Origin of the sequence: Streptomyces sp. NPDC059003 (assembly GCF_042740445.1) — a bacterium.
Taxonomy (GTDB): Bacteria; Actinomycetota; Actinomycetes; order Streptomycetales; family Streptomycetaceae; genus Streptomyces.
The window spans coordinates 1-55,270 of the sequence record NZ_JBHYJH010000049.1; the positions used below are offsets into that span (position 1 = coordinate 1).

Below are 55,270 nucleotides of genomic sequence, written 5' to 3' on the forward strand. Positions count from 1 at the left end.
GCCACGGGCCGTGCGCCAGGCGGGTGCGGGCAGGGTCAGCCCTTGTCCGCCACCAGGTGCTTCAGGGCGATGTTGAGCTTCAGGACGTTCACCCGGGGCTCACCCATGAAGCCGAGGATGCGGCCGTCGGTGTGGTCGTCGACGAGCTTCTGCACGTCCTTGACGTCCAGGCCGTTCTTGTCGGCGATCCGGTGCACCTGCAGGTCGGCGTACTTCGGCGAGATGTGCGGGTCGAGGCCCGAGCCGGAGGACGTGACGGCCTCCGCCGGGATGTCGGACGCCTTGACCTTGAAGTCCGCGGTCGAGTTGTCCTTGATGACGGCGTCCTGCGCGGCCTTCACCTGGGCGCACAGGCCTTCCTCGGCCTTGGGGTCGCAGACCTCCTTGCCGTCCTTGTCCTTCATGGTCCCGGAGTCGCCCGCGAGGTTGGTCGCGCCCGACAGGATCAGCTTGTACTGCGTGTTCACGCTGTTGGTGCCGAGCCCGTTGGACGGCCGGGGCTGGAACCACTTCAGGTCCGGGTCCGGCGTCTCCTGGCCCTTCTTCAGGGGCAGGTCGTAGCGCTGGCCGATGAGCTCGGAGCCGACGACCTTGCCGCCGTCCTTGATCTCGGAGCCGTTGGCCTTGTTGTTGAAGACGGCCTGGGCGATACCGGTGACGACGAGCGGGTAGATCACGCCGCAGACCACGGTCAGGACGAGCACGGCGCGCAGGCCGGCGCCCAGCAACCGGGCGGTGTTTCCCACGGAGTTATTCATGCCAAGTCACCCAATGCCAGGGATGAGAGAGATGATCAGGTCGATGAGCTTGATGCCGATGAACGGCGCGACCAGACCGCCGAGGCCGTAGACCCCGAGGTTGCGCCGCAGCATCTTGTCCGCGCTCATCGGCCGGTACTGCACGCCCTTCAGGGCCAGCGGCACCAGGGCCACGATGATCAGCGCGTTGAAGATGACGGCCGACAGGATCGCGGACTTGGGGCTGGACAGGTCCATGATGTTGAGCTTGTCCAGGCCCGGGTAGACCACCGCGAACATCGCCGGGATGATCGCGAAGTACTTCGCGACGTCGTTGGCGATCGAGAAGGTCGTCAGGGCGCCACGGGTGATCAGCAGCTGCTTGCCGATCTCCACGATCTCGATGAGCTTCGTCGGGTTGGAGTCCAGGTCCACCATGTTCCCGGCCTCCTTGGCGGCCGAGGTACCGGTGTTCATGGCCACGCCGACGTCGGCCTGCGCGAGCGCCGGGGCGTCGTTGGTGCCGTCACCCGTCATCGCGACGAGCTTGCCGCCCGCCTGCTCGCGCTTGATGAGCGCCATCTTGTCCTCGGGCGTGGCCTCCGCGAGGAAGTCGTCCACGCCCGCCTCGTCGGCGATGGCCTTGGCCGTCAGCGGGTTGTCACCCGTGATCATGACGGTCTTGATGCCCATGCGGCGCAGCTCGTCGAACCGCTCCCGCATGCCCTCCTTGACGACGTCCTTGAGGTGGATGACGCCGAGCACGCGGGCACCGTCGGTGTCCTCGATCGCCACGAGCAGCGGCGTGCCGCCCGCCTGCGAGATCTTGTCGGTGAGCTCCTGGGCCTCGTCGGTGACCGTGCCACCGCGTTCCACGACCCAGGCGGCGACCGAGCCGGTCGCGCCCTTGCGGACCTTGCGCCCGTCGACGTCCACACCCGACATCCGGGTCTGGGCGGTGAAGGCGATCCACTCGGCGTCGTTCAGCTCGCCCTGGTGGCGCTCGCGCAGGCCGTACTTCTCCTTGGCGAGCACGACGATGGAGCGGCCCTCGGGCGTCTCGTCGGCGAGCGAGGAGAGCTGGGCGGCGTCGGCCACCTCGGCCTCGGTGGTGCCGCGCACCGGCACGAACTCGGAGGCCTGGCGGTTGCCGAGGGTGATGGTGCCCGTCTTGTCGAGCAGCAGCGTGGAGACGTCACCGGCGGCCTCGACGGCGCGCCCGGACATCGCGAGGACGTTGCGCTGGACCAGGCGGTCCATGCCCGCGATGCCGATCGCGGAGAGCAGCGCGCCGATCGTCGTCGGGATCAGGCAGACGAGCAGGGCAGCGAGCACGATCATGGACTGCTCGGCGCCCGCGTACACCGCGAACGGCTGCAGCGTGACGACGGCGAGCAGGAAGACGATGGTCAGCGAGGCGAGCAGGATGTTCAGCGCGATCTCGTTGGGCGTCTTCTGCCGGGCCGCGCCCTCGACCAGGTTGATCATCCGGTCGATGAAGGTCTCGCCGGGCTTCGTCGTGATCTTGATGACGACGCGGTCGGAGAGGACCTTCGTACCGCCCGTGACCGCGGACCTGTCACCGCCGGACTCGCGGATGACCGGGGCGGACTCGCCGGTGATCGCCGACTCGTCGACGCTCGCGACGCCCTCGACGACGTCGCCGTCGCCGGGGATGACGTCGCCGGCCTCGCAGACGACCAGGTCGCCGATCTTGAGCTGGGTGCCGGGCACCTGCTCCTCGGTCTTGCCGTCGGCGGACAGGCGGCGCGCGACCGTGTCGGTCTTGGCCTTGCGCAGCGTGTCGGCCTGGGCCTTGCCGCGGCCCTCGGCGACCGCCTCCGCGAGGTTCGCGAAGATCGTGGTCAGCCACAGCCACGCGGCGATCGCCCAGCCGAACCAGTCACCGGGGTCCTTGAAGGCGAGGACGGTGGTGAGCACCGAGCCGATCAGGACCACGAACATCACGGGGGACTTGATCATCACCCGCGGGTCGAGCTTCTTGATGGCGTCCGGGAACGACTTCAGGAGCTGCTTGGGGTCGAACAGACCGCCGCCGACCTTGCCGTCGTCCGGCTTGTGGCCGGTCGGCACGTCCTGGTGCGGCGCGCGCGTGGGAGTAGCGGTGGTCATGGAGCTGCGCTCCTCTTGCTTCCTGGTTTCGGTGGTCATGACGCGAGACCCTCGGCGAGCGGACCGAGCGCGAGCGCCGGGAAGTACGTCAGACCGGTGATGATCATGATGGTGCCGACCAGCAGACCCGTGAACAGCGGCTTCTCCGTACGGAGCGTGCCCGCCGTCGCCGGGATCGGCTTCTGCTCGGCCAGCGAACCGGCGAGCGCGAGGACGAACACCATCGGCAGGAACCGGCCGAGGAGCATCGCGAGACCGATCGTGGTGTTGAACCACTGCGTGTCCGCGTTCAGGCCGCCGAAGGCCGAGCCGTTGTTGTTGGCGCCCGAGGTGAAGGCGTACAGGATCTCGGAGAATCCGTGTGCGCCGCTGTTGAGCATCGAGTTCTTCGGCGTGTCCAGGGCCAGGGAGGCGCCGGTGAAGCCGAGGACGAGCGCGGGCGTGACGAGGATGTAGCAGGCCGCGAGCTTGATCTCCCGGGTGCCGATCTTCTTGCCCAGGTACTCGGGCGTGCGGCCGACCATGAGACCCGCGATGAAGACCGCGATGATCGCCATGATGAGCATGCCGTAGAGGCCGGAGCCGGTGCCGCCGGGCGCGATCTCGCCGAGCTGCATGCCGAGGAGGTCGATGCCACCGCCGAAACCGGTGTTGGAGGAGTGGAAGGAGTTCACCGCACCGGTCGAGGTGAGCGTGGTGGCGACCGAGAAGATCGCCGAGCCGCCGATGCCGAAGCGGGTCTCCTTGCCCTCCGTCGCGCCGCCCGCGAGGTCGAACGCCGGGCCGCCGTGGTGGAACTCGGTCCACATCATCAGGGCGGTGAAGCCGATCCAGATCGTCGCCATCGTCGCGAGGATCGCGTAGCCCTGCTTGACCGAGCCGACCATCTTGCCGAAGGTCCGGGTCAGGGCGAACGGGATGACGAGGATCAGGAAGATCTCGAAGAGGTTCGAGATCGGGTTCGGGTTCTCGAAGGGGTGGGCGGAGTTGGCGTTGAAGTAACCGCCGCCGTTCGTGCCCAGCTCCTTGATGACCTCCTGCGAGGCGACCGCGCCGCCGTTCCACTCCTGCTTGCCGCCCATGAACTGGCCGACCTCGTGGATGCCGGAGAAGTTCTGGATCGCGCCGCACGCGACGAGGACGAGCGCACCGATCACGGAGATCGGGATCAGGATGCGGACGACACCGCGCACCAGGTCGGCCCAGAAGTTGCCGAGCTCACCGGTGCGCGAGCGCGCGAAGCCGCGTACGAGCGCCACGGCGACGGCGATGCCGACGGCCGCGGAGACGAAGTTCTGCACCGCGAGGCCACCGGTCTGCACGACGTGGCCCATGGCCTGCTCGCCGTAGTACGACTGCCAGTTGGTGTTGGCGGTGAAGGACGCGGCGGTGTTGAACGCCTGGTCCGGGTCGATGGCCTTGAAGCCGAGGGAGCCCGGCAGCGAGCCCTGGAGCCGCTGGAGCAGATACAGGAAAAGCATGCTGGCCGCGGAGAAGGCGAGCACGCCGCGGAGATAGGCGGGCCAGCGCATTTCGGTGCTGGGGTTGGCACCGATGGCCTTGTAGATCCACTTCTCGACGCGCAGGTGCTTGTCGGACGAGTAGACGCCGGCCATGTAGTCGCCGAGGGGACGGTATGCGAGGGCCAGCGCGGCGATGAGCGCGAGCAGCTGGAGCACACCAGCGAGGACGGGACTCATTTGTGGACTCAGAACCTCTCCGGGAACACAAGGGCGAGGACGAGATAGCCCAGAAGGGCGACGGCCACGATCAGGCCGACGATGTTTTCGGCAGTCACAGCTTCGCCACCCCCTTGGCGACGAGGGCCACCAGCGCGAAGACCGCGATCGTGGTGACGACGAAGGCCACGTCGGCCATCGTGTGCTCCTAGATGAGATTCGGATTTCCTGACGTGTTGAGGAAACCGCTTCGTTGGCGGGTTTCGATCGCCGTTGACGGCTCCCTTACGGGCATGGGCGTCGCGTTGACGAATCTCTTACGGCTTTCTCCTGGACCAGGAAAAACGCCGATGGGCCGCACCCCCATAAGGGAGTACGGCCCATCGGCTCGCACCTATTTAGGTCAGCTGTGTCCGGTTACCGCGGCGGGCGGCCCGGCCGGAGTCGACGCCCGGCCGGGGCGCGCGCTCAGCGGACCTCGGTGATCTCGGGACCGCGCGCGAGCTGGCCCATGCCGCCCGAGAACCGCGAGGTCTCCTGGTCCTCCTGCTGGACACCCTCCGGCACCATCTGCGCGTCGTCCGGCAGCTTGAGGACGATCGGGTCGCGCGGGGCCATCGGGCCCTCGCCGCGGACGACGACCGTGTCCCGGAAGATCTGCTCCAGGAGCCCCGCCGCCTGCGGCTGCACCGCGCCCTGCCCGGAGATCACCCCGCGCAGGAACCAGCGCGGACCGTCCACACCGACGAACCTGACGACCTGGAAGCCGCCCGTGCCGTCCGGCAGCTGCACCGGCACCTGGGCGCGCAGCTCCCAGCCGAGCGGTCCCTCGACCTCGTCGATGACACCGCCCTGCTGCGTGATCCCGGAGGCGATCTCCTCGCGGACCTCGCCCCAGATGCCCTCCCGCTTCGGGGCGGCGAAGCCCTGCAGCTGGATGGCGCTGTCCTGGAGGACGACGGTGGCCGCGACGATCGCGTCGCCCGCGACCTCCACGCGCAGCTCCATGCCCTCGACCCCCGGCACGAACAGACCGCCCAGGTCGACCCGGCCCTCGCCGGGCTCACGGACCTCGGAGGCGTCCCAGGGCCCGTCCGGCCGCGGCTCCGGCTCAAGGCGTACCCGCTGCGCCGCCGCGTCCTCGCCGCTCTCGGCGCTGTCGACGACCTGCTCGGCCTCGCCCGCCGCGTCCTCGGCGGCACCACTCTTCTTGCGACGTCCGAACACGTCACTGTCCTTCCCGGTCGGATACGACCGACGCGTATCGATTCCCACCCGTTTGTTCACCCGAGCTGACGCCCACGGCGGCATGACCGCCGGTGGACCCGAAGCCCCCCTCGGCCCGCACCGAGCCGGGAAGCTCCGCCACCTCCTGGAAGCGCACCTTCTCGACCCGCTGGACGACCAGTTGGGCAATCCGGTCGAAGCGCTCGAACCGCACGCTCTCGCGCGGGTCGAGATTCACCACGATCACCTTGATCTCCCCACGGTACCCGGCATCAATCGTCCCCGGGGCATTCACCATGGCGACACCGCAGCGGGCGGCGAGGCCGGACCGCGGGTGCACGAAGGCCGCGTACCCCTCGGGCAGGGCGATAGACACCCCCGTCGGCAGCACCGCCCGTTCACCGGGCGCGAGTTCGTACGGCTCGGTCGTCCGCAGGTCGGCCCCGGCGTCGCCGGGCATCGCGTACGACGGCAGCGGTACATCGGGGTCGACGCGCCGGATGAGGACGTCCAAAGGGGCAGGGTGGGTCACGGGTTCACCTCGAAGGCGCGGGCGCGGCGGATCTGGTCCGGGTCGTTCATGGCCGCCTGGATCTCCTGGGGGCGGCCGTTGTCGATGAAGTGGTCCACCTTCACCTCGATGAAGAGGGCGTCGGCACGCACGGCGACGGGTCCTTCGGGGCCGCCGATCCGGCCGGTGGCCGTCGAGTAGATCTTCCGCCCGGCGACGGCGGTGACCTCGGCGTCCAGGTGCAGCACCGTGCCGACCGGCACCGGCCGCCGGAAGTCGGTCTCCAGGCGTCCGGTCACGGCGATCACCCGCAGCAGCCAGTTCAGGGAGCCGAGCGTCTCGTCGAGGGCGGTGGCGAGGACTCCGCCGTGCGCGAGCCCCGGAGCGCCCTGGTGCTCCTCGCGCACCGTGAACTCGGCGGTGATCGCCACGCCTTCGCCGGCGCGCGCCTCCAGGTGGAGGCCGTGGGCCTGCCCTCCCCCGCACCCGAAGCAGAGCGCGTAGTGCGCGCCGATGAGCTCGCCCGGCGCGGGCGCGTCGGGGTGCCGGACGGGCGCTATCGCGTCGGCCGGAGGCGTCAGAGCTGCAGATGTACCACTCACAGGCGCAGACCTTACCTCCGCGTCAGCGACCGTCGCGCACCATGCCAAGCTTGGCTTCATGCAGCCTTACGAAGAACGCCTGACCGCGCCCCGTTCGTGGTGGCTCGTCTCGGTCCTCGTCGGTATCGCGGCGGGCCTCACGATGCTCCCGTTCGGCACGCTGCCGCTCCTGGGCGGCCTGGTCGGCGGCACGGCCCTCGCGGCGGTGCTCACCAGCTCGTACGGCTCGGTGCGGATCCGGGTGGTGGCGGGCTCCCTGGTCGCGGGTGACGCGAAGATCCCGGTGTCGGCGCTCGGCACCCCCGAGCCCCTGGACGAGGCCGAGACGCGCGCCTGGCGCACCCACAAGGCGGACCCGCGCGCCTTCATGCTCCTGCGCAGCTACATCCCGACGGCCCTGCGGGTAGAGGTGACGGACCCCGAGGACCCGACGCCGTACGTGTACGTGTCGACGAGGCACCCGGAGGCACTGGCGGCGGCGCTGGAATCCGTGCGGGCGTCCTAGACGGGGGCCTCAGGCCTCCAGCCCCGTGGGGCCGGTCAAGGGCGGCAGCTCCCTCAGCGAGTCCCAGGGCACCTGGGAACGGCGCAGGTCCGCGCGAACGCGCTCCGCGAGCTTCTTCGTGTCACGCCGGTTCATGAACGCACCGACCGCCGCGCCCACCATGAACGGCAGCAGGTTCGGCAGGTTCCGCACCATGCGCTTCATGATCTGCTGACGCAGCTCCCGCTTCATCTGGCTGCCGAGCGCGGCATTGATCGACGTCGGCTTGACGACGTCGATCCCGCGCTCGTCGGTCCACGACCGCAGGTACGCGGTGCTGCGCTCCTTCAGGTTCCCGGGCGGACGCCGCCCGTACACCTCGTGCAGCTCGGCGATGAGCTTCAGCTCGACCGCGGCGACGCCGGTGATCTCGGCGGCGAGCTCGGCGGGCATCGCGGGCGGCACCGGCAGCATGGCCGCCGCGCCGACGCCCGCGCCCACCGTGGAGGACGCGTTCGCCGCGCCCGCGATGAGTTTGTCCGCGAGCTCCTCGGGGCCGAGGCCCGGGAACTGCTTGCGGAGGGTCGCCAGGTCGCGGACCGGGACCCGCGGGGCGTTCTCGATGATCCGGTCGGCGAGATAGCCGATGCCGGCCTTGGCGCCGCGGCCACCGCGGCGCACCCCGTTCTTGAGGCCGCTCGAGACGGCGGCGAAACGCTTGCCCCTGGTCGAGGGCCGCTCGTCTCCCGCCGCCGCGCCGGGGCCCGTCGTGGTGCCGTCCGCGGCCTCCACGGCGGCTCGGTGCGGCTGTTCGAGGGCCGTTCCGCGCACCAGGGCCGGAACCGCTGCGTACGCCGTCTCCGCGGCGTCCTGGGCCCCCTGGGGGCCCGTGGTGTCCCTGCCGTGCCGCGCGGCGTCGGCGGGCTTGAGCGAGGCCCCAGGGCCCCGCTCGCCGTCCGTCGCGCCGTCGGGCACCGCTGCGTCCGCTCCGTGGTCGCCGAAGCGGTTCTTCCGGGGCGGGGTCGAGCCAGTCACGGCCGACCCTGCCTCAGTCGCAGTCGCGGCAGATCGGCTGGCCGTTCTTCTCGCGGGCCAGCTGACTGCGGTGGTGCACCAGGAAGCAGCTCATGCACGTGAACTCGTCCTGCTGCTTGGGGAGCACGCGCACGGCGAGCTCCTCGTTGGACAGGTCCGCGCCGGGCAGTTCCAGGCCCTCGGCGGCCTCGAATTCGTCGACGTCGACGGCCGAAGCCGACTTGTCGTTCCGCCGGGCCTTCAGTTCTTCAAGGCTGTCCGAGTCGACGTCGTCGTCGGTCTTGCGTGGGGTGTCGTAGTCCGTTGCCATGTCGCTCTCCCCCTCTGGGTGTCTGCGGTGTCTCAGCGCACGTAACGCGTGAGAGGCCGGACTTGTGCCCGACCTGAGGCGGAGATTTTGCCTCACATCAAGGTCTGTTACTCAATCGACACCCAACCGCACCCCTGAAGAGGTGATCGGTTTGGATGGCGATCGGGACCGTACACGGTCCGAATGTCGCACTTCACGGGCGCCACCCCGTGTACTTCCCGTGATCAAGACCCCCGAAAACCCGGATTTTCCCGGCTTTCCGACGACTTTCGCAGTCACGGAGAGTAGATGGCCAAAAATTCGCTCCTGTGATCGATCACACACGAAATCTCCAGGATCAGATCCCGAAAATTCCGCGCAAAGCGAACATCCTGCCGTGTCGGCGGCAGCATCTCAGATCGGCAGGGTGACTCGCATCACGAGCCCACCCCCCTCGCGCGGCTCCGCGATGATACGGCCCCCGTGGGCGCGCGCCACCGACCGGGCGATGGACAGGCCGAGACCCACCCCCTTGTCGCTGCCCGTCCGCTCCGTGCGGAGCCTGCGGAAGGGCTCGAAGAGGTTGTCGATCTCGTACGCGGGCACCACCGGGCCCGTATTGGTCACCACAAGGACGGCCTGGCCGTGCTGCGACTCCGTGGTCACCTCGACCCAGCCGCCCTCCCGTCGCCCGCCATCACCCTTGTTCTGAAGGGCTTCGCCCTGCCCCTCTTGATTCTTCACGTTGTACCGGACGGCGTTCTGGACCAGGTTCAGGGCGATGCGCTCCAGGAGGACGCCGTTGCCCTGGACGACCGCGAGGCCGCGCTCGCCGCGGATCTCGACGCCCTTCTCCTCGGCCTCGGACCGCACCTGGTCGACGGCGCGGTTGGCGACCTCGGCGAGGTCCACGGGCTTGCGCTCCACGATCTGGTTGTCGCTGCGGGCGAGCAGCAGCAGGCCCTCCACGAGCTGCTCGCTGCGCTCGTTGGTGGCGAGCAGCGTCTTGCCCAGCTGCTGGAGCTCGGGCGGCGCCTGGGGGTCGGAGAGCTGCACCTCGAGGAGGGTGCGGTTGATCGCCAGGGGCGTGCGCAGCTCGTGCGAGGCGTTCGCGACGAACCGCTGCTGGGCCGTGAAGGCCCGCTCCAGACGGTCCAGCATCTCGTCGAAGGTGTCGGAGAGCTCCTTCAACTCGTCGTCGGGGCCGTCCAGTTCGATGCGGCGGGTCAGGTCCGTGCCCGCCACCCGGCGCGCGGTGCGCGTGATGCGGCCGAGCGGCGACAGGACGCGGCCCGCCATCGCGTACCCGAAGGCGAAGGCGATCACGGCCAGGCCGAGCAGCGCAAGCAGGGAGCGGCTGAGGAGGTTGTCCAGGGCGGCCTGGCGCTGGTGGTCGGTGCAGACGCTGATCGCGGAGTTGAACTGGGAGAGCGTCAGATTGCCCGCCGACGCCCGCGAGCAGTTGTCGCTGGTGACCTTGATCTCCCGGCCGCTCACGATCTTGTACAGCGGCTCGTTGCCCGTGTTCAGGGCCTGCGCCGCGAGGAGGTAGATGATCGAGAGGAGCAGGATGCCCGCGATCAGGAACATGCCGCCGTACAGCAGCGTGAGCCTTATGCGGATGGTGGGGCGCAGCCACGGGAAGGGCATGTCGGCCTTCCTGGGGTCCCAGGTCGGCTTCGGGGGCGCCGCCGGGGGCGCGGGTGTCGCGGCCACCGCCGTCAGATCCGGTAGCCGGAGCCCGGCACGGTCACGATGACGGCGGGCTCACCGAGCTTGCGGCGCAGGGTCATGACCGTGACCCGGACGACGTTCGTGAACGGGTCCGTGTTCTCGTCCCAGGCCTTCTCCAGGAGCTGCTCGGCGGAGACCACGGCGCCCTCGCTGCGCATCAGCACCTCGAGGACCGCGAACTCCTTGGGCGCCAGCTGGATCTCCCGGCCCTCGCGGAACACCTCGCGGCGGTTCGGGTCGAGCTTGATGCCGGCGCGCTCCAGGACGGGCGGCAGCGGCACGCTCGTGCGCCGCCCGAGGGCGCGCACACGGGCCGTGAGCTCGCTGAACGCGAAGGGCTTGGGGAGATAGTCGTCGGCGCCGATCTCCAGGCCCTCGACGCGGTCGCTGACGTCGCCGGACGCGGTGAGCATCAGCACGCGCGTGGGCATGCCGAGCTCGACGATCTTGCGGCAGACGTCGTCGCCGTGGACGACCGGGAGGTCGCGGTCCAGGACGACCACGTCGTAGTCGTTCACGCCGATGCGCTCCAGGGCGGCCGCACCGTCGTACACGACGTCGACGGCCATGGCCTCCCGGCGCAGTCCGGTGGCCACCGCATCGGCGAGCAGCTGCTCGTCCTCGACGACGAGTACGCGCACGTCGCTTGTCCTTCCTCTGTGCACCCGCGCACGGTCGCGGCGGGGCAGGTCTCTACGTGGGGTTGAGACCTCCATCCTGCCCCTTTCGGCCATAAACCGGCTGTAAGACGGGCTCCGGGCCCCGGAATGCGGGACTTTCTCGGCCTGTTGAGGTTTCCGTGGCGAGGGCTCTGGGGAGGACGGCCTTACACCCGCGATCACGCTTCGTATGTGACGCGCCACGACCTGCTTTCCACAGCGGCGGCGTCGGACGTGATCGCCCCTTTCCAAGGGCACACCCCCGTGCCACCGATCCACGACCCAGCCGAGGGGGCGCAACCATGGACGCATTCACCGCAGGTCTCCTGCAGCGCATAAAGGCCACGGAGTCCGACCTCACCCGTGCCCGCGAGACGGGCGACGAGTTCCTGGCCGAGGTCGAGCTGGGCGAGCTGGAGGACCTCCACCGCCTGGCCGCCGAGCACGGCGTGGAGGTCGCCGCTCCGAGCTCCTGACCCTCCTGTCCGACCCCGCTCAGCGCGCGAGGGCCCCGGCACCCACTCCAGGGGTGCCGGGGCCCTCTCGCGCGTCCGGGTCAGTCGTGCCAGGCGCCGTGCTTGTCCAGGAAGGCCTGGAGGGGCTCGAAGAGGCCGGGCGGGCCCGCCACCGTCAGCTCGCCGGAGACGGCCTCGCCGGGGCGGCCGCCGGTGAGCGCGCCCGCCTCGCGGGCGACGAGCTCTCCGGCCGCGAAGTCCCAGGGGTTCAGGCCGCGCTCGTAGTACGCGTCCAGGCGGCCCGCCGCCACGTCGCACAGGTCGATGGCCGCCGAGCCGGCGCGCCGGATGTCCCGCACGTCCGGAAGCAGCCGCCGGACGACCTCGGCCTGCTGGGCGCGGCGCCGCGCGACGTACCCGAAGCCGGTGCCGATCAGCGCCTGCTCGAACGGGGGCGCGGGGCGGACCCGCAGCCGCCTGTCGTTGACCCAGGCGCCCTCGCTGAGCACCGCCCGGTACGTCTCGCCGCGCACGGGTGCGTGGACGACGCCGACGAGGGTCTCGCCGTCCTTGCGGGCCGCGATGGACACCGCCCAGTCCTGGCGGCCGTAGAGGTAGTTGACGGTGCCGTCGATCGGGTCGATCACCCACTGGACGCCGCTGCTGCCCTCGGAGCTCGCGCCCTCCTCGCCGAGCACCCCGTCGTCGGGCCTGCGCTCGGCCAGGAAGTCCGTGATCAGCTTCTCGGACGCGATGTCCATCTCGGTGACGACGTCGACGGCGCTGGTCTTGGTGGCGGCCACCCCCAGGTCCTCCGGGCGGCCGTCGCGCAGCAGCTCGCCGGCCCGGAGCGCGGCCTCCAGGGCGACGGTGAGCAGCTCGGCCTTCAGGGGGTCCGATGCGGCGGGGTCGGTCACGGGGGCTCCTTACGCGAACGGGCTGTCGGCACCCGCGGCGGCGGGCTTCGGGGTGCGGGCCGGGCAGCAGCCCACCGGACACAGGTCGTGGCTCGCGCCGAGGGCGCCCAGGGCGCACGGGGTCACCGTGCGTCCGCTCTCGGCGGCGGCGCGCTCCAGGACGAGCTCGCGCACCGCGGCGGCGAACCGCTGGTCGGCGCCGACGGTGGCCGAGCGGCGGACCGGCAGGCCCAGCTCCGCCGCCTTCGCCGTGGCCTCGGTGTCGAGGTCGTACAGCACCTCCATGTGGTCCGACACGAAGCCGATGGGGACCATCACCACGGCGGGCGCCCCCGCCTCGTGCCGCTCCTCCAGGTGATCACAGATGTCGGGCTCCAGCCACGGAATGTGCGGGGCGCCGCTGCGCGACTGGTAGACGAGCTCCCAGGGGCGGTCCACGCCGGTCTCCTCGCGCACCGCGTCGGCGATGACCCGGGCCACGTCCAGGTGCTGCTTCACGTACGCCCCGCCGTCGCCGTGGTCGGCGGCCGGGCCCGACGTGTCGGCCGCGGCCGTCGGGATGGAGTGCGTCGTGAAGGCCAGGTGGGCGCCGTCGCGCACCGCCTCCGGGAGGTCGGCGAGGGACGCCAGGACGCCGTCGACCATGGGCCGCACGAAGCCCGGGTGGTTGAAGTAGTGCCGCAGCTTGTCCACGCGCGGCGGCTCCAGGCCCTCCTCGCGGAGCGCGGCGAGGGCGTCCGCGAGGTTCTCGCGGTACTGCCTGCAGCCCGAGTACGACGCGTACGCGCTGGTGGCGAGCACGAGGATGCGGCGGCGGCCGTCGCGCACCATGTCCCGCAGCGTGTCCGTCAGGTACGGCGCCCAGTTGCGGTTGCCCCAGTACACCGGGAGGTCCAGGCCGTGCTCCGCGAAGTCCTTGCGCAGGGCGTCGAGCAGCGCTCTGTTCTGGTCGTTGATGGGGCTGACGCCGCCGAACAGGAAGTAGTGCTGCCCCACCTCCTTCAGGCGCTCCTTGGGGATGCCGCGGCCGCGCGTCACGTTCTCCAGGAACGGGACGACGTCGTCCGGGCCCTCGGGGCCGCCGAACGAGAGCAGCAGCAGGGCGTCGTACGGAGTGGGATCGAGCGTGGGATCCAGCGCGTCGGACATGTCTTTGATCCTGCCACCCGCCACTGACAACCGGGACACTGCCCGCTGTCCGGCGGAGCTGTCCGGCGGGGCTGCCCGGTCGCGAGCCCGCCGCCGCGGAAGGGAAAACCGCAGAACGGAAAACCGCAGTGCGCTCCGGGGCCCCGCGGCCGTAACCTGTATCAGCCATCTTCACGCCTTACCGGGGCCGCTCCGCCGAGCCCGCTCCGGCAGCCCCGCGGAGTCCACGTGCCGAGCCCCTACCGCGCCATCTTCGCCGCCCCCGGCACCAAGGGGTTCTCGGCCGCAGGCTTCATAGGCCGGATGCCGCTGTCCATGATGGGCATCGGCATCGTGACGATGATCTCCCAGCTGACCGGCCGGTACGGCCTCGCGGGCGCCCTGTCGGCGACGGTCGCGCTGTCCGCCGCGGCGATCGGCCCGCAGATCTCGCGCCTGGTGGACCGGCACGGCCAGCGCCGGGTGCTCAGACCCGCCACCCTGGTGTCGCTCGCCGCCGTGACCGGACTGCTCCTCGCCGCGAAGTTCGAGCTCCCGGACTGGACCCTGTTCGTCTTCGCGGGGCTCGCCGGTGCCGTGCCCAGCCTGGGCTCCATGATCCGCTCCCGCTGGGCGGCCATCTACCACGGCACCCCGCAGCTGCACACGGCGTACTCCTTCGAGTCCGTCGTCGACGAGGTCTGCTTCATCTTCGGGCCGATCATCTCGATCGGCCTGTCCACCGTGTGGTTCCCCGAGGCCGGGCCGCTGCTCGCCGCCGTGTTCCTGGCCGTGGGCACGTTCTGGCTGACGTCGCAGCGGGCCACCGAGCCGGTGCCGCATCCGCGCGAGCACCACACCGGCGGCTCCGCCCTGCGCTCCCCCGGTCTGCAGGTCCTGGTCGCCACGTTCGTCGCGACGGGCACCATCTTCGGGGCCGTGGACGTGGTCACGGTGGCCTTCGCCGAGGAGCAGGGCCACAAGAGCGCCGCGAGCCTGGTGCTCGCCGTGTACGCGCTCGGCTCGTGCCTCGCGGGAGTCGCCTTCGGGCTCGTGCACTTCAAGGGGGCGCCCGCGCGGCGCTGGCTGCTGGGTGTCTGCGCGATGGCCGTGAGTATGATCCCGCTTCAATTGGTCGGGAACCTGCCGTTCCTGGCCGCGGCGCTCTTCCTCGCGGGCCTGTCCATCGCGCCGACGATGATCACGACCATGGCCCTCGTGGAACAGCACGTACCACGCGCGAAGCTGACCGAGGGCATGACCTGGGTCAGCACCGGACTCGCCGTCGGGATTGCGCTCGGCTCCTCCGTGGCCGGCTGGGTGATCGACGCCGCGGGGCCGAGCGCCGGGTACGCGGTCCCCGGTGTGTCCGGGGCCGTCGCGGTGGCGGTCGGATTCCTGGGGTATCGCCGGCTGAAGAGGCCGGTTCCGCGACGGGGAGGGACCCATGAGCACGGGAACGGGCAGCAGGGGAACGGGCGCGGGAGCGACCAGCGGGAGGAGTCGAGCGGCGTGGCGTAACTGGGCGGGCAACATCACCTCCCGGCCCGCGCGCGAGGCCACGCCCGCGTCGGTCGACGAACTCGTCACCGCCGTCCGCGCGGCCAGGGCCGACGGCCTCACGGTGAAGCCGGTCGGCACCGGTCACTCCTTCACGGCCACCGCCGCGACCGACGGCCTGCTGGTCCGCCCGGACCTGCTCACCGGCATCCGCAGGATCGACCGCGCGGCAGGCACCGTGACCGTGGAGGCCGGCACCCCTCTGAAGCGCCTGAACGCCGCGCTCGCCCGCGAGGGCCTGTCGCTCACGAACATGGGCGACATCATGGAGCAGACCGTCTCCGGCGCGGTCAGCACCGGAACGCACGGCACGGGCCGCGACTCGGCCTCCATAGCCGCCCAGATCACGGCCCTGGAACTGGTCACCGCGGACGGCGACGTCCTCACCTGCTCCCGGGACGAGCACCCCGACGTCTTCGCCGCCGCCCGTGTCGGCCTCGGCGCGCTCGGCGTCATCACCGCGATCACCCTCTCCGTAGAGCCCCTTTTCTTCCTCAGGGCCCGCGAGGAACCGATGACCTTCGACCAGGTCACCACGGCGTTCGACGAACTCGTCGCCGAGAACGAGCACTTCGAGTTCTACTGGTTCCCCCACACGGACAACTGCAACACCAAGCGCAACAACCGCAGTCTGGGCCCCGCCGCCCCGCCCAGCGCGATCAGCTCCTTCGTAGAGGACGAACTCCTCTCCAACGGCCTCTTCCAGGTGGTCAATTCGCTCGGCAGGGCCGTGCCCGCCACCATCCCGGCCATCGCCAGGATCTCCAGCAAGGCCCTGTCCGCCCGCACCTACACGGACATCCCCTACAAGGTCTTCACCAGCCCGCGCCGCGTGCGCTTCGTGGAGATGGAGTACGCCGTGCCGCGCGAGGCACTCGTCCCCGCGCTGCGGGAGCTGAAGACGATGATCGACCGCTCCCCGCTGCGCGTCAGCTTCCCCGTGGAGGTCCGCACGGCACCCGCCGACGACATCACGCTCTCCACGGCGTCGGGCCGCGACAGCGCGTACATCGCCGTGCACATGTACAAGGGCACGCCGTTCCGTACGTACTTCAGCGCCGCGGAGCGGATCTTCGTCGCCCATGGAGGGCGGCCCCACTGGGGCAAGCTCCACTCGCGCGACGCCGAGTACTTCGCGAAGGCCTATCCGCGCTTCGCCGAGTTCACGGCCCTGCGCGACCGGCTCGACCCGGACCGCGTGTTCGGCAACGCCTATCTGCGGCGGGTCCTGGGCGACTGAGGGTCACTGCTCCGGGGTCTGCTGCTGTTGCTGTCCGTCGTCTCCGGAGCCGCCGCCGTTCGAGGGCGTGGGCGTGGGGGTCGGCGTCGGCGTGGGGGTGGGCGTCGGGGTCGGCTTGGAGCCGCCGTCGCCCTTGTCGCCGCCGTCGCCCTTGTCACCGCCGTTGTCGGTGTTGCCGCCCTGGTCCTTGCCGGTGTCCGACCCGGTGTCCGTGCCGCCGCCGTTGTCCGGCGAGGGCGTGCCGCTCGGGTCCTTGCCGGTGCCGTCGCCCTGCTGGGAGCCGTCGTCCTTGCCCGAGGTGCCGTCGTCGGACGGCTCGTCGGAGTGGTCGGTCGACGGCTTGTCGTCGGACTTGGACGAAGAGTTGTTTCCCTTCACGAAGTCCACGACCGACGTGCTCTTGCCGTCACCGCTGAAGCTCTGCCCGCTCACCAGCTCGTACGTGGTGATCCCGGCGAGGGCGACGCCGAAGACGACCGCGGCACCGACCAGGGGCCGCTTCCAGCTGGTCACCCGCGCGCGGTGCGTCGTGCCCTCGGTGAACTCGTCCGAAGGGAGCGGCGGTTCGCCCGGACCCGCGGGGCCCGCCTGGCGCAGCGCCCGGGTCCCCTGGTCGCGCGGCACCGGTCCCGCGGCGTCGACGGAGCCGAGGAGCCGGGTCCTGTCGGCGTCATCGGCGTACGGCAGCACGGTGGTCGCATCGGCGTCCCCGACGTGCGGCAGCGCGGTCGTCGGATCGGCGTCACCGACATGAGGCAGCGCGGTCGTCGCGGCGGCGTCACCGACGTGCGGCAGCAGGGCGGTCGGGTCGGCGGCGCCCACGTGCGGCAGCGCGGTGGTCGGGTCGGCGTCCGGGGCGGCGTGGCCCGTCGGCTGCCTGCCCCACGTCGTGGTCACCGGGCCCGTGCCGGTCGCGTAGCCGTGGCCGTACGTCCCGTGTGCCGTGGGAACCGCCGGGGGCCGGGCCTGTGCGGGCGCCGCTCTGAACGCCTCGGGGACGGGGGTGGCGGCCGTCACCGGCACCTGCTGCGCCTTCGGCTTGGCCTGCACCGCGACGTCGCGTATCTGCTCGCCCGTGCGCTTGAAGAAGTGCTGGAAGACCGTGCCGCCGCAGGTGGCGATGCCGCTCACCAGGCCCGCGCCGAGAATCGTTCCGTAGACGCCGAAGCTGGACGCGAGCTTCGCGGCGAGCACGGCGGCCACGGCGCTGCCCGCCACCTGCGGCACGCTCAGATCGAGCCGCTTCTTCTTCTGCTGCTCCTCGTCCGACGCGTCCTCCGACGTGCCCTCAGGCGTGTTCAGCGACGCGCCCTTCGCCCGCGCGCCGGTGTCCGGCTTTCCCCGCATCTCGGACCCTTGCCTTCCTTTCTCGACTCAATGCGCCTCAAGTCGGACCGACCCGACTTATCTCGCCTCAACGCATGACTCACGTGTCGGCGCATGAACTACGCGTCACCACACGAGCTGCGCGAGCCATATGAGAAAGGGACGTACGCCCGAAGCGAATAGTTCCGTTTCTGACGTTTACGTGAAGAGCGCCACCCATGCGCGGGGGCCGTGCGCCGCCCACCAGAGCCAACTCCCTTCCCCCGGGAGAAGTTCGGCGGCGTGCCGGTCCACCCGAGTGCCCCGAATGGAGTAGTGTTGCGAGCCCTGGGTCCGGTCTCCAGCCAGGGTGCCCGGGGCCAACCAGGACCGCCGGGAGGGGGCTCGCTGCACAGGGTGACGAAGTTGGTCACTTAGCGTTGCGAATAGGTAACCGTGCCATAACGGCGATCCAGGGCCCATGCCCGACACGCCGGGCAACTCGGCAAGGTTGTGGCAGGCTGCACCCGGGCAGGCCACACTCGACTAGCGGAAGCAGCGACGCACGTGACGTCGGCAGGCACCACCCGGGAGGTCCCCATGCCCGAACTGCGTGTCGTGGCCGTCAGCAACGACGGCACACGGCTGGTGCTGAAGGCTGCGGACAGCACGGAGTACACGCTTCCGATCGACGAACGGCTCCGCGCCGCCGTCCGCGGCGACCGGCCGCGTCTCGGCCAGATCGAGATCGAGGTCGAGAGCCACCTCCGCCCCCGCGACATCCAGGCACGTATACGCGCCGGAGCCAGCGCGGAAGAAGTCGCCTCGCTCGCCGGCATCCCCGTCGACCGCGTACGCCGCTTCGAAGGACCCGTGCTCGCCGAGCGCGCCTTCATGGCGGAGCGGGCCCGCAAGACCCCCGTGCGCCGCCCCGGCGAGAACACCGGACCCCAGCTCGGCGAGGCCGTCCAGGAGCGGCTGCTGCTGCGCGGCGCCGACAAGGAATCCGTCCAGTGGGACTCCTGGCGCCGCGACGACGGCACCTGGGAAGTCCTGCTCGTCTACCGCGTCGCCACCGAGCCGCACTCCGCGAGCTGGACGTACGACCCGCCCCGGCGGCTTGTCCAGGCCGTCGACGACGAGGCCCGCGCCCTGATCGGCGAGACCGACGACATCGCCGCGCCCGAGCCCAGCTTCCCGTTCGTGCCGCGCATCGCCCGGCTGCCCCGCGACCGGCCGCTCGACCGCGTCGGCGACCGGCCGGGCACGCCCGCGCCGGAGCCCGCCGAGGAACCCACGAGCCCGGGCAGCGCCATCGCAGAGCAGGAGCGCGACTCGCTCACCAGCCTCCTGGAGGCGGTGCCGAGCTTCCGTGGCGACATGGTCGTCCCGGAGCGCCCCACCACGGCCCCCGCCGAACTGCCCTCCGCGCAGCAGCAGGAGGAGCCCGAGCAGGAGCCGGAGGCCGAGGAGCCGCCTGCGACCGCGGCATCGGCCGGCTCCGCGTACGCGGACGTCCTGATGCCGCGCGCCGTGGCCAGCCACCGCGAGCGCCTCGTCGGCTCCACGGACCGCCAGGCCGAGGCCGACGGCGTCCGCCCCGGCCGCCGTGCCGCGGTCCCGAGCTGGGACGAGATCGTGTTCGGCACGCGGCGCAAGAAGCAGGACTGACGAGCGCGCGCACGCCGACCAGGCAGCGTGAAGGGCCCGTACGCACGATCCGTACGGGCCCTTCACTTTGCCTGCACGGCATCCCCGGAGGGACGCGATGAGCGCCGCCCCTCCGGAGAGAGGGACTCCCCCGGGGATACGGGCTACTGCGGCTCCGGCCCCGTCGCCACCGGGCGCGCCGGGTCCGACGACCACTCCGACCAGGAACCGACGTACAGCGCGGCCGGAATGCCCGCCACCGCGAGCGCCAGGACCTCATGGGCCCCGGAGACGCCCGAGCCGCAGTAGACGCCGACCTCGGAAACACCGGACGCACCGGACGCCCCCAGGGACGTGAAGCGGGCCGCCAGCTCGTCGGCGGGGCGGAAGCGGCCGTCGTCCGTGACGTTCTCCGTCGTGGGCGCGGACACGGCGCCCGGGATGTGGCCGCCGACGCGGTCGATGGGCTCCACGTCGCCCCGGTAGCGCTCGGCGGCACGCGCGTCCAGGAGCAGACCCGAGCGGGCAAGCGCGGCCGCGCCGTCCGCGTCCAGGCGGGCCACGGACTCCGGCACGGGCGTGAACGCGCCCTCCGCCGCCGGTCGCACGTCACCGGACTCCAGCGCGCCCGTCCACGCGCCGAGCCCGCCGTCAAGGACCCGCACCGACGGGTGACCCGTCCAGCGCAGCAGCCACCAGGCGCGCGCCGCGGCCCAGCCCTGCCCGCCGTCGTACACAACGACGTCCCGGTCCCCCGACACGCCCGCCGCCCGCATCACGGCGCCGAACCGGTCGACTTCCGGCAGCGGATGCCGGCCCCCGGAACCGGCCGGACCCGCCAGGTCGGCGTCCAGATCGACGAACACGGCAGACGGGATGTGCGCCTCCTCGTAGGCGGACCGCAGATTCGGGCCACCGAGCTGCCAGCGGACGTCGAGCAGCACTGGCGGATTCCCGCCCTCCAGGTCGCTCGCGAGTTCGGATGCGGAGATGATGGCATTCATAGGCCCCATCCTTGCGTACGGGGTGGCCGCCGCGCCCAGGTCCGGCTACCCTGCTCGGCCGGACCACGCCCGAACACGCGGCGTGCTGAAGTGGGCACACCGCGTACCGCAGACAGACACGGCTCGGCAACCGCGCGTTAACGGATGAGCAGTGACTTTTCGGGCACCCTCCACCAGGAAGCCGACCAGGGCGGCGCGGCCCGGAAGCGCTGGACGACGCGGGGTGCGAGCATCTGCACGGGCGGGCATGCGCGCGAGCTGGGTACGCGCGTTCGTAAGGCGAAGCGAAGCGGAGTGGCACCACGAGGGCCCGAGGAGAGAGTGACGATGACCGAGGCACGGCGGCCGGTCGGCCGGTGCGTACGGACCGCGCGGCGTACGCCCGGCACGCCCTGCTGGGTGAGCCTGATGGCACACGACCTGGCCGCGACCCAGGAGTTCTACGCGGCGCTCTTCGGCTGGACGTACCAGCCGGGGCCGCAGCAGCTCGGGCCCTATGTGCGGGCGATGCTCGACGGCTGTGAGGTGGCCGGCATCGGGCAGCTGCCGCCCGACCGGCACCTGCCCATCGCGTGGACCCCGTACCTGGCGTCGGACGACGCGGACGTCACGGCGGAGACGGCGCGGCACTGCGGCGGGACGGTCGGTGTGGGGCCGCTGGACGCGGGCGAGGCCGGGCGCATGGTGATCGCGTCGGACCCGGCGGGCGCGGTGTTCGGGATCTGGCAGGCCGCCGCGCACCTGGGGATGGCGGTGGTCGGGGTGCCCGGCGCGCCCGCCTGGAACGAGCTGGTGACGCGGGAGACGGTGGAGGTGTCGAAGTTCTACCGGACCCTGTTCGGCTACACCGAAGAGGCGGCCGTCTCCTCCGACGTGGACTATCTGACCCTCTTCCTGGAGGGGCAGGCGGTGGCGTCGGTGCACGGCGTCGGGCAGGCGCTGCCGCGCGACCGGGGTGCGCACTGGATGACGTACTTCGAGACGGCGGACGTGGACGAGGGCGTGGACCGGGTGACCGCGCTCGGCGGCCATGTCGTCCATGCGGCCCGTGCCGGTACGCACGGACGGATCGCGACGGTCGCGGACCCGGAGGGCGCGCTCTTCACGCTGGTGCGGACGGAGCGGCCCCGCGACGGGGCCTAGGGGCGCGCGACGGCGTCGACCGGCAGTACGTCGGGGGACAGGGCGCCCGCGCGCGCGGACGCGGCCGTCATGCGGCGCCGGTGGTGTCTGCGGCACAGCACCTCGTAGCCGACCTCGTCCGGGGTCCGGTCGACGTCGCCGACGACGACCTGGGCGCCCTCGACGACCATCTCGCCGCGGACGGTGCGGGCATGGTGCGTGGCGCGGGCGCCGCACCAGCACAGGGACTCGACCTGGAGCACCTCGACGCGGTCGGCGAGTTCGACCAGGCGCTGGGAGCCGGGGAAGAGTTTGGTGCGGAAGTCCGTGGTGATGCCGAACGCGAAGACGTCGAGGTCCAGGTCGTCGACGACGCGTCCGAGCTGGTCGACCTGCTCGGGGGTGAGGAACTGCGCCTCGTCCGCGATCACGTAGTCGGCCCGGCCGCCCTGGGAGAGGTGGTCGACCAGGTGGGCGTAGAAGTCGAAGTCGTCGCCGGTCTCGATGGCGTCGGTGACCAGGCCGAGCCGGGAGGAGAGCTTGCCCTCGCCCGCGCGGTCGTTGCGGGTGAAGATGAGCCCGGCCAGGCCGCGGGCCGAGCGGTTGTGCTCGATCTGCAGAGCGAGGGTGCTCTTTCCGCAGTCCATCGTTCCGGAGAAGAACACCAGCTCGGGCATGGGGAGTCGAGGGCCTTTCGGTGGAGGTGAGGGCGTGGGGGTGAGGGCGTGGGGTGCCGCCGGAGTGGTGCACAGGGGCGGCGGTCGGGCTGCGGGGCCCGGGTCCGGGCGGCGGGTTCAGGTGCGCACTTCGAGCAGCGGCACGAGTTGTTCGGCGGGGGTCATGGAGCCGTGGTTGCCGACCATCGCGGACTCCTTGGGCTCCCGCTCCGAGGCGATGATGAGGACGTCGTCGTGGGCGGCGGCGACGACGTCGCCGATGCGTCCGTGGACGCGCTCGTCGACGTGCGGCCCGAACCACCCGGCCGCGACGGCCTCGTCGCGCCCGGCGACCCAGAACCGGTCCCCCAGGACTTCGCGCCACACGGCTAGCACGTCGGACTCCGCGCCGGGCACGGCGTAGACGTGGCGGGCGCGGCCCTCGCCGCCGAGCAGGGCGACGCCGGCGCGCAGCTCCCAGTCCTCGTCGAAGTCGATGCGCGACGTGTCGTCGAAGGGGATGTCGAGCATCCCGTGGTCGGCGGTGATGTACAGGGCGGTGCGCGGCGGGAGCTGTTCGGCGAGGCGCTGGGCGAGCCGGTCGACGTACATGAGCTGGCCGCGCCAGGGGTCGGAGTCGACGCCGAAGCGGTGCCCCTTGCCGTCGACTTCGGCGTAGTACGTGTACACCAGGGAGCGGTCCCCGGCGGCGAGTTGCTCGGCGGCGAGGTCCATGCGGTCCTCTCCGGAGAGGCGGCCGCGGAAGGTGCCGCCGCTGAGGGCGACCTTGGTGAGCGGGGTGTGCTCGAAGGTGGGTGAGGACACCTGGGCGGTGTGGACGCCCGCGTCGTGGGCGCGCTGGAAGATCGTGGGGTAGGGCTGCCAGGCGTGCGGGTCGGTCCACGGCTTCCAGCGGAGCTGGTTCATGAGCTCGCCGGTGTCGGGGTTGCGCGCGGTGTAGCCGGGCAGGCCGTGGGCCCCCGGGGGCAATCCGGTGCCTACGGAGGCGAGGGATGTCGCCGTGGTGGCGGGGAAGCCCGCGGTGATGGGGCGTCCGGTGCCGCCGCGCGAGGACGCGAGCAGCGAGGTCAGGAAGGGCGCTTCGGCGGGGTGGGCGCGCAGCTGTTCCCAGCCGAGGCCGTCGATGAGGAACACGCAGGCGCGGTCGGCGGGGGCGAGCTCGGGGATGACGGGCGCGAACCCGTCGACTTCCTGGTGCGCGACGAGGGTGGGCAGCAGGTCGGCGAGCGATGCCGTGCCGTAGGCGGGCAGGGGTGCGGTCGTGAGGGCGAGGGGTTCCGCTTCGTCCCAGTCGGCAGTGACCATCAGCGGCGGGTGTCCGCGCCTGCGCCGGTGGCGGCGGTGGCCTCGGAGAGCGCCTGGGCGAAGGCGAGGGTCTGGCGTACGGCGTCGGGGCCGTCGCCGGCCTCGCTGACGCGCAGGCTGAGGTCGTCGGCGGTGGAGCTGCCGGTGTAGCCGTGGTCCGCTTCGCAGTTGGGGTCGCCGCAGGCGGCGGGCTCCAGGTCGATGCGGGAGACGGCGCCCCAGCCGATGGTGAGGACGACCTCGCGGGGCAGGGAGCCGGGGACGTACTTCTCAGGGTTGGCGACGACACGGCTGACGACCACCGACGAGATCCGGCCGATCTTCACGGATTCCGTGGACGTGGTGGCGTACGGCGTCGGGGAGGTGCTGTCGGCCGCCTGCTCGTCGGTGTGGCTGACGATGAAGCGGTTGTCCGTGAGGACGAGAACCGTCACATGGCGGCGGACCTCGTTCGCGTCGAACGTGGTCTCCTGGTGGACCAGGTACGACCCGATGGTCTCGCCGCCGATCGCGGCCTCCACCGCCTCGGCCACGAGGGCCGGGTAGTAGCCGCTGCGCTCGATCGCCGCGCGCAGCCCCTGGGTCGTCGTACCGGTCTTCGCCATGCCGCCCATCCTACGACCCGGTGCCTGGCCGAAGGCGCGCAGTGGCCGCGTACGGGACAGGCGCACGGGTTCCCGCGCGCGGGGACGGGGCCCCGGGGCCTCAGTAGGCGGGCAGGGTGCGGGGGCCGAGGTCGTCGCGGGCGGGTGGTGGGGCGAGGCGTACGGAGGCGCTGAGGACGGAGTGGCCTTCCTGGGCGACGACCACGGGTTCCAGTGAGACGGTGACCACTTCGGGGTGATCGTCGACGAGCCGGGAGAGGCGCTGGAGGAGCTCTTCGAGGGCGGGGGTGTCGACGGGGGCCGAGCCGCGCCAGCCGAACAGGAGCGGTGCCGTGCGGATGGACCGGACGAGGTGCTTGGCCTCGCGGTCGGTGACTGGAATCAGCCGGTGCGCGGTGTCGCCGAGCAGATCGGACGCGGCGCCGGCGAGCCCGAAGGAGAGCACGGCTCCGGCGACCGGGTCGTGTCCGGCGCGGACGACGGTGTCGACGCCGCGGGCGACCATGGCCTGGACGACGGGCCGCAGCTCGGCGGGCCTGCCGAGGGTGTGGGTGAGCTCGCGGTAGGCGCGGCGCAGCTGTTCCTCGTCGGCGAGGTCGAGGCGTACGCCGCCGAGGTCGGGGCGGTGGCGCAGGTGCGGGGCGGTGGTCTTGAGCGCCACGGGGTAGCCGAGCTCCCTGGCGGCCCGGGCGGCGGTGTCGGCGTCGGGTGCGGGCAGGGCCTGGTGGACGCGGATGCCGTAGTGGGCGAGCAGGTCGCGGGCGTCGGCGGGGTCGAGGGTGATGCCGTGGGCGGTGTCGTCCTTGGCGAGCAGCCGCTCGATGAGCTCCGCGGCGCCGGGTTCGTCGATGTCGTCGTACTCGGGGACCTTGCCGGGCTCGGTGATGTCGCGGCGCCACTGGGCGTAGTTGACGGCTTCGGCGAGGGCGCGGACGGCCCGTTCGGGGGCGGGGTAGGCGGGGATGCGGTAGGGGTCGGGGGGTTCCGTTTCCTGGTCCGGGGGTGCGGTGTCCGGGGGCGCGGCGGGGTCGGGGAGCGCGGTGTCCGGGAGTGCTGTCTCCGGGGGCGCGGGGTTCGGCGGCACGGTGTCCGGGGGTGCCGTCTCCGGGGGCGCGGTGTCCAGGGGTGCGGTGTCCGGGGGCGGTGCGGCGTGGGGGCCGGTGCTTGCGGCGGCGGAGAGGGCTTCGGCGAGGCCGCCGAGCTCCACGTGGACGACGACGACCGGTTTGGTGGGGCAGCAGGACGCGGCGGAGCGCAGTGCGGCGGCCAGGGACTCGCCCTCGCCCTGGCGGCTCGATTCGCCGAGGGAGGGGATGACGGTGACGACGACGGCGTCGCAGCCGTCGTCGGCGAGGGCGGCGCCCAGGGCGGCGCGGAAGTCGTCCGGGGTGGCGGCGGTGGTCAGGTCGCGCGGCGGCAGCGGGCGCAGTCCTTCGGCGACGCAGGCGTCGTACGTGAGCAGGCCGAGGGACTCGGAGTTGCCGAGGACGGCGATGCGGGGTCCTGCGGGCAGCGGCTGTCCGGCGAGCAGCAGGCCGGCGTCGACGAGTTCGGTGACGGTGTCGACGCGGATCACTCCGGCCTGGCGGAGCAGGGCGGAGACGGTGGCGTGCGGGAGGCGGGTCGCGGCGCCCGCGTGGCCGGTGGGGGCGATGCCGCTGTGCCGGGCGCCCTGGACGACGACGAGCGGCTTCACGGCGGCGGTGCGGCGGGCGAGGCGGGTGAATTTACGGGGGTTGCCGATGGATTCGAGGTACATGAGGGCGACGTCGGTGTCGGGGTCGTCGTACCAGTACTGGAGGACGTCGTTGCCCGACACGTCGGCGCGGTTGCCCGCGCTGACGCAGGTCGAAAGGCCCGCGCCGCGCCGGTGCAGGCGGGACAGGAGCGCGATGCCGATGGCGCCGGACTGGGTGAACAGGCCGATGCGTCCGGGGGCGGGCAGCGCGGGCGCGAGGGAGGCGTTGAGCCGCACGTCGGGCGCGGTGTTGATGACGCCGAAGGCGTTCGGGCCGATCAGGCGCATGCCGTAGGACCGGGCCTGGCGGACGAGCGCGCGCTGTCGTTCGCGGCCTTCGGCGCCGCTCTCGGCGTATCCGGCGGAGATGACCACGAGGCCTTGGACGCCGTGTTCGCCGCAGTCGGCGACGGCCTGCGGCACCCGGTCGGCGGCCACGGCGACGACGGCGAGGTCGACCGGCTCGGTGATGTCGCCCACGGAGCGGTGTGCGGGCACGCCGTCCAGGCCGGTCTCGGTCTCTTCGGCGCCGTCGGGGAGGGCGGCGTTGACGGCGTGCAGGCGGCCCGTGAAGCCCGCGCCGATGAGGTTGCGCAGGATGCCGCGGCCGACGCCGCTCTCGGCGCGGCCCGCGCCGATGACGGCGACCGAGCCGGGGGCGAGGAGGCGTTGGACGGAGCGGGCCTCGGCGCGCTGTTCGCGGGCGCGCTGGACGGCGAGGGAGCGGTCGGTGGGCTCCAGGTCGAGTTCGAGGCGGACGACGCCGTCCTCGAAGCTGCGCTGCTGCTGGTATCCGGCGTCCGTGAAGACCTTCACCATTTTGGTGTTGGCGGGCAGCACTTCGGCGGCGAAGCGGCGGATGTCGCGTTCCCGGGCGACGGCCGCGATGTGTTCGAGGAGGGCGGAGGCCACGCCGCGGCCCTGGTGGGCGTCCTGGACCAGGAAGGCGACCTCGGCCTCGTCCGCGGGGGCGGGGGCGGGGCGGCCGTGCTCGTCGATGCGGTCGTAGCGCACGGTCGCGATGAATTCGCCGCCCACGGTGGCGGCGAGGCCCACGCGGTCCACGTAGTCGTGGTGGGTGAAGCGGTGGACGTCCTTGGCGGACAGGCGGGGGTAGGGGGCGAAGAAGCGGTAGTACTTCGACTCGTCCGATACCTGCTCGAAGAAGCTGACGAGCCGGTCGGCGTCGTCGGCCGTGATGGGCCTGATCCTGGCGGTGCCGCCGTCGCGCAGCACCACGTCGGCCTCCCAGTGCGAGGGGTACGCGTGCTGGTCCGGCGGGGTCTGCATGGGGCCAGGGTACGGGTCGCGAGGCCGCGGGGGCCGGGGCAATGTAGGAGGAGAGCGGGCGGCGTCCGGGGCGGCCCGCGGAGCGTTCGTGGCGTCCCGGCGCGCGCGTCCCTGGTGTAGCGGCGGGCGCGTCCCTGGTGTGCGGCGGGCGCGTCCGTGGCGTCCGGCGGGAGCACCCGGGTCGGCATGAGACACTGGTCTAGACAAGTGTGAGACACCTGGAAGGGCAGCAACACATGGCTGAGCGCCGCGTCAACGTCGGCTGGGCCGAGGGCCTCCACGCCCGGCCCGCCTCCATCTTCGTCCGTGCGGCCACGGCCGCGGGCGTCCCCGTGACCATCGCCAAGGCCGGCGGCAACCCCGTGAACGCCGGCTCCATGCTCGCGGTGCTCGGCCTGGGCGCGCAGGGCGGCGAGGAGATCGTGCTCGCTTCGGACGCCGAGGGTGCGGACGCCGCCCTCGACCGCCTGGCGAAGCTGGTCGCGGAGGGGCTCGAGGAGCTTCCGGAGACCGTCTGACGCTGTCGGACACCGTGCGGCGGAGCCGCGTGGGCCCCTTCCGGGCGGCCCACGCGGCTCCGTTGCGTTTTCGGGTGTACGTGTTTGCGGGGTGTACGCGTTTGCGGGATGGACGTGTTTGACGAGCCCCGACCCCGGCACAGGAAAGCAGGCCCAATTACCGGCGAGGCGGCGGGACACCCACAAAAAGGGAGTTTGCGCGCGAGCCGCAAGTCGCCGGTCCGAAATTCCCCGCTCTTTGTATACGGCGCCTGCGTTAATTCCGTACGCGCACTTTGTTTACGGCACGTTGCGAACCCCTCACACGCCCGGTGCGCAGCCGCTGCGCGGCCGCCGCGCGCTCGGCGTGCAGGACCGTGAGCGCCCGCGCGCGGTCCGCGTCACCGCGGGCGACGGCGTCGACGACCGCGGCGTGGCCGTTCCAGGTCTCCATGGGCGCGGCCGGGACGTCCGTGACGTACATCCACGCGATCTTGTGGCGCAGCTGGGTGAGCAGGGCGATGAGGCCGGGGCTGGTGGACGCCTGCGCGAGCGTCTCGTGGAACCAGCCGTCGAGCGAGCGCAGGTCCTCGGTGCCGCCGCGCCTCGCGCGCTCCTGGCCGAGCCGTACGAGGCCGCGCAGGACCTTCAGATGGGCCTCCGTGCGGCGCTGCGCGGCGCGTGCGGCGGCCAGCGGCTCCAGGAGCGCCCGGACCTCCAGGAGGTCGGCGGCCTCCTGCTCGGTGGGCTCGGCGACGCACGCGCCCGCGTGCCTGCGCGTGACCACGAAGCCCTCCGCCTCCAGGGTGCGCAGGGCCTCGCGCACGGGGACGCGGGAGACGCCGTAGCGGCGGGCGAGCAGTTCTTCGGTGAGGCGCGTGCCGCGTTCGTAGACACCGGAGACGATGTCGTCCCGGATGGCTGTGCATACCGAGTGCGCGGGAATGCGCATGACGGACCTCCGCGTTAATTCCCTCAATGCCCGCGAAACGCGTCGTGCGACGCGCCTAATGACGTACGTGCGACAACTCCATGGACGATGGCTCCCTGAACTCTATTGCAGGCGGCCGGATTTTCCGACGGTGCGTCGGAATCCATGGATATCTTTTGGCCAAGGGTCTGCGTACGCCGAAAGCCCCGGCTCGGGTGAGCCGGGGCCTTCGCGGAGTGCTGCGGGTCGGACGCGGAGTGCCGCGGGTCAGGCGCTGACGCCGTGGGTCAGACGCTGACGCCGTGGGCGCGCAGGTACGCGACGGGGTCGATGTCCGAGCCGTAGTCGGCGCCGGTGCGGGCCTCGAAGTGGAGGTGCGGTCCGGAGGAGTTGCCGGTGGAGCCGGAGAGGCCGATCTGCTGGCCCGGGGTCACGGTCTGGCCGACGGTGACACTGAGGGACGACATGTGGCCGTACTGCGTGTACGTGCCGTCGTTCATCTTGATCACGACGTTGTTGCCGTAGGCGCCGCCCCAGCCCGCCTCGACGACGGTGCCCGCACCGACGGCGTGGACCGAGGTGCCGGACGCGGCGTGGAAGTCGATGCCGGTGTGGCTGCCGGAGGACCACATGCCGCCGCCCGCCTTGTAGGAGGTGGAGACGTACGAGCCGTCGACCGGCGCCACGTAGGCGTTCAGGCGCTTGCGCTCGGCGTCGCGGGCGGCGCGCTCACGGGCCCGCTCCTTGGCCTCCTTCGCCGCCTTGGCCTCGCGCTCCTTCTTGGCCTTCTCCTTCGCGGCGGCCTCCGCCTTGCGCTTCTGCTCGGCGGCCTTCTGGCGGGCCGCGTCCTCGGCCTTCTGCTGCGCGGCGGCCTCGGCGGCGGCCTGCTTCTGCGCGGCGGCCTGCGCGTCGACCTCGCTGGCGAGGGAGTCGCCGACGGAGATGGCCTGGGTGAGGCCGGTGTTCGTGTGCTCGGCGGAGGTGTCGGCGGCGAGCGCCGGAGCGGCCAGGCCCGAGATGACGCCGGTGGTGGTGAGCGCGGCGACGCCGGCGGCGTTGGCAGTGGTGCGCGAGATGCGGCTCGGGCGGCGGTGCTTGCCGGTCGGGCGGATGAGCGCCATGAAGCGGCTGGTCCTTTCCTTCCTTCTCGCCTACCGGGTTAGCTGACGGGTTCGGAGCAGGAAGGTCTCCTACGGGCTCCTCACCTTGCGGCAAGGGGTCCGATTCACCCCAGGGGACGGATGTGGGTCCCCGGCTCCCCTGGCTCGCGCCGTACGGGGACTCGGCGATGACTGTCCGGTGCCGCGGACGCGGCGTACTGCCTGACGGACAGCCTGGTCGACGCTAAACGGCTCATCTTTCAATCGACAAACGGATCACGCCTTTTGTAGCGCACGCCACAGGGCAGACACCCAACCTCCCTGCCAATTCGGACATATGGCAGCATGCAGGGACCCCGGGGGCTTCCTGAGCCTCCGGGGTCCCTTGTGTTACGTGGCGTTGCTACCGGTTTGTCCGCGCGGCCGCCGACCCTGGCTGGGCCGGGCCGGGCCGCCCCTGGCTGGCCGGGCTGGCCTGGCTGCCGCAATCAGCCGGTGACGACCGTCACTTCGCCGATGCCGAGCGCCTTCACGGGCTCCTCGATCTGCGCCGCGTCCCCCACGAGCACCGTCACCAGGCGGTCGCTCGGGAAGGCGCTGACGACGGCCGCGGTGGCCTCTACGGTGCCGGTCTCGGCCAACTGCCGGTACAGGTGCGCCTGGAAGTCGTCCGGCAGGTGCTGCTCGACCTGGTCGGCGAGCGTGGCGGCGACCGCGGCGGCCGTCTCGTACTTCAGCGGGGCGACGCCCACCAGGTTCTGCACGGCGACGTCGCGCTCGGGGTCCGTGAGGCCCTCCGCGGCGAGGGTGCGGAGCACCTTCCACAGGTCGTCGAGCGCCGGGCCCGTGTTCGGCGTGTCCACGGAGCCGCTGATGGCGAGCATCGCGGACCCGGAGCCGTCCGGGGCGGAGCGCAGCACCTGGCTGAACGCGCGGACGCCGTACGTGTACCCCTTCTCCTCGCGCAGGACGCGGTCCAGGCGCGAGGTGAGGGTGCCGCCCAGGCAGTACGTGCCGAGAACCTGGGCGGGCCACACGCGCGCGTGCCGGTCCGCGCCGACGCGGCCGATGAGCAGCTGCGTCTGGACGGCGCCGGGGCGGTCCACGATGACGACGCGGCCCGTGTCGTCGGCGGTCACCGGGGGCACCGGGCGGGGCTCGGCAGTGCCGCCCGTCCAGGCGCCGAGGGTGTCGGCGAGGACGGCGTCCAGGTCGGTGCCGGTGAGGTCGCCGACCACGACCGCGGTGGCCGCGGCGGGGCGCACGTGCTTCTCGTAGAACGCGCGTACGGCCGCGGAGTCGATGGCGGCGACCGTCTCCTCCGTGCCCTGGCGGGGCCGCGACATGCGGGCCGACGCCGGGAAGAGCTGCTTGGCGAGCTCCTTGGCGGCACGGCGGGCGGGGTTGGCGGTCTCGTGCGGGATCTCGTCCAGGCGGTTGGCCACGAGGCGCTCGATCTCGCTGTCGGCGAAGGCGGGCGCGCGCAGGGCGTCGGCGAGCAGGCCGAGCGCCTTCGGCAGCCGGGAGACGGGCACTTCGAGGGAGACGCGGACGCCCGGGTGGTCCGCGTGCGCGTCGAGCGTGGCGCCGCAGCGGTCCAGCTCGGCGGCGAACTCCTCCGCGGAGTGCTTGTCGGTGCCTTCGGAGAACGCCCTCGCCATGATGGTGGCGACGCCGTCGAGGCCCTGCGGCTCGGCGTCCAGGGGCGCGTCCAGGTGGATCTCGACGGCTACCAGCTGCTGACCGGGGCGGTGGCAGCGCAGCACCGTCAGGCCGTTGTCCAGGGCGCCGCGCTCGGGGGCCGGGAAGGCCCAGGGCTTGGCGGCGCCCGCCTGGGGCTGCGGGTGGAACTGCATCGTCACAGACGTCTCAGCCGCGGTCACTTCGCCGCCTCCTCTTCCTGGTCGGTCTCGTCGGCGGCGGTGCCGGGGATGGCGTCCTGGGGGGCCGCGTCTTCAGGGGCGTCGTCCTCGGCCGCGACGGGCTCGTACACGAGCACCGCGCGGTTGTCCGGGCGCAGGCGCGCCTTGGCGACTTCCTGGACCTCCGCAGCGGTGACGTCGAGGACGCGCTGGACGGCGGTCAGGGCGAGCTGGGGGTCGCCGAACAGAACGGCGAACCGGCACAGTTCGTCGGCGCGGCCCGCGACCGTGCCGAGGCGGTCCAGCCACTCGCGCTCCAACTGTGCCTGGGCCCGCTCCATTTCCTCGGGGGTCGGGCCCTCCTCGGCGAACCGGGCGAGCTCCTCGTCGACGGCGGCCTCGATGACGGGGACCTCGACGTCACCGGAGGTCTTCACGTCGAGCCAGCCGAGCGAGGGCGCCCCGGCGAGCCGGAGCAGGCCGAAGCCCGCGGTCACCGCCGTGCGGTCACGGCGCACCAGGCGGTTGTAGAGCCGGGAGGACTCGCCGCTGCCGAGCACCGTGAGCGCCAGGTCGGCGGCGTCGCACGCGCGCGTGCCGTCCTCGGGGAGGCGGTAGGCGGCCATCAGGGCACGGGCCGGGACGTCCTCCTCCACGACCTCGCGCAGCTCCTCGCCGATGCGCTCGGGCAGCGCGCCGTCCCGCGGGGGCTGCTTGCCGTCGTGCGACGGGATGGAGCCGAAGTACTTCTCGATCCAGGCGCGCGTCTGCTCCGGGTCGATGTCGCCCACTACGGAGAGGACCGCGTTGTTGGGCGCGTAGTACGTGCGGAAGAAGTTCCGGGCGTCCTCGAGGGTGGCGGCGTCCAGGTCGGCCATGGAGCCGATGGGCGTGTGGTGGTAGGGGTGGCCCTCCGGGTACGACAGGGCGGTGAGCTTCTCGAACGCCGTGCCGTACGGAACGTTGTCGTAGCGCTGGCGGCGCTCGTTCTTCACCACGTCCCGCTGGTTCTCCATGGACTCCTCGTCGAGTGCCGACAGGAGGGAGCCCATGCGGTCGGCCTCCAGCCAGAGGGCGAGCTCCAGCTGGTGCGCGGGCATCGTCTCGAAGTAGTTGGTGCGCTCGAAGCTGGTCGTGCCGTTCAGCGAGCCGCCCGCTCCCTGCACCAGCTCGAAGTGGCCGTTGCCGTGCACCTGCTGCGAGCCCTGGAACATCAGGTGCTCGAAGAGGTGGGCCAGGCCGGTGCGGCCCTGGACTTCGTGGCGCGAACCCACGTCGTACCAGAGGCAGACCGCGGCGACCGGGGTCAGGTGGTCCTCGGAGAGCACCACGCGCAGGCCGTTGGCCAGCCGGTGCTCGGTCGCTGTCAGGCCGCCGGAGCCGGCTTCGGCTGTGGCCGTGTGACCCATGGGCATGTACGTCCCTTCGATTCGATCGCGAAATCCTCGATATGTGCTGCCAGTCCTGCCACTGTAAGCAAGCGTGCTGACACCTGGCGAAGTTCCCGCTCCGCCCTCGGCGTAGTCGGCGTTCGCCGTCGGCGTGATCGCGTGCCGATCGGGGGGTGATCGTCGTTGGGTACGGGTTCGGCGAGGTGGGGAACGGGTTCGGCGAGGTGGGGCGCGCGGGTGCCGGGGCGGGGCGCTGGGGTGCCGGGGCGGGACGCGAGGTCGCCGAGGGTCATCCGCGGGTGCGGTGGGTGATCGCGATCCCTGTACTCCCCTTGCTCCGGGAGGCCGCCCCGGAGACCGCTCCTCAGACCGCTCCGGAGCGTGCTCCGGGGCGGCCGACCGCCTGGTTGCGGCGCGTCCGGGCCCGGGTCGTGGTCGGCGTTGTCAGTGGGACAGTCCACAATGGTCGGCGTCAGATCCCGCACTTGTTGGTGAAGGAGCCGCAGCAGCGATGGCCCGCCGCAGCACGAAGACCCCGCGACCCGACGACGGCGCTGCCTTCGAGGAGAAGATCCTCGACATCGACGTCGTGGACGAAATGCAGGGCTCCTTCCTCGAGTACGCCTACTCGGTCATCTACTCCCGCGCCCTGCCCGACGCCCGCGACGGCATGAAGCCGGTGCAGCGCCGCATCGTCTACCAGATGAACGAGATGGGCCTGCGCCCCGAGCGCGGGTACGTCAAGTGCGCCCGCGTCGTCGGCGAGGTCATGGGCAAGCTGCACCCCCACGGCGACGCGTCGATCTACGACGCCCTGGTCCGCATGGCGCAGCCCTTCTCCATGCGCCTGCCCATGGTCGACGGCCACGGCAACTTCGGCTCGCTGGGCAACGACGACCCGCCCGCGGCCATGCGGTACACGGAATGCCGCATGGCGGACGCCACCTCCCTGATGACGGAGTCGATCGACGAGGACACGGTCGACTTCACGCCGAACTACGACGGCCAGGAGATGGAGCCGGTCGCCCTCCCGGCGGCGTATCCGAACCTCCTGGTGAACGGCTCGTCGGGCATCGCGGTCGGCATGGCGACGAACATGCCGCCGCACAACCTGGGCGAGGTCATCGCGGCCGCCCGCCACCTGATCAAGCACCCGGGCGCCGACCTCGAGACGCTCATGAAGTTCGTCCCGGGGCCCGACCTGCCCACGGGCGGCAGGATCGTCGGCCTGTCCGGCATCAAGGACGCGTACGAATCGGGCCGGGGCACCTTCAGGACCCGCGCGACGGTCTCCGTGGAGAACGTGACGGCCCGCCGCAAGGGCCTCGTCGTCACCGAACTGCCCTTCACGGTCGGCCCCGAGAAGGTGATCGCCAAGATCAAGGACCTGGTCGGTTCGAAGAAGCTCCAGGGCATCGCCGACGTCAAGGACCTCACCGGCCGCGAGCACGGCCTGCGCCTGGTCATCGAGATCAAGAACGGCTTCGTCCCGGAGGCCGTCCTGGAGCAGCTGTACAAACTGACGCCGATGGAGGAGTCCTTCGGCATCAACAACGTGGCGCTGGTCGACGGCCAGCCCCTCACGCTCGGCCTCAAGGAGCTCCTTGAGGTCTATCTCGACCACCGCTTCGACGTGGTGCGCCGCCGCAGCGAGTTCCGCCGCGGCAAGAAGCGCGACCGGCTGCACCTGGTGGAGGGCCTGCTCGTCGCGCTCCTGGACATCGACGAGGTCATCCGCCTCATCCGCTCCAGCGAGAACAGCGCCCAGGCCAAGCAGCGCCTGATGGAGCGCTTCTCCCTGAGCGAGGTCCAGACGCAGTACATCCTGGACACGCCGCTGCGCCGCCTCACCAAGTACGACCGCATCGAGCTGGAGTCCGAGCGCGACAAGCTGAACGCGGAGATCGAGGAGCTCACGCGGATCCTGGAGTCGGACGCGGAGCTGCGCAAGCTGGTCTCGTCCGAGCTGGCCGCCGTGGCCAAGAAGTTCGCCACGGAGCGGCGCACGGTGCTCCTGGAGTCCGCGGGCGCCCCGGCCTCCGCGGTGCCCCTCCAGGTGGCGGACGACCCGTGCCGGGTGCTCCTGTCGTCGACGGGCCTCATGGCGCGTACGTCCAACGGCGAGCCCTTCCCGGAGGGCGACGGCAAGCGCGTCAAGCACGACGTCATCGTCTCGGCGGTGCCGTCGACGGCGCGCGGCGAGGTGGGCGCGGTGACGTCCGAGGGGCGGCTCCTGCGGGTCTCCGTGGTCGACCTGCCGCAGCTCCCGGACTCGGCGTCCGCACCCAACCTCTCCGGAGGCGCCCCGGTCGCGGAGCTGCTCTCCCTGGAGGCGGACGAGAAGCTGATCTGCCTGACGACCCTCGACGAGTCCTCGCCCGGCCTTGCGCTCGGCACCGAGCAGGGCGTCGTCAAGCGCGTGGTCCCGGACTATCCGGCCAACAAGGAGGAGCTGGAGGTCATCACGCTCAAGGACGGCGACCGCATCGTCGGCGCGGTCGAGCTCCGCACGGGCGACGAGGACCTGGTCTTCATCACGGACGACGCGCAGCTGCTGCGCTACCAGGCGGCGCAGGTCCGTCCGCAGGGCCGCCCGGCGGGCGGCATGGCGGGCATCAAGCTCGCGGAGGGCGCGAAGGTCATCTCCTTCACCGCTGTCGACCCGGCGGCGGACGCCGTGGTGTTCACGGTCGCGGGCTCGCGGGGCACGCTCGACGACTCGGTGCAGACGACCGCCAAGGTCACACCGTTCGACCAGTACCCGCGCAAGGGGCGCGCCACGGGCGGCGTGCGCTGCCAGCGGCTGCTCAAGGGGGAGGACTGCCTGAGCTTCGGCTGGGCGGGCCCGACGCCCCCGCGGGCGGCCCAGCGCAGCGGCCTGCCGGCCGAGCTCCCGGAGCCCGACCCGCGCCGTGACGGCTCCGGCGTTTCGCTGGCGAAGCCGGTGGCGGCGGTGGCGGGGCCGGCGGCGTAGTCGGGCGGGCCCCCGGCACCGGTTACCGGTGCCGGTTTCAGGCGGGGCCCTCGACCTCCATCAGGGCCCCGTCTGCCGACACAGACTCATACTCCGGCGCTTGCTCCGGCTCTTGCTCCTGTACGTAGCGCAGAACGCCCCACATGCCGAACTCATCGGCGTGCGGGGCGTCTTCGTCGCCCTCGCGGCACAGACTCAGCTGCTCGTGCAGCGCCGGTACGTCGATGCCGGAACCGATGAGAACGAGCTGGGTGAGCCGCTTCTCGCCGGGCTCCCACGGCTCGGGGTAGAAGCGCAGGAACCGCCCGACGGAGTGCACGGCGTACCGGTTGCGGGCGTCGGCGGCGCCGAAGTCCACGTATCCCTTGATCCGGTAGAGCCCTTCGGGCCTGCTGTCGAGGAAGGCCATCAGGTGCCGGGGGTTCATGGGCGCTTCGGAGGTGAAGGCGAGGCTTTCGTACCCGGAGTGCAGATGGGCGTGCCCGGAGTCGCCGTGGTGCCCGGGGTCACCGCAGCGGCAGTCGCCGTCGTCGTCCGTGCCCCGGCCGGCTTCGCCGTGGTCGTGCAGGTCGTCGAAGGACAGCTGCCCGACGCGCTCCTCCACGGGCTTGCGGTCGAGCAGGAGCTCCACGTCGACGCGTCCGTACGAGGCGGGGACCACGGCGGCCCGGTCGGTGTGGCGGCGCACCTCGTCGAGGATCCGGTCGCGCTCCGCCTCGCCGACGCGGTCCGCCTTGTTGACGACGACCAGGTCGGCGATGCCCAGGTGCCGGTCGACCTCGGGGTGCCGCTGCCGGGTCGCGTCGAACTCGGCGGCGTCCACGACCTCCACCAGGCCGCCGTACACAATGTGCGGGTTCTCGCTGGCGAGCACCATCCGCATGAGCTCCTGCGGCTCGGCGAGCCCGCTCGCCTCGATGACGATGACGTCGATACGGGCGGACGGCCGTGCGAGCCGCTCCAGGTACTCGTCGAGCTCGCTGGCGTCCACGGCGCAGCACAGGCAACCGTTGCCGAGCGAGACGGTGGAGTCGCCGAGCTGCCCGGCGACGGCCATGGCATCGATCTCGATGGACCCGAAGTCATTGACGATCGCACCGATGCGGCTGCCTCCGCTGCGGTGCAGCAGATGGTTCAGGAGTGTCGTCTTGCCGGAACCCAGGTAGCCCGTGAGGACGACAACCGGGATCTGTTGCTCACGCACGTGCGGCCCTTCGTAATCAACTCACGTCAAGGTGGATCAAGTCCCTCAGGGCACGTACATGTCGCGGGCGACGACGATGTACGGCGATTGAAGGCTGTTCCAGGATATGTGCGCGTAGACGTGCCGGTAGGTGAACGATTGTTAGCGGCGCTCCCGGGGCACACATTGGGCACGGCGCCCGGAGACCTCAGCGCAGTTGCCCGCTGTGCTTCCGTGCGCCTCCTCTCCGCCTCCCGGCCGATCAGAGCCGCTCGGCACTCTGGGAGACGGCAAGCGCCGCCCATCGCTCGCCGGTCCGCACCGTGTCGCCCCATACCCGAAGACCGGCGGACGGTCGCCTGGATCGGGGGTTGACATGGTCACACAGAAATTGGGGATAAGGGAGCTACGCTCCGCGGCCGGGGCGGGGCTTGCCTTCGCGGCCGGGTGCGTCCTCCTCCTGGTCGCGCAACAGCGCAGATACGCGCAGGTCGAACGGATGGAACGCGCCGACTGGCGGCGCGCCATGCTGGCAGAGCAGCAGGGCCTCCAGCGCTACCTGCTGAACAAAGCCATCGACGACCCGGACCTCGCCGCCGTGTTCAGCATCGCCGAGGCGGAGTCGCCCACGCAGCGGCGCCAGTTCCTGTTCGCCAATGCGTTCTACACCAACACACTCCTGGCCTACCGGAGCGGAGTCGTCACCTGGGAGGAGTTGCACGGCCACCTCCGTTGGATCTGCCAGAACCCGGTCTTCCGCACCTATTGGCAGGCGACACGTCATCAGCGCGCCAGCCTCAAAGGCACATCAGACGAGGCCCGGGTGGGCCGAATGGTGGACACCTTGATCCACAATCTGGATGAGACCGACTCCGAGGAATGGTGGGTGGTGGGAGAACCTCCGCCCGAATAAGCCCAGTTGGAGCACATCCCCGGAACGGGCACGTAACAATCAACAGCTAGCCTTGTCCCCCCTCCGCCGCCTGTCTCTTCAGGCGGCGGCTGGTTCCGTTGCCCCTGCTTTCCCTACCAACACCATTCCCATCAACCAGCTCCACCCTCAAGGACGGGGATCCACTTGAAGATCGTGCGCCGCATCGGTGTGCCTCCACGCGAACGTGGCAGTGTCGGCGGAGATACCTGCCCCGACATCTTCGAACTCAGCGACGGAAACTTCGCGATCATCGGGACAGAGGCCACGGCGACGCTCGACGATGAGCTCCCCCACGACGCCGCACGCGCAGCCGACGAACGTATCGTCGTCATCAGCCGCGAGACCCTGATCCGGGCCAAGGTCGACATCCCCGCGACCTGATACGCGCCCCACAGCTCGCCGCAGCGCCCGAACCCGGCGCCCCTTGTCGAGCCCTTACATGTGAGCAGCCTTCACCAGAGGTACACCCCTAACTTCAACTGGCTCGCTCCCCCCTGGTTGCACCTCCCGCGCCAAAGGACTCCCGCCACACCCGGGTACACCGGCGTCCCCCCTGATCTGCAGGGGGGACCGCCTTGAACCGCCCTGAAACCTCCGAACCGCCCCAGAGCGCGAAAATCGGCCACAGTCCAGCAAGCGCGGCACCGAATATCGCTATCCTCCAGCCCCCCGGAAAGGATTTCCGTTCGGGGAGGAACCGATGCCTCGTCAGCACATATGGCGTTCAGCAGGCACCGCCGCGGCGTGGGCGACAGCCATCGCTGTCGGCATCGCCCTCGTAGGCCTGGCGTCCATCGTCATCAGCGGCCTGCTGATCCGCGGTGTGGAAGCCGCCAACGACGGCAGAGACCGGGCAGCCGAGCGAAGCCACCTTGGGGACTACTTCGGCGGCGTGAGCGCCGTCTTCTCAGGACTCGCCCTGCTGCTCCTCATCGTCACACTGCTGTTGCAACAGCGCGAGCTACGCATACAGCGACAGGAACTCGCTCTTCAGCGCGACGAGCTGGCAGCGTCCCGTTCAGAGCTGCGTCGCAACGCGGAAGCAAACATGCGCGCACTGCACATTCAGCTGACCGAGATGGCCATGAACGACCCTCCCCTCGCCGAGGTATGGGCCGACCTGCCGACAGCCTCCACGACCGAACTGCGCCAGAACCTGTTCGCCAACCTGACCTTCAACCACTACGTACTGGCTTACAGCTGGGGCACCTACTCCGAGGATGACCTACTCGTTCACGCTGCGAACCTGCTGAGCAGTCCGGCCTTTCTGCGCTATTGGGACGCCGCTCGGGCGAAGAAGAGCCAGCTACTCCCAGACAGCGCAGAGGGACGGATGTTCCAGATCTTCGAGCGAGCTCTGGCCGACCCACGCCGGGCAACGCCCCCGCCCTCATCATGAACGGGGGGCTATGACCCGCCCGAGCCCGACCGCGCCGCTCAGGCAATCGGCGGCACCGCCACCGGCGCCACCGCCCCCACATACCGCGCCGCCGGGCGGATGATCTTCGAGTCCTCCGCCTGTTCCAGGATGTTGGCGCTCCAGCCGACCACCCGGGCGGCGGCGAACGTCGGCGTGAACATCTCACGCGGCAGGCCGCAGAGCTCCATGACGACGCCCGCGTAGAACTCCACGTTCGTGTGGAGTTCGCGGCCCGGCTTGAGCTCCGCGAGGATCTCCTCGACCTGCCGCTCCACCTCGACCGCGAACTCCACAAGCTCACCGCCGAACTCCTGGGCGATACCACGGAGCATGCGCGAGCGGGGGTCCTCCGTGCGGTACACGGGGTGCCCGAAGCCCATGATGCGCTCGCCCGCGAGGACCCGTTCCCGGATCCACGGGTCGATGCGGTCGGGCGTGCCGATGGCGTCGAGCGTGTCCAGGGCCCGGCTGGGGGCGCCGCCGTGGAGGGGGCCGGACAGCGCGCCGACGGCTCCCACCAGGCAGGCGGCGACGTCCGCACCCGTGGACGTAATGACACGGGCCGTGAATGTTGACGCGTTGAAGCCGTGATCAATGGTGGAGATCAAGTATTGCTCGACCGCCCGGGCCCGGGCGGCGTCCGGTTCCGAACCGGTCAGCATGTAGAGGTAGTTGGCGGCGTACGAGAGGTCGTCGCGCGGCTCGACGGGGTCGAGGCCCTGGCCGAGCCGGTACAGCGCGGTGAGCAGGGTCGGTACGACGGCGGACGCGGCGAGCGCGTCGGCGCGGCGCCGGTCGGCGCCGATGTCGTACACCGGCCGGAAGCCGCGCGAGGCGCCGAAGAGCGACAGGGCCGTGCGGAGCCCGGCGAGCGGCCCGGAGAGCGTGCTGGCGCGGGCGATCGCGGGCAGCGCCGCCCTCACCTCCTCCGGCAGCTGCCGCAGCGCGGCGGTCTGCTCGGTGAAGGCGGCTCGCTGCGCGGCGTCCGGCAGCGTGCCGTGGAACATCAGGTGCCATACGTCCTCGAAGCTGCGGGTCTGCGCGAGCTCCACGGCGGAGTACTGACGGTAGTGGTAGAAGCCCTCGTACCCCCTGACGTCGCCGAGCTGGGTCTCGGTGACGACGACACCCGCGAGGCCGCGCGGGACCTCGACGGGGGCGCTGGGGGTGGTGGCGGAGCCATTGATCGGCATGGTGTTCCTCGACTTCCTCCCTGGACTTGATTCGACTGTCCATGCTTGACTCAATCTCTGTCAATATTGATTAAATCAATGTGAACGTACAGGCATCGAGACGCAGATACGGTGACGCCCATGACGGATCAAGAAGCGGGCGCGTCCGCACGCGAAGGCCGACGGCTCAGCACCAAGGAAGCCGCGGAACTGCTCGGCGTAAAACCCGAGACCGTGTACGCGTACGTGAGCCGCGGGCAGCTCAGCAGCCGCCGCGGCCCCGGAGGGCGCGGCAGCACCTTCGACCCCAAGGAGGTCGGGGCCCTCGCCCGAAGGAACCGCCGCGACCGCGCCACCGCGCCCTCGGCCAACGAACTCTCCGTACGCACCCGCATCACGCTGATCGAGAAGGACCGCTACTACTTCCGCGGCGTGGACGCGGCCGAACTGGCGCTGACCCACTCCTACGAAGAGGTCGCCGAGTGGCTGTGGACCGGTGTCCTGCGCCCCGGCATCCACTTCACGGCACCCCCGGAGCCGACCAGTGCGGCGCGGCTCGCCATGCGCGCGCTCCCGGTGCACGCCGGCCCCACGGACCGGCTGCGCGTGGCTGCCATCTCGGCGGCCGCCGCCGACCCGCTCCGCTTCGACCTCTCCGAAGAGGCGGTGGTCGGCACGGCCCGCACGCTGATCCCCACCCTTGTCGCCGCGCTCCCGCCCGCCCTGCCCACCCACCGCGACGGCGGCCCGCTCGCCGGGCGCCTGTGGGGGCGGCTCAGCGGGAACAAGCCCGACGAGGCCTCGCTGCACGCCCTGGACACGGCGCTCGCCCTGCTCGTCGACCACGACCTCGCGGCGTCCACACTCGCGGTCCGCGTCGCGGCGTCGGCGCGCGCCCACCCGTACGCGGCGGTCTCCGCCGGCCTCGGCGTCCTGGAGGGCCCCCTGCACGGTGCCGCGAGCGGGCTCGCCCACCGCATGCTCCTGGAGGTCCTCGACCGCGGCAGCGCGGCACCGGTCGTCGCGGACGAGCTGCGCGCGGGCCGCCGCGTCCCCGGACTCGGTCATCGCCTCTACCCGGGCGAGGACCCGCGCGCACAGGCGCTGTTCGGCCTCCTCGAAGTGATGCCGAAAGCCGGCCCCGCGCTGGCGGCGGCCCGCGACGTGGTGGCCACCACCGCCCGCCACACCGACCTGCACGCCAACATCGACCTCGCGCTCGCCGTCCTCACCGTGTCGTCCGCCATGCCCGAGGAAGCAGGCGAGACGATCTTCGCGGTGGCCCGCACGGCGGGCTGGATCGCGCACGCCCTGGAGGAGTACGGGGAGCGGCCGATGCGCATGCGCCCCGTGGGTCAGTACGTCGGGCTGCGGCCGCCGCAGCCGCTGCCCGCCGCTCCGGACGCCTGATCGGGCGTGTGATCGGGCAGGGGATCGGGCGGGTGAATTCCGCCAGGCCGGGCGCGGGTTAGGCTCGCCTCCGTGAGTACGTGCGCGACCGCCTCGCGGGACCTGAACGAGCCTCTCGCGGGCACCGCGGCCACCGCCAGGACATGGCTGCTCCTGGAACAGCCCGGCCCATGGGGCGCCAAAGCGCTCACTTCCAGCCATCTGGACCCGGACGTGGGCCGCGCCCTGGAGCGTGCCGCCGACACCACCGGTGTGCGGGTCGCGCTCATCCGCCGCCCGGGGCGCCACGCCGACTGCCACACCCCCGCGCGGCACCACGTGTACGTGGCGCACACCTCCCCGGGCAACACCTGGCTGCGTACCCGCGTAGTGGACGATCCACGGCAGTTGCTCGGCCTGGACTTCGCGGCGCTCGGCGCGGGCGACCACGGCGGCTTCGGCACACCGCACACCGGTGCCCCGCTGGCGCTCGTGTGCACGAACGGCAAACGCGACCGGTGCTGCGCCCTGCTCGGCAGGCCGCTCGCCTCCGAACTGGCCGCCTCCGGTGAAGAGGGCGTCTGGGAAGTCACTCATCTAGGTGGTCATCGCTTCTCGCCCACGCTGCTCGTGCTGCCGTACGGATACGCGTACGGCCGGACCGCCGCCCACACCGTCAAGGAGATCCTCCAGGGCGTACGGGAAGGGCGCGTCGTCACCGACGGGTGCCGGGGCAGCTCCGCCTGGGAGCGCCCCGGGCAGGCCGCCGAACTGGCCGTGCGCACGGCGGTGCGCGAGAACGCGGCGGGTGCGCTGACCGTCGTCCGCACCACCGGTGCCGCGCCCCGCTGGGACGTGACGGTCGCCCACACCGACGGACGGCACTGGCAGGTCACCGTCGCGCCGGGCGCCTCGCTGCCGCCGCGCCCCGAGAGCTGTGGCGCGGCCCTGGGGTCACCGGCGCGGATGGACGTGCTGGCGGTGCGTGAGATCACGGACCTCGACGCAGGGGCGCCCGCGCGCGGGGCGTACGACGCGCACTGACTCCGTACGGGGGCGCACCGGCCCACGCCGCCCCTTCGCACGCGGTGCCCGGGAGATCCACGCCACACTCCCTTCGGAGGAGGCCGCCCGCCGCCGTACCGTTCGTACCCATGAGCCCGACTCCCCCTGTCAGACGCCTGCGCCTCGGCCTGCCGCGGCGCGTGTTCTCGCAGGTGCTGCTGATGCAGGTGGCGATCGCCGCCGGAGTCGCCGTGCTCGCCACCGGGCTCTTCCTCGCGCCGCTCAGCGACCAGCTGGACGACCAGGCCATGCGCCGCGCGCTCGCCATCGCCCAGACGACCGCCGCCCAGCCGCGGATCGCCGAGGACCTCACCTCCACACGTGCCTCGGCCGACGGCCCCGTGCAGGCGGTGGCGGAGCGGATCCGCAGGGCCAGCGGCGCCGAGTACGTCGTGATCATGAACAAGCAGGGGGTGCGCTGGTCGCACACCGACCGGGACGAGATCGGCAGGGTCGTCTCGACCGACCCCAGTGACGCGCTCGCGGGCCGCGACGTCATGGAGATCGACAACGGCACCCTGGGCCGCTCCGCGCGCGGGAAGGTGCCGCTGCGGGACGCGGACGGCACCATCGTGGGCGCCGTCTCCGTGGGCATCGAGTACGACAGCGTCCGCGCCCGCCTCATCCACACGATTCCGAGCCTGTTCGCGTACGCGGGTGGCGCCCTCGCCGCCGGGGCGCTCGCCGCGTATCTGATCTCGCGGCGGGTGCAGCGTCAGACCCGGGACCTCGCCTTCTCCGACATCTCGGCGCTCCTCGCGGAGCGCGAGGCGATGCTGCACGGCATCCGGGAAGGCGTCGTGGCCCTGGACCGGGGCGGACGGATCCGGCTGCTCAACGACGAGGCGCAGCGGCTCCTGGGGCTCGGCGCGGAGGCGATCGGGCGCCCCTTGGACGCGGCGCTCGGCCCGGGGCGCACCACCGACGTGCTCACGGGCCGCGTCACGGGCACCGACCTGCTGACCGTACGCGGCCAGCGCGTCCTGGTCGCCAACCGCATGCCCACGGACGACGGGGGCGCCGTCGCGACCCTGCGCGACCGCACCGAGCTGGAGCAGCTCGGCCGCGAACTCGACTCCACACACGGCCTCATCGACGCCCTGCGCGCCCAGGACCACGAGCACGCCAACCGCATGCACACGCTGCTCGGCCTGCTGGAACTGGAGCTGTACGAGGAGGCGGCAGAGTTCGTCGGCGAGGTGGCGGGCGCGCACCGGGTGACCGCGGAGCAGATCACCGAGAAGATCCACGATCCGCTCCTGTCGGCCCTCCTGGTCGGCAAGGCCACCGTCGCCACGGAGCGCGGCGTGGCACTCGCCGTCTCCGAGGACACCACGTTGCCCGACCGGCTCGTCGACCCGGGCGGCCTCGTCACGATCGTCGGCAACCTCGTCGACAACGCGCTCGACGCGGCCGCGGGCACCCGGCACGCGCGCGTGGAGGTCGCCGTGCGTACCGAGGGACTACAGGGACGCACGGTTGTCCTCCGGGTGCGCGACACCGGGCCCGGGGTTCCGCCCGATCAGCGTGAGGCGGTCTTCACGGAGGGCTGGACCACCAAACAGGCACCGGCGCACGGCAAGCGCGGCATCGGCCTCGCCCTGGTGCGCAGGCTCGCCGAACGGCAGGGCGGCAGCGCGCGGATCGGCGTGGCGCCGGACGGGGGCGCCGAGTTCACCGTCGTCCTGCCCGAAGGGCTCGCGGAACCGCAACCGGTCGTCCAGGAGGAGACACGATGATCGACGTTCTTGTCGTGGACGACGACGTGCGCGTCGCTGACGTCAACGCCGCCTACGTGGAGAAGGTTCCGGGCTTCCGCGTGGCCGGGCGAGCGCACAACGCGGCCGAGGCGCTGCGGCTCGTCGAGGAGCTGTCGGTCGATCTGGTGCTGCTCGACCACTATCTGCCGGACGAGACGGGGCTCACCGTGGTGCGCGCCCTGCGCGAGCGCGGCCACCAGACCGACGTGATCATGGTGACGGCGGCGCGCGACGTCGCCACCGTGCAGGCGGCGATGCGCCACGGCGCGCTGCAGTACCTGGTCAAACCGTTCTCGTACGCGGGGCTCCGCACCAAGCTCGACGCGTACGCGACGCTGCGCCGCACCCTGGACGGCGGGGGCGAGGCGGAGCAGGCCGAGGTCGACCGGATCTTCGGCGCGCTCTCGACGACGGCGGCGCCCGAGTTGCCCAAGGGGCACTCCCCCACGACCGCGGAGCTGGTCAGGCGGGCCCTGATGGCCGCTGACGGGCCGCTCTCCGCTCAGGAGTTGGCGGAGCGCACCCGTCTGAGCCGACAGACCGCACAGCGCTATCTGAAGCTCCTGGAGCGCACGGGCCGGGTGAGCCTGAGCCTCAAGTACGGCGACACGGGCCGCCCTGAGCACCGGTACGAGTGGGCGTACGGACGGTAGCTCGTCCCCTGCTCTCCTGACCCACCTGGCTCACCGGACTACCCTGCCGAACCGATCCGCCAACATCCCGGCACGTCGGCGTCACACGGCGCCTGCCCCGGTCAGCGAGCGCACCTCCGTCTCCGCGTGCTTGGCCTCGTCCGCGCGCTCGGGTGAGGTGACCGTGCCCAGCCAGCCCGCGACGAAGCCCAGCGGGATCGAGATCAGGCCCGGGTTCTCCAGGGGGAAGTACTGGAAGTCCACCCCGGGGAACAGGGCGTTCGGCCCCCCGGAGACCACGGGCGAGAGCACGACGAGCACGAGCGCGGGCAGCAGGCCTCCGTACACCGACCACACCGCGCCCCGCGTGGTGAACCCCCGCCAGAACAGCGAGTAGAGCAGCGCCGGAAGGTTGGCGGACGCGGCGACGGCGAAGGCGAGGCCCACCAGGAACGCGACGTTGAGGTCGCGGGCGAGCAGGCCGAGCCCGATCGCGAGGATCCCGATCCCGACCGCGGCCACGCGCGCCACCGCCACCTCGCTGCGCGGCTTGGCGCCCGGCCGCCGCAGCGAGGCATAGAGGTCATGGGCCACGGACGCCGATGAGGCGAGCGTGATCCCGGCGACCACGGCGAGGATGGTGGCGAACGCCACAGCGGCGACGACCGCGAACAGAACCGTTCCGCCTGTGGAATCCGCGCCGCCGCCCAGATCGAGCGCAAGGAGCGGAACCGCCGTGTTCCCCGCGGCGTTCGACCCGCGCACCGCGTCGCTGCCGACGATCGCTGCCGCTCCGAAGCCGAGCACGATCGTCATCAGGTAGAAGCTGCCGATGAGCCCGATCGACCAGACGACCGAGCGGCGGGCGGCACGCGCGGTCGGCACCGTGTAGAAGCGGGACAGGATGTGCGGCAGCCCTGCCGTGCCGAGCACGAGGGCCAGACCGAGGCTGATGAAGTCCAGGCGCGCGGTCCAGTCACCGCCGTACTTCAGCCCCGGGGCCAGGAAGTCCCCGCCGTGCCCGCTGCGGTCGGCGGCGCTGCGAAGAAGCTGGTCGAAGTCCCCGTGGAATCGCGTCAGGACGAGCACGGTCAGCGCGATCGCGCCGCCCATCAGCAGAACCGCCTTGACGATCTGGATCCAGGTGGTGGCCCGCATCCCTCCCAACGACACATAGATGACCATGAGCGCGCCGACGCCGATCACCGTCCACGCCTGCGCCGCCTCGCTCGTCCCGCCGAGCAGCAGCGCGACCAGTGAGCCCGCCCCCACCATCTGCGCCACCAGATAGAGAACGGACACGGTCACCGAGGAAGTTCCCGCCGCGATGCGTACGGGACGCTCGCGCATCCGCGCGGCGACGACGTCGGCGAGGGTGAACCGGCCGCAGTTGCGCACCAGTTCCGCCACGAGCAGCAGCACCACGAGCCACGCGACGAGGAACCCGACGGAGTAGAGCAGCCCGTCGTAGCCGTAGAGCGCGATCAGACCGGAGATGCCGAGGAACGAGGCGGCCGACATGTAGTCGCCCGCGATGGCAAAACCATTCTCCATGGGCGAGAAGAGCCGTCCGCCCGTGTAGAACTCCTCTGCCGAGCCCTGCCGGTTGCGGCTCACATACGTCGTGATCGCGAGCGTCACCGCCACGAACAGGCCGAACAGGACGAGCGCCAGCGTCTGGTGGTCATCGGTCACCGCTCGGCCCCCTGCTTGAGCTCCTGCTCTCTCTTCTGCTCGAACACGGCCCAGCGCAGATCGAGCGCCGCCCGGTCCCGGCGCAGCCGTGCGTGCCGTGTGTACGCCCAGGTCAGCAGGAACGTCGTGAGGAACTGCGCGAGGCCCGCGAGCATCGCGACGTTCACCGCTCCGCTGACGGGCCGCGCCATCAGGCCCGGCGCCGTCGTCGCCGTCACGACGTACGCGACGTACCAGGTGAAGAAGGCCGCAGCCGCGGGCACCACGAACCTTCGGTAGCGGCGGCGCACTTCCTGGAAGGCGGCGCTCGCCTGCACCTCCACGTAGATGTCTGCCGCGCTGCGCTCCTGTGCGGCGGCGGCCGGGGCCGGCGCCCGGGGTGTCGGCGCGCCCGTGCCGTCCAGCTCGCCCCAACCGGAGGCCAGCTCGTCGTACCACGGATCCTTCAGATCGCCGGGCCGGGCCCGCCCGCCATCGCGGCCGTCGTGGTTCTCCACCGAACTCTCCTTGTCCGCAGCCATGTTCGGCTGCGTGCCCAAGGATGGACAGAAGGGGAAGATCCCTGACTCTTCTCTCCGCGCTCTTCACCCCATCAGGTGATGAACGTACTCACCTGCGGGTGCTCCCCGGAGGCCGGACAAGACCGTTCTGGTAGGCGTAACGCACCGCCTGGGCACGGTCCTTGAGGCCCGTCTTGGCGAAGAGGTTGTTGATATGGGTCTTCACGGTGGCGGTGGAGACATGCAGCGTCCGCGCGATCTCCTGGTTCGTCAGCCCTTCCGCGATCAGGACGACCACCTCCGTCTCCCGGACGGTCAGACCGTCCGGCGGCTCCGCCGGCCGCGCGGGCGACTCCGGCTCCGACAGCCGCTCGAGCAGCCGCCGCTGGATCTTCGGCGAGAGCCCCGCGTCCCCCGAGAGCACGTCCTCGATGGCCCGCACGATCTCGTCGCCGCCCGCGTCCTTGGTGAGATATCCCCGCGCGCCCGCCCTGAGCGCGGGGAACAGCGACTCGTCGTCGGCGTACGTGGTGAGCACGACGACCTGTGTGCCCGGGTACTCGGACCGGATCCGGCGGGTGGCCTCCGCCCCGTCGCAGCGGGGCATGCGCAGGTCCATCAGCACGACGTCCGGGGACAGTTCGGCGACGAGCCGCACCGCCTCCTCGCCGTCGCCTCCGGAGCCGATGACCTCGACTCCCGGCAGCAGCCCCAGGAGCATCACGATTCCCTCGCGCACCACGGTCTGGTCATCGACCACGACCACGCGCGCGGGTGCCTTGCCGCCCCGCACCGGCTCCGCGCCAACGCCCCCACCACCGGCACCACCCCCCGCCACGGATGCACGCTCCTGGCGCCCGTCGTCCATCGTCATCCCGGCACCCTCAGCCGCACCACGAAGCCCTCCTCCTCCGGACCCGCCTCCAGCGAGCCGCCGAGCAACTCGGCGCGCTCGCGCATTCCCAGCAGACCGTACCCGGCTCCGGAGGTGGCGAGTTCACCCGGCGTTCCGCCGGAATCCCGCACGTCCAGCGACACTTCAGCCTCTCCGTACTCCAGACGCACGGTGACCATGGCGCCCGGCGCGTGCTTGCGCGCGTTCGTCAGGGCCTCCTGGGCGACCCTCCGCACCGCTTGTGATGCCTCCGCCGCCAAGGTCCGCCGCTCCCCCGAGACGGCCACCTCGGCCCCGTCCGACGCGACCAGCTCCCGCAGGAACTCCTCGACCGGCGTCATCTCGCCGCGCAGCGCGGACAGCGCCTGACGGGTCTCGGCGAGCCCCTCGGCCGCCATGGCCCGCGCGGCCACCACCCGCCCGAGAATCCGCTCCCGCTCCGCGTCCCTCTCGATGAGCAGGCGGGCCGCTTCCAGGTGGACCAGCTGGGCGGAGAGGCTGTGCGCCAGCACGTCGTGGATCTCCCGGGCGATCCGGGCGCGCTCGGCCAGCGCGGCCGACTCGGCCTCGGCGGCCCGCGCGGCCCGCTCCTGTGCGAGCAGCCGCTGGGCGTTGCCCCGGGCCTCGGCGTCGAGCCGCAGGACGTAGCCGGACAGGCCGAGCCCCGCGGTGACGGCCGCCGTGGTCGGCCATGGATCCTCGTTCACCACGGCGAACGCGGCCAGCGTCGCCACAGCGATGATCACAGCCACGGCGAGCGGCAGCCGCTCCAGGGCCAGGATGGCGCAGCCGCACCACAGCACGGTTGCGGGCAGGTCGAACCCGGTCACATGCGCCAGGAGGCCCGCGGCCACCAGCAGGCCGAGGGATGTCAGCGAAGGACCCAATCGCCGCTCCAGTGTGGCGCGGAAGTACCAGGCCGCCGCTCCCACACAGGCAAGGATCACCAGCGCCGCCAGGGCGAGGCCCCAGCCGGGGATCCCCCGGCAGAAGAGGGTGCTCCACAGCAGCATGCCGACGAACACCGCGCGTACGACCCAGGTGAGCAGCCGCCGGGGGCGCGTCAGTTCCTCACGGGCGAGCGCCTCTCTCGCGGGCCAGCTCGTCCAGGTGTCACGCGTCACGCGCGCTCCTTCACTGTCGCCACGGGCACTCCGTCACCGTACGCCGCCGATGACCGCCCGGCCGGGCTCAGGGACTGGACCCGTAGCTCCAGGAGCCCGGCGCGCACCAGCAGCGACGCGGCGAGGGCGAGCAACAGCGCGCCGGTGCCCTGGTGGACTCCGAGGAGGACGCCTATGCCCATGAGCCCGAGCCGTACGGCTATGCCGACGCCCCAGACGGCTGCCGTGGCCCTGGTCCCCCGGCTCCACGCGGTCCCGTCCTGCTCGACCCAGATGTGGCTCGTCCTGGCCCATGCGGCACCGATCAGGGCGCCGACCAGGACCTCGCAGCCCAGCAGGACGACCGACTCCGCCTCGTGATGCGGGTCGACGAGGCCGGACTCCCGCAGGCCCACATACGCCAGTACGGCAGGCGCCAGCCACCAGCGCTTGGATCCGGTCATGTGCTGGGGCCGCAGCTGGCGTGTGACGACCAGAGCGACTGCGGCAAGGATCAGCAGCGCGTTGGCGAACCCGGGCATCACGGCCTCCGATGGCGTGCGCGGACGACGAAGTACGACGTCTTCGACGCTACGGAATCGCGCAGGCCAGAAGATCGGAGCAGGGGTGGATCGTGGGTGGATCCGGTGCGTCCACCCGTGGGTGGAGAGCTCGCCTCACGAGCGGCGCGCCGGCGCGACGACGCCCACACACCACGAGCTGGAGATCCCAGTGACGAAACGGGACCAAGCGCTGAGCGCCGGACCGCTCGCCCGGTCCGGCGCCCAGCGTGCGTCGTGGCTACGCGTCGATGCGCGACCGGTCCAGCGTCGCCGCGGAGCTCGTGATGAACTCCTTGCGGGGCGCGACCTCGTTGCCCATCAGCAGGTCGAAGACCTGCTCGGCCGATTCGAGGTCGGCGATGTTGATCCGGCGCAGGGTGCGGTGGCGCGGGTCCATCGTGGTCTCGGCCAGCTGGTCGGCGTCCATCTCACCGAGGCCCTTGTAGCGCTGGATCGAGTCCTTGTACCGCACGCCCTTGCGCTCGAACTCGAGCAGGGTGTCACGCAGCTCGCGGTCCGAGTACGTGTACACGTACTTGTCCTGGCCCTTCTTGGGCTGGATCAGCTCGATGCGGTGCAGCGGCGGGACGGCTGCGTAGACGCGGCCCGCCTCGATCATGGGCCGCATGTAGCGCTGGAACAGCGTCAGGAGCAGCGTACGGATGTGCGCGCCGTCGACGTCGGCGTCGACGAGCAGGATGATCTTCCCGTAGCGCGCCGCGTCGATGTCGAAGGTCCGTCCCGACCCGGCTCCTATGACCTGGATGATCGCGCCGCACTCGACGTTCTTCAGCATGTCTGAGACAGAGGACTTCTGAACGTTGAGGATCTTGCCGCGGATCGGCAGGAGGGCCTGGAACTCGGAGTTCCGGGCGAGCTTGGCGGTGCCGAGCGCGGAGTCGCCCTCGACGATGAAGAGCTCACTGCGCTCCACGTCGTCGCTGCGGCAGTCGGCCAGCTTCGCGGGCAGCGACGAGGACTCCAGAGCGGTCTTGCGGCGCTGGGCGTCCTTGTGCTGGCGGGCGGCGATGCGCGTCCGGGCGGCGGCGACGACCTTCTCCATGACCGAGCGCGCCTGTGCCTTGGCGTCGCGCTTGGTGGAGGTCAGGAACGCCTTGAGTTCCTTGGCGATGACGTTGGCGACGATGCGGTTGGCCGCCGAGGTGCCGAGGACCTCCTTGGTCTGGCCCTCGAACTGCGGCTCCGCCAGGCGGACGGTGACGACGGCTGTCAGGCCCTCCAGGGCGTCGTCCTTGACGACGTCGTCCTCGGCGACGCGCAGCAGCTTCTGGCTACGGAGCGCCTCGTTCACCGTCTTGGTGAGCGACCGCTCGAAACCGGTCACATGGGTGCCGCCCTTGGGCGTGGCGATGATGTTCACGAACGACCTGATCGTCGTGTCGTACCCGGTGCCCCAGCGCAGGGCGACGTCCACGCCCAGTTCCCGCGTGACCTCGGTCGGCGTCATCTGGCCGTGGTCGTCGAGGACGGGCACGGTCTCCTTGAAGGTGCCCTGCCCGGAGAAGCGGAGGACGTCGCAGACGGCCTTGTCCTGGGCGAGGTACTCGCAGAACTCGCTGATGCCGCCGTCGAAGCGGAAGGATTCCTCACCCTTGGTGCCGCCCTCGCCGAGGCCGAACTCGTCCCGCACGACGATGGTCAGGCCCGGCACCAGGAAGGCGGTCTGCCGCGCGCGCTGGTGCAGGGTCTCCAGGCTGAGCTTGGCGTCCTTCAGGAAGATCTGGCGGTCGGCCCAGTAGCGCACGCGCGTGCCGGTGCGGGTCTTGGGGATCTTCTTGACCTTGGTGAGGCGCGCCGAGGAGTCGAACGAGGCCTCGGGCCCGGCCTTCGCGAAGGCGCCGGGGACGCCGCGCCGGAAGCTGATGGCGTGCGTGTGCCCGGCGCGGTCGACCTCGACGTCCAGGCGGGCCGACAGGGCGTTCACCACGGACGCGCCGACGCCGTGCAGGCCGCCCGACGCGGCGTAGGAGCCACCGCCGAACTTGCCGCCCGCGTGCAGCTTGGTCATGACGACCTCGACACCGGAGAGGCCGGTCTTCGGCTCCACGTCGACCGGGATGCCGCGGCCGTTGTCCCGGACCTCCACGGAGGCGTCGTCGTGGAGGATCACCTCGATACGGTCGCAGTACCCACCCAGGGCCTCGTCGACGGAGTTGTCGATGATCTCCCACAGGCAGTGCATCAGGCCGCGGCTGTCCGTCGAGCCGATGTACATGCCCGGGCGCTTGCGGACGGCTTCGAGCCCCTCCAGGACGAGCAGGTGCCGCGCGGTGTAGTTGGAACCGTCCCGGTCTGCTCCGGTCAGCAACGCTGTGGACGGCACGGACGTCTCGGCGGTCACGCGGTTCGCTCCTCGCTGAATTTCAAGAGAGGCCCTCGGGGGTAAGGGCTCGGCTTCGGCTGCCGGTCAGAGGGTACCGAGGCCTGGTAGAGCCGTTGTCACGCCACCCTCGACTCGGCCAAGCGTAATCCAGAAGCGCACGCGTGTTCGATCCCTCGTTGGAGTGAAGCGCACGTCACGTTCCCTTCCAGGCATGAACCATTTAGGCTCCGGGCACGTCCTCATGAACAACCGGCAAGCCAGCCGGAGAGGACCCGACCCAGCACAGCGCGAAACCGTACGGCACGTAAGACACGCGATACGGCACATTCGCCGCCAACCGGCAGCAGACAGCCGCCTCGAAAGAAAAATTCGAGGAAAAGCCACGAGCGGGAACGTTTTCGGCCTGGTTGGATGTTGACCCTGGTACGACAGCTCGTCGAGCTAGAGAAGAGGCGACGTGACTACTGTTCTGACCCCCGCGAGCCCCCTGACGGCCGCTGACCGCTGCGACCGCTGCGGCGCCCAGGCATACCTGCGCGTCGTCCTGCTGAGCGGCGGTGAACTGCTCTTCTGCGCCCACCACGGCCGCAAGTTCGAGCCGGAACTCAAGAAGATCGCCGCCGAGATACAGGACGAGACGGAGCGCCTGACGGCCGTGCCGGCCAACGCTTCCGAAGAGGAACGCTGACGCCTCGCACCACGACGAGCGAGCGCCGGACCACCAGACCGGCGACCGGGCGGCTGCCCCCTGCACCCAGGGAGCAGCCGCCCGGTCTCATGTCCAAGGCCTCTCGGCATCGGCCTCCGCAGCGCGGCTGCGACAGCGCCGTACAGGGCCTCCTGAGGCGCAGCTGGGGGAACTTCAGCCGTACCACTTGGTCACGCGGATCACGTCCGAGATCCGCGTATAGACCCCGGGGCTGTCCGCCCTGCCGCAGCCGCTCCCCCACGACACCAGGCCGATCAGCCGCCCGCGCGCGACCAGCGGCCCGCCGCTGTCCCCCTGGCAGGCGTCCCGCCCGCCCTGCGGCTCGCCCGCGCACAGCATGGACGAGGCCACGTACGTCCCGGCAGAGCTGTCCCGGTAGGCCTTCTCGCAGACGGCGTCCGACATCACCGTCACCCGCGCCGAGCGCAGCGTCTGCGCGTAATCACCCCTCCCCGTAGTGTCACCCCAGCCGTACACGGCCGCCCCTGTGCCCGGCCTGTACGCGGCGTCCCCCGCGCCGGCCATCCGTAGCGCGTACCGCTCCGGCAGCGGCCGGGAGAGGCTGAGGACAGCGACGTCACCGGCGTTCGTGCCGCTGTCGTACTCGGGGTTGATCCAGACACCTCGTACCGGAATCTCCTGCCCCTTACGCGTGTTCAGGTCGCCCCGGTTCGCGATGACCGTCAGGTCGTCGACCTGGCTGAGCGAGGTGCCGAGCACGTCCCGGCTCAGGCAGTGCGCCGCGGTCAGGACCGTCTTCGGCGCGATGACGGCGCCGCCACAGAACTGGCCGGATCTCGTGCCTCCGAACTGGTCACGACTGGAGAGCGCCACCGCCCACGGGCTGTCGGCCACCCGCACCGGAGTGCCTCCGATGACGATGCTGTCGGCTGTCGCGGGGGCCGTGGAAGCCAGGGGCAGCGCCGCCGCGGCGGCACCCAGGACCAGCGCTCCGGCCAACGTGCGGGCGAAGGGACGACGCATACGAAATCCTCACTCTGGGTTGCGGTCGCGTACCCAGAGTCAACCACCGTGGCATCGCCCGCACACTCGCCACGCAGGCAGCAGAAAGGCCCGGAGCCCCTCGTAAGAGGCTTCGGGCCTTTGTTGCGCGCTGTGCTGGCAGGCGCCGCCTGTCGCGGCTCTCAGGTGCCGTACGCGGCCTCCCGGGCGCCGCCGGAAGGGCGAGGACCTAGTCCAGGTAGTCGCGCAGTATGCCCGTCTAAGCGCTGCGCTTGACCTGCGTAAACGCTGGTCAGCCGTAAGCATGGGGGCCGAAATATCCTTAACTGGCGGCACGGACGGACCTGCCCCCTCGGGGGCCGCGCTCCCCCTTGACACGCTCTTCGCCCCGCAGGACGGTCCGAGCAAGAAGACGGCCCTGCCAGGTGCGGGAACACCAGACAGGGCCTTGATCGACACCTGACCTAGGCAGGCGACGACCCATGGCTGACTGTATCTACGCCGGGGACCCTGACAAGGGCCCATCTGACACAGCATCCAGCGAGCGCGCCGGAGCGCTCCCCATCCCTGAGCCGCTGCTCTGCCTGGCCGGGGCGGACCAGCTTCCGGAGCGCTTCGAGGACACCGCTCTTGAAACGCTGCACGCCGCCGCGCATGAGTACGCCCTCGCGGTGACCGAGAACGATCGCACGGGGGCCGAACTGATGGAGCGCCACCTCGGTGTGTTCCTGACACGCGCGCTGGCCTCCCTCGTCCTCGACTACGAGATCCGCGTCACCGAGGACGCCCCCGGCGCCGTCCCACTGGCCGTGTGCGGGGCGACGGCGATCGACGTCATGTACGAGGTCGCCACCCGGAACGGCTGGACAGCCTAAGAACCCGAGGGCAAGAAGCGCCCTCGCTCCGGTGACACCACGGAGCGGGGGCGCCTCACGTCCGGTCCGGCAGACATCCCCAGGGGCGCCGGACCGGGGCTCTCAGGCGGGCGCCTCCTCTTCGTACCGGGCACGCCCGTCACTGCCCGCAGGATGCTGCTCCAGCGGCACGACCCCCAGGACGAAGCGGCACGGCGGGCAGAGGTAGACCACGCGCCCGGGACCTG

General features: G+C 71.3%; 49 protein-coding genes and 1 riboswitch. Of the genes, 17 read left to right on the forward strand and 32 right to left on the reverse strand.

From position 1 onward, the window contains the following. Window positions 1-35: 35 nt before the first annotated feature. From ACFWZ5_RS18955 to ACFWZ5_RS18985, 7 genes are all read right to left on the reverse strand, one after another. Complete coding sequence (locus ACFWZ5_RS18955) at window positions 36-758, reverse strand: potassium-transporting ATPase subunit C (protein WP_384792229.1); 723 nt, start codon at window positions 756-758, stop codon at window positions 36-38. Between the two features lie 6 nt (window positions 759-764). Continuing rightward, window positions 765-2,909 carry a potassium-transporting ATPase subunit KdpB gene (gene kdpB / locus ACFWZ5_RS18960; RefSeq protein ID WP_384792231.1) on the reverse strand — a complete coding sequence of 715 codons (2,145 nt, stop codon included), beginning with the start codon at window positions 2,907-2,909 and terminating at the stop codon, window positions 765-767. Beyond that, window positions 2,906-4,570 carry a potassium-transporting ATPase subunit KdpA gene (gene kdpA / locus ACFWZ5_RS18965; RefSeq protein WP_384792234.1) on the reverse strand — a complete coding sequence of 555 codons (1,665 nt, stop codon included), beginning with the start codon at window positions 4,568-4,570 and terminating at the stop codon, window positions 2,906-2,908. The genes kdpB and kdpA overlap by 4 nt, the downstream gene beginning before the upstream one ends. A gap of 8 nt (window positions 4,571-4,578) precedes the next feature. Next, window positions 4,579-4,668, reverse strand: a complete 90-nt coding sequence (kdpF, locus tag ACFWZ5_RS18970; protein WP_055544543.1) for a K(+)-transporting ATPase subunit F — start codon at window positions 4,666-4,668, stop codon at window positions 4,579-4,581. Window positions 4,669-5,017: 349 nt separating this feature from the next. Beyond that, a complete protein-coding gene (locus ACFWZ5_RS18975; protein WP_384792237.1) occupies window positions 5,018-5,776 on the reverse strand; it encodes a DUF3710 domain-containing protein in 759 nt (252 codons plus the stop codon). Between the two features lies 1 nt (window position 5,777). Then, complete coding sequence (gene dut, locus ACFWZ5_RS18980) at window positions 5,778-6,308, reverse strand: dUTP diphosphatase (RefSeq protein WP_384792240.1); 531 nt, start codon at window positions 6,306-6,308, stop codon at window positions 5,778-5,780. Next, window positions 6,305-6,889 (reverse strand): PaaI family thioesterase, encoded by a 585-nt coding sequence (locus ACFWZ5_RS18985; RefSeq protein ID WP_384792243.1) that lies wholly within the window; start codon window positions 6,887-6,889, stop codon window positions 6,305-6,307. The genes dut and ACFWZ5_RS18985 overlap by 4 nt, the downstream gene beginning before the upstream one ends. Before the next feature lie 58 nt (window positions 6,890-6,947). Here ACFWZ5_RS18985 and ACFWZ5_RS18990 point away from each other — a divergent pair, with 58 nt between their 5' ends. Continuing rightward, a complete protein-coding gene (locus ACFWZ5_RS18990; RefSeq protein WP_384792246.1) occupies window positions 6,948-7,394 on the forward strand; it encodes a DUF3093 domain-containing protein in 447 nt (148 codons plus the stop codon). Between the two features lie 9 nt (window positions 7,395-7,403). Here ACFWZ5_RS18990 and ACFWZ5_RS18995 read toward each other — a convergent pair whose 3' ends face one another. The 4 genes from ACFWZ5_RS18995 to ACFWZ5_RS19010 form a co-directional block, all read right to left on the reverse strand. After that, complete coding sequence (locus ACFWZ5_RS18995; protein ID WP_384792248.1) at window positions 7,404-8,408, reverse strand: hypothetical protein; 1,005 nt, start codon at window positions 8,406-8,408, stop codon at window positions 7,404-7,406. Window positions 8,409-8,421: 13 nt separating this feature from the next. Continuing rightward, entirely contained in the window at window positions 8,422-8,718 is a 297-nt protein-coding gene (locus ACFWZ5_RS19000) for a DUF4193 domain-containing protein (RefSeq protein ID WP_003993510.1), read from the reverse strand. A gap of 393 nt (window positions 8,719-9,111) precedes the next feature. Continuing rightward, complete coding sequence (locus ACFWZ5_RS19005; RefSeq protein WP_384792251.1) at window positions 9,112-10,413, reverse strand: sensor histidine kinase; 1,302 nt, start codon at window positions 10,411-10,413, stop codon at window positions 9,112-9,114. A gap of 5 nt (window positions 10,414-10,418) precedes the next feature. Next, window positions 10,419-11,072, reverse strand: a complete 654-nt coding sequence (locus tag ACFWZ5_RS19010; RefSeq protein ID WP_138962241.1) for a response regulator transcription factor — start codon at window positions 11,070-11,072, stop codon at window positions 10,419-10,421. A 320-nt stretch (window positions 11,073-11,392) separates the two neighbouring features. Here ACFWZ5_RS19010 and ACFWZ5_RS19015 point away from each other — a divergent pair, with 320 nt between their 5' ends. After that, window positions 11,393-11,566, forward strand: a complete 174-nt coding sequence (locus ACFWZ5_RS19015; protein ID WP_384792254.1) for a hypothetical protein — start codon at window positions 11,393-11,395, stop codon at window positions 11,564-11,566. Between the two features lie 80 nt (window positions 11,567-11,646). Here ACFWZ5_RS19015 and ACFWZ5_RS19020 read toward each other — a convergent pair whose 3' ends face one another. Further along, entirely contained in the window at window positions 11,647-12,462 is an 816-nt protein-coding gene (locus ACFWZ5_RS19020; RefSeq protein ID WP_384792257.1) for an inositol monophosphatase family protein, read from the reverse strand. Between the two features lie 9 nt (window positions 12,463-12,471). Next, window positions 12,472-13,611, reverse strand: coding sequence for a ferrochelatase (locus tag ACFWZ5_RS19025; RefSeq protein ID WP_384792260.1), 1,140 nt, complete (start codon window positions 13,609-13,611; stop codon window positions 12,472-12,474). A 228-nt stretch (window positions 13,612-13,839) separates the two neighbouring features. Here ACFWZ5_RS19025 and ACFWZ5_RS19030 point away from each other — a divergent pair, with 228 nt between their 5' ends. Both ACFWZ5_RS19030 and ACFWZ5_RS19035 read left to right on the forward strand, forming a co-directional pair. Further along, window positions 13,840-15,111 (forward strand): MFS transporter, encoded by a 1,272-nt coding sequence (locus ACFWZ5_RS19030; RefSeq protein ID WP_384792263.1) that lies wholly within the window; start codon window positions 13,840-13,842, stop codon window positions 15,109-15,111. Further along, complete coding sequence (locus ACFWZ5_RS19035) at window positions 15,038-16,390, forward strand: D-arabinono-1,4-lactone oxidase (protein WP_384792266.1); 1,353 nt, start codon at window positions 15,038-15,040, stop codon at window positions 16,388-16,390. The genes ACFWZ5_RS19030 and ACFWZ5_RS19035 overlap by 74 nt, the downstream gene beginning before the upstream one ends. A 3-nt stretch (window positions 16,391-16,393) precedes the next feature. Here ACFWZ5_RS19035 and ACFWZ5_RS19040 read toward each other — a convergent pair whose 3' ends face one another. After that, entirely contained in the window at window positions 16,394-17,737 is a 1,344-nt protein-coding gene (locus ACFWZ5_RS19040; RefSeq protein ID WP_384792269.1) for a hypothetical protein, read from the reverse strand. A gap of 558 nt (window positions 17,738-18,295) precedes the next feature. Between ACFWZ5_RS19040 and sepH the strand changes: the two genes are divergently transcribed. Then, window positions 18,296-19,366 carry a septation protein SepH gene (gene sepH, locus ACFWZ5_RS19045; protein WP_384792272.1) on the forward strand — a complete coding sequence of 357 codons (1,071 nt, stop codon included), beginning with the start codon at window positions 18,296-18,298 and terminating at the stop codon, window positions 19,364-19,366. Between the two features lie 143 nt (window positions 19,367-19,509). Here sepH and ACFWZ5_RS19050 read toward each other — a convergent pair whose 3' ends face one another. Continuing rightward, entirely contained in the window at window positions 19,510-20,349 is an 840-nt protein-coding gene (locus ACFWZ5_RS19050) for a sulfurtransferase (protein ID WP_384792275.1), read from the reverse strand. A 327-nt stretch (window positions 20,350-20,676) separates the two neighbouring features. Between ACFWZ5_RS19050 and ACFWZ5_RS19055 the strand changes: the two genes are divergently transcribed. After that, window positions 20,677-21,492: a VOC family protein gene (locus ACFWZ5_RS19055; protein WP_384792278.1), complete on the forward strand. Its 816-nt coding sequence runs from the start codon at window positions 20,677-20,679 to the stop codon at window positions 21,490-21,492. Here ACFWZ5_RS19055 and ACFWZ5_RS19060 read toward each other — a convergent pair. The 4 genes from ACFWZ5_RS19060 to ACFWZ5_RS19075 all read right to left on the reverse strand — a co-directional run bounded on the left by ACFWZ5_RS19060 (window position 21,489) and on the right by ACFWZ5_RS19075 (window position 27,086). Further along, window positions 21,489-22,148, reverse strand: coding sequence for a thymidine kinase (locus tag ACFWZ5_RS19060; RefSeq protein WP_384792281.1), 660 nt, complete (start codon window positions 22,146-22,148; stop codon window positions 21,489-21,491). The genes ACFWZ5_RS19055 and ACFWZ5_RS19060 overlap by 4 nt on opposite strands. A gap of 117 nt (window positions 22,149-22,265) precedes the next feature. Further along, window positions 22,266-23,453, reverse strand: coding sequence for an alkaline phosphatase family protein (locus ACFWZ5_RS19065; protein ID WP_384792284.1), 1,188 nt, complete (start codon window positions 23,451-23,453; stop codon window positions 22,266-22,268). Beyond that, on the reverse strand, window positions 23,453-24,058 hold the full coding sequence (locus ACFWZ5_RS19070; RefSeq protein ID WP_384792287.1) for a DUF5998 family protein: 606 nt from the start codon (window positions 24,056-24,058) through the stop codon (window positions 23,453-23,455). Before ACFWZ5_RS19070 ends, ACFWZ5_RS19065 begins: the two co-directional genes overlap by 1 nt. Before the next feature lie 100 nt (window positions 24,059-24,158). Beyond that, the gene (locus ACFWZ5_RS19075; RefSeq protein ID WP_384792290.1) at window positions 24,159-27,086 is read right to left on the reverse strand and encodes a GNAT family N-acetyltransferase; all 2,928 of its coding nucleotides are present in this window, start codon (window positions 27,084-27,086) and stop codon (window positions 24,159-24,161) included. 236 nt (window positions 27,087-27,322) lie between these two features. Here ACFWZ5_RS19075 and ACFWZ5_RS19080 point away from each other — a divergent pair, with 236 nt between their 5' ends. After that, a complete protein-coding gene (locus tag ACFWZ5_RS19080) occupies window positions 27,323-27,604 on the forward strand; it encodes an HPr family phosphocarrier protein (RefSeq protein WP_384792293.1) in 282 nt (93 codons plus the stop codon). Between the two features lie 256 nt (window positions 27,605-27,860). Here the strand turns inward: ACFWZ5_RS19080 and ACFWZ5_RS19085 are convergent, their stop codons facing one another. The 4 genes from ACFWZ5_RS19085 to ACFWZ5_RS19100 all read right to left on the reverse strand — a co-directional run bounded on the left by ACFWZ5_RS19085 (window position 27,861) and on the right by ACFWZ5_RS19100 (window position 32,891). Beyond that, the gene (locus ACFWZ5_RS19085) at window positions 27,861-28,535 is read right to left on the reverse strand and encodes a GntR family transcriptional regulator (RefSeq protein WP_384792295.1); all 675 of its coding nucleotides are present in this window, start codon (window positions 28,533-28,535) and stop codon (window positions 27,861-27,863) included. A 266-nt stretch (window positions 28,536-28,801) separates the two neighbouring features. Next, window positions 28,802-29,635, reverse strand: coding sequence for a M23 family metallopeptidase (locus ACFWZ5_RS19090; RefSeq protein ID WP_384792298.1), 834 nt, complete (start codon window positions 29,633-29,635; stop codon window positions 28,802-28,804). Window positions 29,636-29,647: 12 nt separating this feature from the next. Then, a riboswitch (cyclic di-AMP (ydaO/yuaA leader) is annotated at window positions 29,648-29,812 on the reverse strand. Window positions 29,813-30,102: 290 nt separating this feature from the next. Then, window positions 30,103-31,470 (reverse strand): M16 family metallopeptidase, encoded by a 1,368-nt coding sequence (locus ACFWZ5_RS19095; RefSeq protein ID WP_384792358.1) that lies wholly within the window; start codon window positions 31,468-31,470, stop codon window positions 30,103-30,105. A gap of 23 nt (window positions 31,471-31,493) precedes the next feature. Next, window positions 31,494-32,891: a M16 family metallopeptidase gene (locus ACFWZ5_RS19100; protein WP_384792301.1), complete on the reverse strand. Its 1,398-nt coding sequence runs from the start codon at window positions 32,889-32,891 to the stop codon at window positions 31,494-31,496. A 487-nt stretch (window positions 32,892-33,378) separates the two neighbouring features. On the opposite strand from ACFWZ5_RS19100, the gene ACFWZ5_RS19105 reads away from it, so the two are divergent. After that, window positions 33,379-35,841, forward strand: coding sequence for a DNA topoisomerase (ATP-hydrolyzing) subunit A (locus ACFWZ5_RS19105; RefSeq protein ID WP_384792304.1), 2,463 nt, complete (start codon window positions 33,379-33,381; stop codon window positions 35,839-35,841). A gap of 37 nt (window positions 35,842-35,878) precedes the next feature. Here ACFWZ5_RS19105 and ACFWZ5_RS19110 read toward each other — a convergent pair whose 3' ends face one another. Next, a complete protein-coding gene (locus tag ACFWZ5_RS19110; protein WP_384792307.1) occupies window positions 35,879-37,045 on the reverse strand; it encodes a CobW family GTP-binding protein in 1,167 nt (388 codons plus the stop codon). A gap of 355 nt (window positions 37,046-37,400) precedes the next feature. Here ACFWZ5_RS19110 and ACFWZ5_RS19115 point away from each other — a divergent pair, with 355 nt between their 5' ends. From ACFWZ5_RS19115 to ACFWZ5_RS19125, 3 genes are all read left to right on the forward strand, one after another. Continuing rightward, window positions 37,401-37,937, forward strand: a complete 537-nt coding sequence (locus tag ACFWZ5_RS19115; protein WP_384792309.1) for a DUF6082 family protein — start codon at window positions 37,401-37,403, stop codon at window positions 37,935-37,937. A gap of 165 nt (window positions 37,938-38,102) precedes the next feature. Beyond that, window positions 38,103-38,339 (forward strand): hypothetical protein, encoded by a 237-nt coding sequence (locus tag ACFWZ5_RS19120; protein ID WP_384792312.1) that lies wholly within the window; start codon window positions 38,103-38,105, stop codon window positions 38,337-38,339. Window positions 38,340-38,658: 319 nt separating this feature from the next. After that, window positions 38,659-39,357, forward strand: a complete 699-nt coding sequence (locus tag ACFWZ5_RS19125; RefSeq protein ID WP_384792315.1) for a DUF6082 family protein — start codon at window positions 38,659-38,661, stop codon at window positions 39,355-39,357. Between the two features lie 38 nt (window positions 39,358-39,395). On the opposite strand, the gene ACFWZ5_RS19130 is transcribed toward ACFWZ5_RS19125, so the two are convergent. Beyond that, on the reverse strand, window positions 39,396-40,571 hold the full coding sequence (locus ACFWZ5_RS19130) for a citrate synthase (protein WP_384792318.1): 1,176 nt from the start codon (window positions 40,569-40,571) through the stop codon (window positions 39,396-39,398). A gap of 120 nt (window positions 40,572-40,691) precedes the next feature. On the opposite strand from ACFWZ5_RS19130, the gene ACFWZ5_RS19135 reads away from it, so the two are divergent. The 4 genes from ACFWZ5_RS19135 (at window position 40,692) to ACFWZ5_RS19150 (ending at window position 45,417) form a co-directional block, all read left to right on the forward strand. Continuing rightward, a complete protein-coding gene (locus ACFWZ5_RS19135; protein ID WP_384792321.1) occupies window positions 40,692-41,960 on the forward strand; it encodes a citrate synthase family protein in 1,269 nt (422 codons plus the stop codon). Between the two features lie 72 nt (window positions 41,961-42,032). Beyond that, window positions 42,033-42,983, forward strand: a complete 951-nt coding sequence (locus ACFWZ5_RS19140) for a sucrase ferredoxin (protein WP_384792324.1) — start codon at window positions 42,033-42,035, stop codon at window positions 42,981-42,983. 110 nt (window positions 42,984-43,093) lie between these two features. Beyond that, a complete protein-coding gene (locus ACFWZ5_RS19145; RefSeq protein ID WP_384792327.1) occupies window positions 43,094-44,743 on the forward strand; it encodes an ATP-binding protein in 1,650 nt (549 codons plus the stop codon). After that, window positions 44,740-45,417 carry a response regulator gene (locus ACFWZ5_RS19150; RefSeq protein ID WP_384792330.1) on the forward strand — a complete coding sequence of 226 codons (678 nt, stop codon included), beginning with the start codon at window positions 44,740-44,742 and terminating at the stop codon, window positions 45,415-45,417. The genes ACFWZ5_RS19145 and ACFWZ5_RS19150 overlap by 4 nt, the downstream gene beginning before the upstream one ends. A gap of 81 nt (window positions 45,418-45,498) precedes the next feature. Here ACFWZ5_RS19150 and ACFWZ5_RS19155 read toward each other — a convergent pair whose 3' ends face one another. The 6 genes from ACFWZ5_RS19155 to ACFWZ5_RS19180 form a co-directional block, all read right to left on the reverse strand. Then, the gene (locus ACFWZ5_RS19155) at window positions 45,499-47,091 is read right to left on the reverse strand and encodes a cation acetate symporter (RefSeq protein ID WP_384792333.1); all 1,593 of its coding nucleotides are present in this window, start codon (window positions 47,089-47,091) and stop codon (window positions 45,499-45,501) included. Then, on the reverse strand, window positions 47,088-47,612 hold the full coding sequence (locus ACFWZ5_RS19160) for a DUF485 domain-containing protein (protein ID WP_384792335.1): 525 nt from the start codon (window positions 47,610-47,612) through the stop codon (window positions 47,088-47,090). The genes ACFWZ5_RS19155 and ACFWZ5_RS19160 overlap by 4 nt, the downstream gene beginning before the upstream one ends. 88 nt (window positions 47,613-47,700) lie before the next feature. Next, the gene (locus tag ACFWZ5_RS19165) at window positions 47,701-48,465 is read right to left on the reverse strand and encodes a response regulator (RefSeq protein ID WP_384792338.1); all 765 of its coding nucleotides are present in this window, start codon (window positions 48,463-48,465) and stop codon (window positions 47,701-47,703) included. Further along, window positions 48,462-49,610, reverse strand: coding sequence for a sensor histidine kinase (locus tag ACFWZ5_RS19170; RefSeq protein ID WP_384792341.1), 1,149 nt, complete (start codon window positions 49,608-49,610; stop codon window positions 48,462-48,464). Before ACFWZ5_RS19170 ends, ACFWZ5_RS19165 begins: the two co-directional genes overlap by 4 nt. Next, complete coding sequence (locus ACFWZ5_RS19175) at window positions 49,607-50,131, reverse strand: DUF1453 domain-containing protein (RefSeq protein ID WP_384792344.1); 525 nt, start codon at window positions 50,129-50,131, stop codon at window positions 49,607-49,609. The genes ACFWZ5_RS19170 and ACFWZ5_RS19175 overlap by 4 nt, the downstream gene beginning before the upstream one ends. 259 nt (window positions 50,132-50,390) lie before the next feature. Then, window positions 50,391-52,514, reverse strand: a complete 2,124-nt coding sequence (locus ACFWZ5_RS19180) for a type IIA DNA topoisomerase subunit B (protein WP_384792346.1) — start codon at window positions 52,512-52,514, stop codon at window positions 50,391-50,393. A 439-nt stretch (window positions 52,515-52,953) separates the two neighbouring features. On the opposite strand from ACFWZ5_RS19180, the gene ACFWZ5_RS19185 reads away from it, so the two are divergent. Then, on the forward strand, window positions 52,954-53,184 hold the full coding sequence (locus tag ACFWZ5_RS19185; protein WP_384792349.1) for a hypothetical protein: 231 nt from the start codon (window positions 52,954-52,956) through the stop codon (window positions 53,182-53,184). 174 nt (window positions 53,185-53,358) lie between these two features. Here the strand turns inward: ACFWZ5_RS19185 and ACFWZ5_RS19190 are convergent, their stop codons facing one another. Further along, window positions 53,359-54,189 (reverse strand): S1 family peptidase, encoded by an 831-nt coding sequence (locus ACFWZ5_RS19190; RefSeq protein WP_384792352.1) that lies wholly within the window; start codon window positions 54,187-54,189, stop codon window positions 53,359-53,361. Window positions 54,190-54,650: 461 nt separating this feature from the next. Between ACFWZ5_RS19190 and ACFWZ5_RS19195 the strand changes: the two genes are divergently transcribed. Next, window positions 54,651-55,043 (forward strand): hypothetical protein, encoded by a 393-nt coding sequence (locus ACFWZ5_RS19195; protein WP_384792355.1) that lies wholly within the window; start codon window positions 54,651-54,653, stop codon window positions 55,041-55,043. Window positions 55,044-55,270 lie beyond the last annotated feature (227 nt).

Bases quoted from the DNA above. Each gene is read 5' to 3' on its own strand.
- ACFWZ5_RS18955 (WP_384792229.1), bottom strand. From the start codon at position 758: ATGAATAACTCCGTGGGAAACACCGCCCGGTTGCTGGGCGCCGGCCTG.
- kdpB (WP_384792231.1), bottom strand. From the start codon at position 2,909: ATGACCACCGAAACCAGGAAGCAAGAGGAGCGCAGCTCCATGACCACC.
- kdpA (WP_384792234.1), bottom strand. From the start codon at position 4,570: ATGAGTCCCGTCCTCGCTGGTGTGCTCCAGCTGCTCGCGCTCATCGCC.
- ACFWZ5_RS18990 (WP_384792246.1), top strand. From the start codon at position 6,948: ATGCAGCCTTACGAAGAACGCCTGACCGCGCCCCGTTCGTGGTGGCTC.
- ACFWZ5_RS19000 (WP_003993510.1), bottom strand. From the start codon at position 8,718: ATGGCAACGGACTACGACACCCCACGCAAGACCGACGACGACGTCGAC.
- ACFWZ5_RS19015 (WP_384792254.1), top strand. From the start codon at position 11,393: ATGGACGCATTCACCGCAGGTCTCCTGCAGCGCATAAAGGCCACGGAG.
- ACFWZ5_RS19025 (WP_384792260.1), bottom strand. From the start codon at position 13,611: ATGTCCGACGCGCTGGATCCCACGCTCGATCCCACTCCGTACGACGCC.
- ACFWZ5_RS19035 (WP_384792266.1), top strand. From the start codon at position 15,038: ATGAGCACGGGAACGGGCAGCAGGGGAACGGGCGCGGGAGCGACCAGC.
- ACFWZ5_RS19040 (WP_384792269.1), bottom strand. From the start codon at position 17,737: ATGCGGGGAAAGCCGGACACCGGCGCGCGGGCGAAGGGCGCGTCGCTG.
- sepH (WP_384792272.1), top strand. From the start codon at position 18,296: ATGCCCGAACTGCGTGTCGTGGCCGTCAGCAACGACGGCACACGGCTG.
- ACFWZ5_RS19050 (WP_384792275.1), bottom strand. From the start codon at position 20,349: ATGAATGCCATCATCTCCGCATCCGAACTCGCGAGCGACCTGGAGGGC.
- ACFWZ5_RS19055 (WP_384792278.1), top strand. From the start codon at position 20,677: ATGACCGAGGCACGGCGGCCGGTCGGCCGGTGCGTACGGACCGCGCGG.
- ACFWZ5_RS19060 (WP_384792281.1), bottom strand. From the start codon at position 22,148: ATGCCCGAGCTGGTGTTCTTCTCCGGAACGATGGACTGCGGAAAGAGC.
- ACFWZ5_RS19065 (WP_384792284.1), bottom strand. From the start codon at position 23,453: ATGGTCACTGCCGACTGGGACGAAGCGGAACCCCTCGCCCTCACGACC.
- ACFWZ5_RS19070 (WP_384792287.1), bottom strand. From the start codon at position 24,058: ATGGCGAAGACCGGTACGACGACCCAGGGGCTGCGCGCGGCGATCGAG.
- ACFWZ5_RS19075 (WP_384792290.1), bottom strand. From the start codon at position 27,086: ATGCAGACCCCGCCGGACCAGCACGCGTACCCCTCGCACTGGGAGGCC.
- ACFWZ5_RS19080 (WP_384792293.1), top strand. From the start codon at position 27,323: ATGGCTGAGCGCCGCGTCAACGTCGGCTGGGCCGAGGGCCTCCACGCC.
- ACFWZ5_RS19085 (WP_384792295.1), bottom strand. From the start codon at position 28,535: ATGCGCATTCCCGCGCACTCGGTATGCACAGCCATCCGGGACGACATC.
- ACFWZ5_RS19090 (WP_384792298.1), bottom strand. From the start codon at position 29,635: ATGGCGCTCATCCGCCCGACCGGCAAGCACCGCCGCCCGAGCCGCATC.
- ACFWZ5_RS19095 (WP_384792358.1), bottom strand. From the start codon at position 31,470: ATGCAGTTCCACCCGCAGCCCCAGGCGGGCGCCGCCAAGCCCTGGGCC.
- ACFWZ5_RS19100 (WP_384792301.1), bottom strand. From the start codon at position 32,891: ATGCCCATGGGTCACACGGCCACAGCCGAAGCCGGCTCCGGCGGCCTG.
- ACFWZ5_RS19105 (WP_384792304.1), top strand. From the start codon at position 33,379: ATGGCCCGCCGCAGCACGAAGACCCCGCGACCCGACGACGGCGCTGCC.
- ACFWZ5_RS19115 (WP_384792309.1), top strand. From the start codon at position 37,401: ATGGTCACACAGAAATTGGGGATAAGGGAGCTACGCTCCGCGGCCGGG.
- ACFWZ5_RS19125 (WP_384792315.1), top strand. From the start codon at position 38,659: ATGCCTCGTCAGCACATATGGCGTTCAGCAGGCACCGCCGCGGCGTGG.
- ACFWZ5_RS19130 (WP_384792318.1), bottom strand. From the start codon at position 40,571: ATGCCGATCAATGGCTCCGCCACCACCCCCAGCGCCCCCGTCGAGGTC.
- ACFWZ5_RS19135 (WP_384792321.1), top strand. From the start codon at position 40,692: ATGACGGATCAAGAAGCGGGCGCGTCCGCACGCGAAGGCCGACGGCTC.
- ACFWZ5_RS19145 (WP_384792327.1), top strand. From the start codon at position 43,094: ATGAGCCCGACTCCCCCTGTCAGACGCCTGCGCCTCGGCCTGCCGCGG.
- ACFWZ5_RS19150 (WP_384792330.1), top strand. From the start codon at position 44,740: ATGATCGACGTTCTTGTCGTGGACGACGACGTGCGCGTCGCTGACGTC.
- ACFWZ5_RS19160 (WP_384792335.1), bottom strand. From the start codon at position 47,612: ATGGCTGCGGACAAGGAGAGTTCGGTGGAGAACCACGACGGCCGCGAT.
- ACFWZ5_RS19165 (WP_384792338.1), bottom strand. From the start codon at position 48,465: ATGACGATGGACGACGGGCGCCAGGAGCGTGCATCCGTGGCGGGGGGT.
- ACFWZ5_RS19175 (WP_384792344.1), bottom strand. From the start codon at position 50,131: ATGCCCGGGTTCGCCAACGCGCTGCTGATCCTTGCCGCAGTCGCTCTG.
- ACFWZ5_RS19190 (WP_384792352.1), bottom strand. From the start codon at position 54,189: ATGCGTCGTCCCTTCGCCCGCACGTTGGCCGGAGCGCTGGTCCTGGGT.
- ACFWZ5_RS19195 (WP_384792355.1), top strand. From the start codon at position 54,651: ATGGCTGACTGTATCTACGCCGGGGACCCTGACAAGGGCCCATCTGAC.